The sequence below is a fragment of the Mammaliicoccus sp. L-M44 genome (assembly GCF_022386355.1).
In the GTDB taxonomy this organism is placed as follows: Bacteria; Bacillota; Bacilli; order Staphylococcales; family Staphylococcaceae; genus Mammaliicoccus; species Mammaliicoccus sciuri_A.
Map to the genome: position 1 here is coordinate 1 of NZ_JAJNIU010000012.1, position 57,671 is coordinate 57,671.

General features: G+C 32.9%; 53 protein-coding genes (1 of these 53 running past the window's edge). 48 read left to right on the forward strand and 5 right to left on the reverse strand.

Features of this window, described 5'->3' with window-relative positions:
- A partial coding sequence (locus tag LQ611_RS08000; RefSeq protein ID WP_239709516.1) for a transposase occupies window positions 1–429 on the forward strand: 429 nt, incomplete at its 5' end.
- Between the two features lie 433 nt (window positions 430–862).
- Here LQ611_RS08000 and LQ611_RS08005 read toward each other — a convergent pair.
- Window positions 863–1,921, reverse strand: a complete 1,059-nt coding sequence (locus LQ611_RS08005) for an aminotransferase class IV (protein WP_210141405.1) — start codon at window positions 1,919–1,921, stop codon at window positions 863–865.
- A gap of 162 nt (window positions 1,922–2,083) precedes the next feature.
- On the opposite strand from LQ611_RS08005, the gene LQ611_RS08010 reads away from it, so the two are divergent.
- A complete protein-coding gene (locus tag LQ611_RS08010) occupies window positions 2,084–3,079 on the forward strand; it encodes a YdcF family protein (RefSeq protein ID WP_239709517.1) in 996 nt (331 codons plus the stop codon).
- A 46-nt stretch (window positions 3,080–3,125) separates the two neighbouring features.
- On the opposite strand, the gene LQ611_RS08015 is transcribed toward LQ611_RS08010, so the two are convergent.
- Window positions 3,126–3,572, reverse strand: coding sequence for an N-acetyltransferase (locus tag LQ611_RS08015; RefSeq protein WP_025904610.1), 447 nt, complete (start codon window positions 3,570–3,572; stop codon window positions 3,126–3,128).
- A 134-nt stretch (window positions 3,573–3,706) separates the two neighbouring features.
- Between LQ611_RS08015 and bshC the strand changes: the two genes are divergently transcribed.
- The 21 genes from bshC to LQ611_RS08120 all read left to right on the forward strand — a co-directional run bounded on the left by bshC (window position 3,707) and on the right by LQ611_RS08120 (window position 26,739).
- Window positions 3,707–5,323 carry a bacillithiol biosynthesis cysteine-adding enzyme BshC gene (bshC, locus tag LQ611_RS08020; protein WP_210141406.1) on the forward strand — a complete coding sequence of 539 codons (1,617 nt, stop codon included), beginning with the start codon at window positions 3,707–3,709 and terminating at the stop codon, window positions 5,321–5,323.
- A 145-nt stretch (window positions 5,324–5,468) separates the two neighbouring features.
- Window positions 5,469–5,900, forward strand: a complete 432-nt coding sequence (mraZ, locus tag LQ611_RS08025; RefSeq protein WP_025904608.1) for a division/cell wall cluster transcriptional repressor MraZ — start codon at window positions 5,469–5,471, stop codon at window positions 5,898–5,900.
- An 11-nt stretch (window positions 5,901–5,911) separates the two neighbouring features.
- On the forward strand, window positions 5,912–6,847 hold the full coding sequence (gene rsmH, locus LQ611_RS08030; RefSeq protein ID WP_210141407.1) for a 16S rRNA (cytosine(1402)-N(4))-methyltransferase RsmH: 936 nt from the start codon (window positions 5,912–5,914) through the stop codon (window positions 6,845–6,847).
- 19 nt (window positions 6,848–6,866) lie between these two features.
- A complete protein-coding gene (gene ftsL / locus LQ611_RS08035) occupies window positions 6,867–7,247 on the forward strand; it encodes a cell division protein FtsL (RefSeq protein ID WP_210141408.1) in 381 nt (126 codons plus the stop codon).
- The gene (locus LQ611_RS08040) at window positions 7,234–9,489 is read left to right on the forward strand and encodes a penicillin-binding protein (RefSeq protein ID WP_239709518.1); all 2,256 of its coding nucleotides are present in this window, start codon (window positions 7,234–7,236) and stop codon (window positions 9,487–9,489) included. Before ftsL ends, LQ611_RS08040 begins: the two co-directional genes overlap by 14 nt.
- 44 nt (window positions 9,490–9,533) lie before the next feature.
- Complete coding sequence (mraY, locus tag LQ611_RS08045) at window positions 9,534–10,499, forward strand: phospho-N-acetylmuramoyl-pentapeptide-transferase (RefSeq protein WP_025904604.1); 966 nt, start codon at window positions 9,534–9,536, stop codon at window positions 10,497–10,499.
- Window position 10,500: 1 nt separating this feature from the next.
- Window positions 10,501–11,850, forward strand: a complete 1,350-nt coding sequence (gene murD, locus LQ611_RS08050) for a UDP-N-acetylmuramoyl-L-alanine--D-glutamate ligase (RefSeq protein WP_107590900.1) — start codon at window positions 10,501–10,503, stop codon at window positions 11,848–11,850.
- 26 nt (window positions 11,851–11,876) lie between these two features.
- On the forward strand, window positions 11,877–12,821 hold the full coding sequence (locus LQ611_RS08055; protein WP_210141410.1) for a cell division protein FtsQ/DivIB: 945 nt from the start codon (window positions 11,877–11,879) through the stop codon (window positions 12,819–12,821).
- A 109-nt stretch (window positions 12,822–12,930) separates the two neighbouring features.
- Entirely contained in the window at window positions 12,931–14,304 is a 1,374-nt protein-coding gene (gene ftsA / locus LQ611_RS08060; RefSeq protein ID WP_025904601.1) for a cell division protein FtsA, read from the forward strand.
- A 28-nt stretch (window positions 14,305–14,332) separates the two neighbouring features.
- Complete coding sequence (gene ftsZ, locus LQ611_RS08065) at window positions 14,333–15,490, forward strand: cell division protein FtsZ (RefSeq protein WP_037587538.1); 1,158 nt, start codon at window positions 14,333–14,335, stop codon at window positions 15,488–15,490.
- Between the two features lie 59 nt (window positions 15,491–15,549).
- A complete protein-coding gene (pgeF, locus tag LQ611_RS08070) occupies window positions 15,550–16,341 on the forward strand; it encodes a peptidoglycan editing factor PgeF (protein ID WP_129407518.1) in 792 nt (263 codons plus the stop codon).
- 8 nt (window positions 16,342–16,349) lie between these two features.
- Complete coding sequence (locus tag LQ611_RS08075) at window positions 16,350–17,021, forward strand: YggS family pyridoxal phosphate-dependent enzyme (RefSeq protein WP_210141411.1); 672 nt, start codon at window positions 16,350–16,352, stop codon at window positions 17,019–17,021.
- A gap of 11 nt (window positions 17,022–17,032) precedes the next feature.
- Window positions 17,033–17,608: a cell division protein SepF gene (locus tag LQ611_RS08080; protein WP_025904597.1), complete on the forward strand. Its 576-nt coding sequence runs from the start codon at window positions 17,033–17,035 to the stop codon at window positions 17,606–17,608.
- Window positions 17,609–17,621: 13 nt separating this feature from the next.
- Window positions 17,622–17,918, forward strand: a complete 297-nt coding sequence (locus tag LQ611_RS08085; RefSeq protein WP_037587547.1) for a YggT family protein — start codon at window positions 17,622–17,624, stop codon at window positions 17,916–17,918.
- Between the two features lie 71 nt (window positions 17,919–17,989).
- The gene (locus LQ611_RS08090; protein ID WP_037587549.1) at window positions 17,990–18,763 is read left to right on the forward strand and encodes a YlmH family RNA-binding protein; all 774 of its coding nucleotides are present in this window, start codon (window positions 17,990–17,992) and stop codon (window positions 18,761–18,763) included.
- 18 nt (window positions 18,764–18,781) lie between these two features.
- A complete protein-coding gene (locus LQ611_RS08095) occupies window positions 18,782–19,366 on the forward strand; it encodes a DivIVA domain-containing protein (protein ID WP_025904594.1) in 585 nt (194 codons plus the stop codon).
- A gap of 201 nt (window positions 19,367–19,567) precedes the next feature.
- A complete protein-coding gene (gene ileS / locus LQ611_RS08100) occupies window positions 19,568–22,318 on the forward strand; it encodes an isoleucine--tRNA ligase (protein ID WP_058612435.1) in 2,751 nt (916 codons plus the stop codon).
- A gap of 425 nt (window positions 22,319–22,743) precedes the next feature.
- Entirely contained in the window at window positions 22,744–24,831 is a 2,088-nt protein-coding gene (locus LQ611_RS08105) for a trypsin-like serine peptidase (RefSeq protein WP_210141413.1), read from the forward strand.
- Window positions 24,832–24,855: 24 nt separating this feature from the next.
- Window positions 24,856–25,800, forward strand: a complete 945-nt coding sequence (locus LQ611_RS08110) for an LPXTG cell wall anchor domain-containing protein (protein ID WP_239709519.1) — start codon at window positions 24,856–24,858, stop codon at window positions 25,798–25,800.
- Between the two features lie 35 nt (window positions 25,801–25,835).
- Window positions 25,836–26,063: a hypothetical protein gene (locus LQ611_RS08115; RefSeq protein ID WP_239709520.1), complete on the forward strand. Its 228-nt coding sequence runs from the start codon at window positions 25,836–25,838 to the stop codon at window positions 26,061–26,063.
- The gene (locus tag LQ611_RS08120; RefSeq protein ID WP_239709521.1) at window positions 26,032–26,739 is read left to right on the forward strand and encodes a hypothetical protein; all 708 of its coding nucleotides are present in this window, start codon (window positions 26,032–26,034) and stop codon (window positions 26,737–26,739) included. The genes LQ611_RS08115 and LQ611_RS08120 overlap by 32 nt, the downstream gene beginning before the upstream one ends.
- A 247-nt stretch (window positions 26,740–26,986) precedes the next feature.
- On the opposite strand, the gene LQ611_RS08125 is transcribed toward LQ611_RS08120, so the two are convergent.
- Window positions 26,987–27,529 carry a GNAT family N-acetyltransferase gene (locus LQ611_RS08125; RefSeq protein WP_210141415.1) on the reverse strand — a complete coding sequence of 181 codons (543 nt, stop codon included), beginning with the start codon at window positions 27,527–27,529 and terminating at the stop codon, window positions 26,987–26,989.
- A gap of 364 nt (window positions 27,530–27,893) precedes the next feature.
- On the opposite strand from LQ611_RS08125, the gene lspA reads away from it, so the two are divergent.
- The 15 genes from lspA to LQ611_RS08200 all read left to right on the forward strand — a co-directional run bounded on the left by lspA (window position 27,894) and on the right by LQ611_RS08200 (window position 43,629).
- Window positions 27,894–28,373: a signal peptidase II gene (gene lspA, locus LQ611_RS08130; protein WP_088592408.1), complete on the forward strand. Its 480-nt coding sequence runs from the start codon at window positions 27,894–27,896 to the stop codon at window positions 28,371–28,373.
- Window positions 28,370–29,293, forward strand: coding sequence for an RluA family pseudouridine synthase (locus LQ611_RS08135; RefSeq protein WP_049319184.1), 924 nt, complete (start codon window positions 28,370–28,372; stop codon window positions 29,291–29,293). The genes lspA and LQ611_RS08135 overlap by 4 nt, the downstream gene beginning before the upstream one ends.
- 215 nt (window positions 29,294–29,508) lie before the next feature.
- Entirely contained in the window at window positions 29,509–30,036 is a 528-nt protein-coding gene (pyrR, locus tag LQ611_RS08140) for a bifunctional pyr operon transcriptional regulator/uracil phosphoribosyltransferase PyrR (RefSeq protein WP_129407332.1), read from the forward strand.
- Window positions 30,037–30,181: 145 nt separating this feature from the next.
- Window positions 30,182–31,483 carry a solute carrier family 23 protein gene (locus LQ611_RS08145; RefSeq protein WP_239709523.1) on the forward strand — a complete coding sequence of 434 codons (1,302 nt, stop codon included), beginning with the start codon at window positions 30,182–30,184 and terminating at the stop codon, window positions 31,481–31,483.
- Window positions 31,484–31,502: 19 nt separating this feature from the next.
- The gene (locus tag LQ611_RS08150) at window positions 31,503–32,405 is read left to right on the forward strand and encodes an aspartate carbamoyltransferase catalytic subunit (protein WP_151359389.1); all 903 of its coding nucleotides are present in this window, start codon (window positions 31,503–31,505) and stop codon (window positions 32,403–32,405) included.
- Complete coding sequence (locus LQ611_RS08155) at window positions 32,393–33,667, forward strand: dihydroorotase (protein WP_151359388.1); 1,275 nt, start codon at window positions 32,393–32,395, stop codon at window positions 33,665–33,667. The genes LQ611_RS08150 and LQ611_RS08155 overlap by 13 nt, the downstream gene beginning before the upstream one ends.
- Window position 33,668: 1 nt before the next feature.
- Complete coding sequence (locus tag LQ611_RS08160) at window positions 33,669–34,769, forward strand: carbamoyl phosphate synthase small subunit (protein ID WP_204183948.1); 1,101 nt, start codon at window positions 33,669–33,671, stop codon at window positions 34,767–34,769.
- Window positions 34,762–37,935, forward strand: coding sequence for a carbamoyl-phosphate synthase large subunit (gene carB / locus LQ611_RS08165; protein ID WP_129407291.1), 3,174 nt, complete (start codon window positions 34,762–34,764; stop codon window positions 37,933–37,935). The genes LQ611_RS08160 and carB overlap by 8 nt, the downstream gene beginning before the upstream one ends.
- 13 nt (window positions 37,936–37,948) lie before the next feature.
- Window positions 37,949–38,707, forward strand: coding sequence for a dihydroorotate dehydrogenase electron transfer subunit (locus tag LQ611_RS08170; RefSeq protein ID WP_129407292.1), 759 nt, complete (start codon window positions 37,949–37,951; stop codon window positions 38,705–38,707).
- The gene (locus LQ611_RS08175) at window positions 38,704–39,630 is read left to right on the forward strand and encodes a dihydroorotate dehydrogenase (protein ID WP_058612443.1); all 927 of its coding nucleotides are present in this window, start codon (window positions 38,704–38,706) and stop codon (window positions 39,628–39,630) included. The genes LQ611_RS08170 and LQ611_RS08175 overlap by 4 nt, the downstream gene beginning before the upstream one ends.
- 1 nt (window position 39,631) lies before the next feature.
- Window positions 39,632–40,324 (forward strand): orotidine-5'-phosphate decarboxylase, encoded by a 693-nt coding sequence (pyrF, locus tag LQ611_RS08180; RefSeq protein ID WP_107572717.1) that lies wholly within the window; start codon window positions 39,632–39,634, stop codon window positions 40,322–40,324.
- A 5-nt stretch (window positions 40,325–40,329) separates the two neighbouring features.
- A complete protein-coding gene (gene pyrE, locus LQ611_RS08185) occupies window positions 40,330–40,938 on the forward strand; it encodes an orotate phosphoribosyltransferase (RefSeq protein WP_058612445.1) in 609 nt (202 codons plus the stop codon).
- A gap of 25 nt (window positions 40,939–40,963) precedes the next feature.
- The gene (locus LQ611_RS08190) at window positions 40,964–41,242 is read left to right on the forward strand and encodes a hypothetical protein (RefSeq protein WP_058612446.1); all 279 of its coding nucleotides are present in this window, start codon (window positions 40,964–40,966) and stop codon (window positions 41,240–41,242) included.
- A 137-nt stretch (window positions 41,243–41,379) separates the two neighbouring features.
- Window positions 41,380–42,975, forward strand: coding sequence for an SLC13 family permease (locus LQ611_RS08195; protein WP_176698802.1), 1,596 nt, complete (start codon window positions 41,380–41,382; stop codon window positions 42,973–42,975).
- Between the two features lie 243 nt (window positions 42,976–43,218).
- Window positions 43,219–43,629, forward strand: coding sequence for a VOC family protein (locus LQ611_RS08200; protein ID WP_025904575.1), 411 nt, complete (start codon window positions 43,219–43,221; stop codon window positions 43,627–43,629).
- A gap of 82 nt (window positions 43,630–43,711) precedes the next feature.
- Here the strand turns inward: LQ611_RS08200 and LQ611_RS08205 are convergent, their stop codons facing one another.
- Window positions 43,712–45,403, reverse strand: a complete 1,692-nt coding sequence (locus tag LQ611_RS08205; RefSeq protein WP_210141417.1) for an Rqc2 family fibronectin-binding protein — start codon at window positions 45,401–45,403, stop codon at window positions 43,712–43,714.
- A 173-nt stretch (window positions 45,404–45,576) separates the two neighbouring features.
- Between LQ611_RS08205 and gmk the strand changes: the two genes are divergently transcribed.
- The 4 genes from gmk to priA all read left to right on the forward strand — a co-directional run bounded on the left by gmk (window position 45,577) and on the right by priA (window position 50,173).
- The gene (gene gmk, locus LQ611_RS08210) at window positions 45,577–46,200 is read left to right on the forward strand and encodes a guanylate kinase (RefSeq protein ID WP_025904573.1); all 624 of its coding nucleotides are present in this window, start codon (window positions 45,577–45,579) and stop codon (window positions 46,198–46,200) included.
- The gene (gene rpoZ / locus LQ611_RS08215) at window positions 46,200–46,400 is read left to right on the forward strand and encodes a DNA-directed RNA polymerase subunit omega (protein ID WP_016911048.1); all 201 of its coding nucleotides are present in this window, start codon (window positions 46,200–46,202) and stop codon (window positions 46,398–46,400) included. The genes gmk and rpoZ overlap by 1 nt, the downstream gene beginning before the upstream one ends.
- Window positions 46,401–46,565: 165 nt before the next feature.
- Window positions 46,566–47,768, forward strand: a complete 1,203-nt coding sequence (coaBC, locus tag LQ611_RS08220; protein ID WP_107590850.1) for a bifunctional phosphopantothenoylcysteine decarboxylase/phosphopantothenate--cysteine ligase CoaBC — start codon at window positions 46,566–46,568, stop codon at window positions 47,766–47,768.
- Complete coding sequence (gene priA, locus LQ611_RS08225) at window positions 47,765–50,173, forward strand: primosomal protein N' (protein ID WP_107565734.1); 2,409 nt, start codon at window positions 47,765–47,767, stop codon at window positions 50,171–50,173. Before coaBC ends, priA begins: the two co-directional genes overlap by 4 nt.
- Before the next feature lie 219 nt (window positions 50,174–50,392).
- On the opposite strand, the gene LQ611_RS08230 is transcribed toward priA, so the two are convergent.
- Complete coding sequence (locus tag LQ611_RS08230) at window positions 50,393–51,280, reverse strand: nuclease-related domain-containing protein (RefSeq protein WP_107565733.1); 888 nt, start codon at window positions 51,278–51,280, stop codon at window positions 50,393–50,395.
- Window positions 51,281–51,443: 163 nt separating this feature from the next.
- Between LQ611_RS08230 and def the strand changes: the two genes are divergently transcribed.
- The 6 genes in view from def to pknB are tightly spaced (at most 3 nt apart) and all read left to right on the forward strand, a layout consistent with a single transcriptional unit that may run on beyond the window.
- Window positions 51,444–51,932, forward strand: a complete 489-nt coding sequence (gene def, locus LQ611_RS08235) for a peptide deformylase (protein WP_107565732.1) — start codon at window positions 51,444–51,446, stop codon at window positions 51,930–51,932.
- Window positions 51,925–52,857 (forward strand): methionyl-tRNA formyltransferase, encoded by a 933-nt coding sequence (fmt, locus tag LQ611_RS08240; RefSeq protein WP_037587594.1) that lies wholly within the window; start codon window positions 51,925–51,927, stop codon window positions 52,855–52,857. The genes def and fmt overlap by 8 nt, the downstream gene beginning before the upstream one ends.
- On the forward strand, window positions 52,854–54,164 hold the full coding sequence (rsmB, locus tag LQ611_RS08245; RefSeq protein WP_025904565.1) for a 16S rRNA (cytosine(967)-C(5))-methyltransferase RsmB: 1,311 nt from the start codon (window positions 52,854–52,856) through the stop codon (window positions 54,162–54,164). Before fmt ends, rsmB begins: the two co-directional genes overlap by 4 nt.
- Window position 54,165: 1 nt before the next feature.
- A complete protein-coding gene (gene rlmN, locus LQ611_RS08250) occupies window positions 54,166–55,257 on the forward strand; it encodes a dual-specificity RNA methyltransferase RlmN (RefSeq protein WP_107565737.1) in 1,092 nt (363 codons plus the stop codon).
- Window positions 55,258–55,260: 3 nt separating this feature from the next.
- Window positions 55,261–56,007: a Stp1/IreP family PP2C-type Ser/Thr phosphatase gene (locus LQ611_RS08255; RefSeq protein ID WP_037587595.1), complete on the forward strand. Its 747-nt coding sequence runs from the start codon at window positions 55,261–55,263 to the stop codon at window positions 56,005–56,007.
- Window positions 56,004–57,671, forward strand: partial view of a Stk1 family PASTA domain-containing Ser/Thr kinase gene (gene pknB / locus LQ611_RS08260; protein WP_103361347.1) — the 5' portion only. 324 nt of this gene lie beyond the right edge of the window; only the first 1,668 of its 1,992 coding nucleotides appear in the window; it begins with the start codon at window positions 56,004–56,006; its stop codon lies off the right edge, out of view. The genes LQ611_RS08255 and pknB overlap by 4 nt, the downstream gene beginning before the upstream one ends.

Below are 57,671 nucleotides of genomic sequence, written 5' to 3' on the forward strand. Positions count from 1 at the left end.
GAGTTAGCTCAACAACTTGAATGTTTCGAAGTTATGCATTCAATTCCTGGTATAGGGAAGCTAACAGTAGCTATGATTATAGGAGAATTAGGAGATCTTACAAAATTCAAAACGAATAAACAATTAAACGCATATGTGGGTATCGATATCAAACGATATCAATCAGGCAAAACTCAATATAGAGATACAATTAATAGACGAGGGAATAAAAAAGCTAGACGATTATTGTTTTTAGTAGTGATGAATATTATTCGAGGACAGCGTAACTATAATAACCACATAGTTGATTATTATTATAAATTAAGAAAGCAGCCCAATGAGAAGTCTCATAAGACTGCCGTAGTCGCTTGTATAAACCGACTATTAAAAACACTACATTACTTAGTTAATGAATCTAAATTATACGATTATCAAATGTCCCCACATTAGTCTAAACGTACAATCAAATTTAGTTTAACACCTTATTCAAAAAAATTAAAATGGACGGTTTATTTGAATATGTTTTCTTAAATACAATCTGGCTTGACTAATCGTAGGAAATAGGAGCTCTGTATTTATTAAGACAGTCCAAACAAGCAACATAGCACCCCTGAACATTGCAAGACAGCCACGACTAGCAATATAGAGCCCCTGAATATTGCAAGTGGAGCATGACTAGCAACATTGGAGGCGTGAATATTGCAAGTGGGGCATGACTAGCAACATAGAGCCCCTGAATATTGCAAGACACCACAAACAAGCAACATAGAAGCACTGTATATTGCAAGACTACCCAAACAAGCAACATAGGTCCTCTCGTATACAACTATTTTTCCAAATAAAAAAGACTGGCAAATTTTTTGCGCCAGTCTTTTTACAAATATTACATTTCGATCGATTCTCGTTCTATTGTATAGTTCCATTGATGCATATCAGGAATCTTACGTTGCTGAATAAAGGTGTAAGTTGTATATAAATGTTGTGTAATTGGTCCGATTTTATTGTTATGAATTGTTAAAACATTGTCTTTATATTTGATTTCACTTACAAGGGTGATAGCATTCAAAGTACTCGTACTAAATACTTCTGTTAATAATCCATCTTTATATGATTGAAGGACTTCGTCAATACTAATTTGTCTTTCTTCTATTTGATAGCCTAATTCTTTTGCTAAATCAATAACTGATTGTCGCGTTACACCTGGTACTGTAATACCATCTAATGCTGGCGTAATCAGTGTATGATTGATAACAAAGAAAATATTCATATTATTTAATTCTTCTATATAAGTTCTCTCTGTACCGTCTAGCCAAAGTACACGATCGTATCCGAATTGAGCTGCTTTTGATTTTGCAGCGTATGAAGCGGCGTAGTTACCACCAAATTGTGTGAAACCAGCACCACCTGTAACAGATTTAACATATTCATCTTCTACATGTGCTTTTATAAGTTCTGGTGTTTGGCAATTCAGCGTTTTAGGTAGTGGAGATAAGAATGTAATGAGTTCATATGTATCAGATTTACTAACACCTAATTTATTCTCTGATGCAAACATGACTGTTCTAATGTTAACAGGTTGATGTGCATGTGAATCAAATAGTTGACGTTCTTGGTTAATAAGGTGTTGGATACCTAAAAGTAGTTCGCTTTTATTTATAGCTGGCATTTCGATTCGGTTCAATGATTGATTGAACTTTTCAAAGTGTTCGAAAGGTTTAAAGATATGAATATCGTCATTGATATGATAAGCGACCATATCTTCAAAAACAGTTTGACCATAATGAAGACATTGTGCACTTGGAGAAATGGTGATAGGTGCATAATCTTTAATGATAGGAGAAGACCATCCTTTTGATGCTTGATAAGACATAGTTAACATTTTGTTACCAAAGGTGGATCCACATTCGTCCTTTGATTGACTACTTGATGATTGATATTCCATATAAATTGCCTCCTATATTTAAGTGAGTAATGTGAAATAGTATATCAGCTATATTGACCTAATTCAATATTTATTTTGAAAATTCTGAAAATAATTTTATGTGTAACTTGTGGTTTATGATGATATACTTTGATTGTGAAAATAATAGGCTAGGAGGTGACGATGATGTTTGTTGCGTTAGTATTTTTAATTTTATTTATAATCAGTTATATAGTGGATTTTAGACAATATAAAAATATCTTCTTATTAGGATTGTTTATCATTAGTTTAATGAGTACGGTATTGATTGAAATCATTGTGCCAGCATTGGATTTAAATCTAAATATTAATTATATAATCATAGCGAATATTATTTACTGTTTAATTGTAATTGTGGTTATGCTCTTAGCTTTATTAAATACTAAAAAGCGAATAGCAAATGAAGGTAAAATTGTAACAAACATGATTGTCATTGGTTACGGTTCTTTCATCTTAATTAACTTTTTAATCATTGTTTTTAAACCGTATCTGTTAGTAGAATTATGGAACGGATTGATATTAATTGCTATTTCAAGTTTGTTTTACTACTTAAATTTAATATTTATATTGCATAATTTATACGCTTGGATTGTGAGTGGTATTTCTAAAAGAAAGAAACAAGATTTTATTATCGTACTGGGTGCAGGTATTATAGGAGAAAAGGTAACACCACTTTTGAAAGCGAGATTAGATAAAGCGATTAAATTAAAACGAAAAAGTTTGGATACAAAAATGATTGTAAGTGGTGGTCAAGGTTCGGATGAAGCAATCAGTGAAGCTGAAGCGATGAGACGATATTTAGTGGAACAAGGCATACGTAATGAAGAAATTATAATGGAAGACAAATCAACTAATACAGAAGAGAATTTAGTGTTCTCTATGAAGATTATGGATACTTATAAACAACATGCACTTGCTACGATTGTTTCTAATCATTTTCATATTTTAAGAGCAGCATTTTTATCTAAGAAAGTTAAAATGAACGCAACTGTTACAGGTGGCTCATCGAAATCGTATTTCTATCCAAATGCATATATTAGAGAATATTTAGCAATCATTTATATGTTTAAAAAGACACATGCCCTGACGTTGATTATCTTAGTGGTAGCTGTTGCTGCTTACACATTGTGGGGCATATAAACAACAAAGTCCCGTAGAGCACTTACTCTACGGGACTTTTAGTATATTATTTATCTGGTGTCCATATAACAATATCTTCACCGGATTGATTTTGTTGCTCGATATCTTGGAAACCGTGATTAACGAAGAAATCTTTAGATTGATTACGTGCGATACATTTGATTGGTAAATCGAAGCTCTTAGCGTAATCTAATAACTGTTTGCCGTATCCTCTATCTTGATAATCTCTTAATACTTCTAGCTTCCATAAAATGAGATAATCATTAAATGCTGGGAAGTAAGTTTTTTCTACTTCATCTTGCTTAAATAAACACATTCTTGCTACTAACTTGTCGCCAACATAAATACCGTAAAATGGTGAATCTGAACTAGCATCGATCATTTTTCCTTTTAATTCTTCAACCATATATAAACCTTCGTTACCGAAGTTACGAAATTGTTCGAATGCTTCTTCAGTTTTGTAATTAATTTGTAAATGTTCTACTTTAGCCATGATAATCCCCCTTGTTCTTTCCTTAATTATACTTCATTTGAATAAAATTTTAAATTGTAAGCCGTTAGATTGTTTTATTTAACTACAATCTTTATACTATTGATAGTAATTAATTTCGAAGGAGAAAGACTCGTATGGACTGTAAGAAGACTGTAATTGATCAACAAAATAGTTTTATAGAGAGATATACAAATCATAATACTGAAATTATAAACTTTTATGGATATAAACCAGGGGACCAATCTGAATTTGAAAGACGCTCGAATTTATCAGCAAATGGTAGAGAAGAAGCACTTTCAAAAGTCATATACAATTATATGTCTCAATTGGATTTAACAGATAAACAACTTGAAAACATTGAAAATTTAAAACGTGGTCACAAAGTCATTATTGGTGGTCAACAAGCTGGACTCTTTACTGGTCCTTTATATACATTCCATAAAATCATTTCGATTATCGTTTTAGCTAACGAACAAAGTGAAATATTAGATACGCCAGTTATTCCTGTTTTTTGGATAGCTGGAGAAGATCATGATTTTGATGAAGTGAATCATACATATGCGTATGATCGTATTTCAAGACAGTTAAATAAAGTGAAATATAGTACGTTAGAACCACCAGAAAAGAGTGTTTCTCATTATCATTTTGATAAAGCACTGATTAAAGATGTTTTAAATGACATGTTCAGTGCTATTGGAGAAACTGTACACTCTAAAGATATTCAATCATTGATTCATAAAGCAATCGAGTCTTCTGAATCATGGAGTGAAATTTTTAAAGTCATCACACATGAAGTGTTTAAAGAATATGGTTTGTTATTAATTGATGCTAATGATCCAGAACTAAGATCTTTAGAAGTACCATTCTTCAAGGAAATCATTGAAAAACATGAAGAAGTAGATTCAGCATTTAGAAGTACACAAGACCAATTTGCTGAAGTTATTAAGAAACGCATGATTTTAACGGATGGTAATGTTCACTTATTCTATGAGCATGACGACAAAAGACAGCTCATTATGTACGAAGATGAAAAATTCTATTTAAATAAAGATACAGATGTAACCTTTACAAAAGAAGAATTGCTTAGTCTTGTAGAAGAACACCCAGAACGATTTTCAAATAATGTTGTAACAAGACCTTTAATGGAAGAATATTTATTTAATACATTAAGCTTCATTGGTGGGCCAAGTGAAATTATTTATTGGGGTGAATTGAAAGGTGTATTCAATTTATTTAATATTGAAATGCCTATTGTTACACCACGTATGCGTATTAGTTATTTAACGCAGGAAGCGAAAAAATGTATTGATAACTATAACTTAGATCTAGATACTGTACTAATAGATGGTATTCAAAACGATAAAGAGAAATTTATTAGAGCAAAAGCTTCTGATGAAGTCTTAAGAGAAATTGAAGAAATGAAAGAAAGCCAATCTCAATTTCATCAAAAACTGATTAAAGAAATTGGCAATGATTATCAAAACAGAAAATTAGTCGAAAAAAATAATCAAATCCATCAGCACCAATACCAATATCTAATAGATAGATATTTATTAAATGTTGAAAGAGAAAATGAAATCAGTATGAGACATTTCGAAATAGTGGAGCATACATTACATCCTCACCACGGATTACAAGAAAGAGTGTGGAATCCTATCCAAGTAATGAATCAATTTGGGATTACTATGTTCAGTCCCTCCACCTATCCACCACTTCGTTACACTTTTAAACATATAACGCTTGAACTATAGTCATAACAAGGATTAACACCCAATTTACGAAATTGTAAATTGGGTGTTTTTTTTACTATTTACACAAATTTTAAGAAATCTTGTATAAATAGTGGAGGATTGTGGGGGAATGTGGTAAATTATAAATAAGGTGAGGTGAGATAAAATGTTCATGGGTGAATACCAACATCAATTGGATACTAAAGGGCGTATGATTGTGCCTTCTAAATTCAGATATGATTTGAACGAACGTTTTATTATCACTAGAGGCCTAGATAAATGTTTGTTTGGCTACACACTTGAAGAGTGGGCGCGCATCGAAGAAAAACTCAAAACCTTACCTATTACAAAAAAAGATGCCCGTAAATTCATGAGAATGTTCTTCTCAGGTGCCATTGAAGTAGAACTAGACAAACAAGGACGTATTAACATCCCTCAAAATTTAAGAAGTTACGCTAATTTAAGTAAAGAATGTACTGTTATTGGTGTTTCTAACCGAATTGAAATATGGGATCGTTCTACGTGGAATGATTTTTATGATGAATCTGAAGACAATTTTGAGGACATTGCGGAAGATCTCATTGACTTTGATTTTTAGGAGTGAATTAAATGTTTCATCACGTATCCGTACTATTGAAAGAAACAGTAGATAAATTAGACATAAAACCAGATGGTACTTACGTTGATTGTACATTAGGTGGAGCTGGTCATAGTTTGTACCTAGTTGAACAATTGAATGACCAAGGCCGACTTATAGCAATCGATCAAGATGAAACAGCAATTGAACATGCTAAAGGAATCTTAAAGGACCATATGCATAAAGTGATTTTTGTACAAAGCAACTTTAGAAATTTAGAACATATATTAGAAGAACTACATATTAGTAAAGTAGATGGTGTACTTTATGACCTTGGTGTATCTAGTCCACAACTCGACACACCAGAACGAGGATTTAGTTACCATTATGATGCTAAGTTAGATATGAGAATGGATCAATCACAATCTTTATCAGCTTATGAAGTGGTAAATGAATGGTCATATGAACAACTTGTCAAAATCTTTTTTAGATATGGTGAAGAGAAATTTGCAAAACAAATAGCTAGAAAGATTGAAGCAAGAAGAGAACAAGCACCTATAGAAACGACTTTCGAACTAGTGGATTTAATAAAAGAAGGTATTCCAGCAGCTAAGCGTAGAAAGGGTGGACACCCTGCTAAACGTGTCTTCCAAGCAATTAGAATAGCAGTTAATGATGAATTAGGTGCGTTTGAAACATCTATTGAAGCGGCAATACAACACGTTAAAGTTGGCGGAAGAATTTCAGTTATTACATTCCATTCTTTAGAAGATCGTTTGTGTAAACAAGTCTTTCAAGAATATGAAAAAGGCCCAGATGTACCAAGGGGATTGCCGGTTATACCGGAAGCGTACAAGCCGAAACTAAAAAGAGTAAACAAAAAACCAATTATTTCTGATGAACAAGAACTTGAGCATAACAATAGAGCGAGAAGTGCAAAGTTAAGAGTTGCGGAAATTTTGAAGTAAACAGAGGAGTGGCAATTGAATGGCAGTAGAAAGAGTATATCCGAATTATAGACCTGATGAGTGGCAAGAGCCACAACTCGAACCACAGAAGAAAAAAGTAAAAAAGGCCAAGGTAGTAGGAATATCGAGGATCGAAAAAGTCGTATACATATCATTAATAACTTTGATTGCGTTGATAAGTATTTATATGCTATCTTTAAAAATGGATGCGTATAATAATAAGACACAAATCGCAGAATTAGACAGTAAAATTGAACAACAACAAACAACAAACAGTGATTTGAAGACGGAATCAATGAAACAATCGTCATACGAACGCATCTACGAAAAAGCTGAAGACTACGGTCTAAAGTTGAATAATGACAATGTAAAGGTAGTGCGTAGTGATGCCCAAAATTAAAATAAAGAAAAATAAAATAGGAGCAGTCCTCTTAGTAAGTTTTTTCGGACTGCTCTTTTTTATATTGGCCGTAAGATATTCGTATTTAATGATCAGTGGTCACTCAGCTGGTGAAGATTTAGCGTACAGGGCAAGTGAGAAATATTTAAGACAAACAGTCGCAGAACCTGAACGTGGGAAAATTTATGATCGTAATGGTAAAGTGCTTGCTGAAGATACGGACAGTTATAAATTAGTGGCAATATTAGATAAAAAAATGAGCGAAGGTAGCGATAAGCCTCGACACGTAAAAGATAAGAAGAAAACAGCTAAAGCATTAGCTAAAATTCTTGATATGGATGAAGATGATATTTTAGATAAACTTAAAACTAAAAACGCCTTTCAAGTGGAGTTTGGTCAAAAAGGTAAAGATTTAACTTATAAACAAAAAACTCAAATTGAAAAGCTTAAATTACCAGGATTGACGTTTGAAACGGAGAAAAAAAGATTTTATCCTAATGGTAATTTCGCATCTCATCTTATCGGTTTAGCAGATAAAGACCCAGATACAAATAAATTAAAAGGTGTATCAGGTGCTGAAAAAGTATTTGATAGCTATTTAAAAGGAAAAACGGGTAAAAACTCTTATAAACAAGATATTTGGGGTATGCTCGTGCCGAACAGTGAAGATAGTATTAAAGCGCAAAATGGTGATGATGTACATCTTACACTAGACTCCAATATTCAAGTCTTTGTTGAAAATGCACTCGACGAAATGGTAGATCGCTATAAACCTAAAGATTTATTTGCGGTTGTCATGGATGCAAAAACTGGTGAAATTCTAGGTTACAGTCAGAGACCTACGTTTAATCCTGATACGAAAAAAGACTTCGGGAAAAAATGGGCGAATGATTTATATCAAAATACTTACGAACCAGGTTCAACATTCAAAACATATGGTCTAGCTGCAGCAATTGAAGAAGGTAAATTTGAACCAAACAAGAAATTTAAATCAGGTCATAGAGAAATAGATGGATTTAAAATTTATGATTGGAACGATGATGGTTGGGGAAATATTCCTATGACAACTGGATTTACATATTCAGCGAATACATTAATGATGAAACTCCAAGACTTAGTCGGTGCTGATAAAGCAAAAGCATATTATGAGAAATTTGGTTTCGGTAAAAAAACAGGTGGCTTATTTGATAGTGAAGCGCCAGGGAATATTGCATTTGATAACGAACTTCAAAGAAAGACATCTTCATTTGGTCAGTCTACTACTGTAACGCCAATCCAAATGTTGCAAGCTGAAACAGCTATTATAAATCAAGGTAATATGCTTGAACCTTATTATGTAAAATCGATTCAAAACAAAGAAAGTAACGAAACGATTAAAAAAGGCGAGAAAAAAGTAGTTGGTAATCCAATATCTAAAGATACAGCCAAGAAGACAATGACAGAATTAGATAAAGTAGTAAATAGTAAAGAAAGTCATGCTACAAACTACAAAATAGATGGTTACCGTGTTGCAGGTAAAACTGGTACAGCTCAAGTGCCAGATACTAAAAACGGTGGTTATGTTGATGGTGCAAATCCTTATTTCGTAAGCTTTATGGGCTATGCGCCTGCAAAAGATCCTGAAGTCGTAGTTTATGCTGGTATGTCACTTGCACAAAAACGTGACTTAGAGGCGTATGAGTATGGTGTATCAAGAGGTTTCAATCCAATTATGGAAAATACATTGAAATATTTAGATGTAGAAGAAACTGAAGGCAAAGCTAAAACGAATGCTTCAGATGTACCAGATGTTGTTAATATGAATACGCAAAAAGCAACTGATGCAATAAAAGGTAAAAAACTTGAGCCAATTGTAATTGGTAAAGGTGATAAAATTAAGAAACAAATACCGCTTAAAGGTAAAAATGTCCAAGATAAAGAAAGAATTTTACTCGTTACAGACGGTGAAATGACGATGCCTGATACTGAAAACTGGACTAAACGAGACTTATTGAAATTACAAGAAGCGACAGGTATTGAAGTAGAATCAGAAGGTTCTGGTTATGTTTCTGAGCAATCTGTCAGTCAGAACCAAACAATTAAATCTGGCACTAAAGTTAAGTTTACACTTTCTAACAATCATCCGAATGGTGATGATTCAATAGGACAAGTTCCAGATGATGAAGAAACATCTAAAGATGAAAGCAAAAGTAAAGATGATAAAAAAGATAGTAAAGAAGAAAAAGCATCTAGTGAATCATAAATCACAGGATGATAGATAATATACAAAAGAAAAGGTGAACAATTATGAATTTTACGCTACCTGTCATTGCGTTTTTATTGACTTTGATACTTGTACCCGTTTTAATTCCAACACTTAAAAAATTAAAATTTGGGCAAAGTATTCGAGAAGAAGGACCTAAGAGTCATATGAAGAAAACAGGAACACCAACTATGGGTGGATTAACGTTCTTATTATCAACAATCGTTGTAACAATCATTGCGTTATTCTATGTTGAGCAAGTAGGTCCGCTCATTCTGTTATTATTTGTAACATTAGGTTTTGGACTTATTGGTTTTATAGACGATTATATTATTGTCGTTAAGAAAAATAACCAAGGTTTAACAAGTAAACAGAAATTCTTAGCTCAAATTGCGATAGCCGTTGTATTCTATATCGTAAGTGTTATATTACCAAACTATGAATTTGAAACAGCCATCAACATTCCGTTTACAGATTGGTCATTACCGTTGTCTGTTTTCTACATTATATTCATAGTATTTTGGCAAGTTGGATTCAGTAATGCTGTGAACTTAACAGATGGATTAGATGGTCTTTCAACTGGTTTATCCATCATTGCATTTGGTTTTTACGCGGCACTATCATTTATTCTTGATAAGCCAGAAATAGGGTTATTCTGTTTAGTGATGCTTGCAAGTTTATTTGGATTTTTAATTTACAACAAGTACCCAGCAAAAGTGTTCATGGGAGATACTGGAAGCTTAGCGCTTGGTGGTATTTTCGCAACGATTTCAATCATGCTTAACCAAGAAATAACATTATTATTAATCGGTTTAGTATTTGTAATTGAAACATTATCAGTTATGTTACAAGTAACGTCATTCAAGCTTACAGGAAAAAGAATATTTAAAATGAGCCCATTGCATCACCATTTCGAATTAGTTGGTTGGAGTGAATGGAAAATAGTATTAGTATTCTGGGCTACAGGTATCGTTACTGGTGCAATTGGTTTATGGATAGGGGTAATGTAATATGAAAGCATATGATGCATTAAAAGAGAAACCTGTTCTTATTTTAGGTTTAGCAAAAAGTGGATATGAAAGTGCAAAGTTATGCCATAAATTAGGTGCTGAAGTAACAGTTAATGACGGTAAAGATTTATCATCTGATCCGCATGCACTTGAACTAGAGCAACAAGGGATACGTGTGATCAGTGGTGAACATCCATTGTCACTACTCGATAATAAACCGTTAATCGTAAAAAACCCTGGTATACCTTACAATATTCCACTATTGCAAGAAGCGATGAATCAAGGGTTGGATATCATTACAGAAGTTGAATTGAGTTATTACATTTCAGAAGCACCAATTATTGGTATTACCGGTACAAATGGTAAAACTACGGTGACTTCATTAATAGGTGATATGTTTGGTAATAGTAAAGTAAATGGTCAAGTTTCCGGTAATATTGGTGTAGTTGCATCAAAAGTTGCACAAGATGTTACGAAAGACGATTATCTTATTACTGAACTTTCTTCATTCCAACTTTTAGGAACAATCCATTATCGTCCGCATATCGCGATTGTTACAAATATTTATTCTGCACATTTGGATTACCACGGTAGTTTAGAAGAATACCAGAATGCTAAGAAAAATATTTTTAAGAATCAAACCGAAGACGATTATTTAATTTTTAACTATGAGCAAAGACATTTAATTGATACAGATGATATTAAATCTAAAATATTATATTTCTCAACTAATCAAAAAGTGAATGGCATTTATATTGAAGATGATTATGTCGTATATAACGGCATAAGAATTATCAATACGCACGATATTGTATTACCTGGTAAACATAATTTAGAAAATGTACTTGTAGCTGTATTAGCTGCATTATTATCAGGTGTTGACGTGAAGTCAGTTGTACATACTTTAACAACATTCTCAGGTATTAAACATAGACTTCAATATGTTGGGAATAATAGAGGTAATAAGTATTACAATGATTCTAAAGCGACGAATACTTTAGCGACACGATTTGCTTTAAGTTCATTTAATTCTCCAATCATTTGGTTATGTGGTGGATTAGATAGAGGGAATGACTTTGATGATTTAATACCATATATGGATAATGTCCGTTTGATGGTTACATTTGGCGAAACAAAAGATAAATTAAAAACGTTAGGTGCGAGTCAAGGTAAAGAGGTCTTGCAAGCAAATGACGTTAAAGATGCCGTCAATTTGATTCAAGATTATATACAATCTAATGATGTTGTCTTACTATCACCAGCGTGTGCGAGCTGGGATCAATATGATACATTTGAAGCGCGTGGCGACGAATTTATTGAAAGTTTCCAAAAACATTTACCAACATTTTAGAAATTGTGAAAAAAGGAGTGACAACCGTGAATAAAAGTTCTGATAACAATGATGATATATTGCAATTTGAAACGACTACGGAAGATGAACGATTAGAAATTTTAAAAAAGAAAAGAAAACGTAGACGTCAAATTCAATTAGGTGTATTCATAGGTGTTATACTCCTTGTTATCTTGATTTTACTGTACATGTTTACAGACATCAGTAAAGTTGATCAAGTGGACATTAAAGGTGAAGAAATCGTATCTAAAAACGATATTGAAAAAGCTTTAGACATTAAAAAAGATTCTCGAATATACAATATTCCAGTAGGAGATATGAAATCGAAAATCGAAAAAATTGAAGGCGTTAAAAGTGTTGAAATTAAACGTCATTTCCCAAATGATTTAACGGTAAATGTAAATGAATATGAAACAATTGGCTTAGTTAAAGAGAAAAAACGTTACGTGCCGTTATTAGAAAATGGAAAAACAATTAAAAACTTATCAACAGATTTACCAATTGATGTTCCGATTTTGAATGATTTTAGTTCTAAAAAGTTAATTAAAATGATTCCTGAATTGAAGAAGGTTAAACCTAAAGTTAAAGCGATGATATCGGAAATTAATTATAAACCTGGTGAGAACAATCAGAATAGAATCCAACTATTTATGACAGATAATGTAGAAGTTGTTGGAGATATTCAAACTTTTGCGAATAAAATCAACTATTATCCGAGTATTTCTGATAAATTAGAGAGAGACAATTCTGGAGCACTTAAAACACCTGGATTTTTAGATTTACAAGTTGGTGTGACATTCTTACCTTATGAAACGGAAGAACAGCAAAAAGAGCGTTCAGAAAAAGAATCAAAACAAGATGAAAGTAATAAAACAGAACAGAAAAAATTAGACCAAGCATTACAAGATTTATCTAAAGAATTGGATAAATCTGGAGAAGAACCAAAATCAACTGAGAAATCAGAAGAATAAGTAAAAAAATCAATAAATAAACCTATAATTAGTTCACATTAAATCAAGTATCATGTAAACTAATAATAGTTTAAATTTGATTATCATGTGTTAGAGGAGGTGCCTATCGATGGAGGAACATTATTATATTAGTTTAGATATAGGTTCATCGAGTGTAAAAGTAATAGTAGGAGAAAAATTTCATAATGGCATTAACGTGATAGGTACAGGGCAAACTTATACGAATGGTATAAGAAATGGTTGTATAGATGATTTTGATATCGCTAAACAAGCAATTAAAGATACAATCAAAAAAGCAGCAATTGCTTCTGGAATAGATATTAAAGAAGTATTTTTAAAAATGCCTATCGTGAATACAGAGATTTACGACGAAAAATTTGAAATACCTTTTGATGGTACAGAAACTGAAATAAATGGCAGTCATATAGAATCAGTATTAGAGGGCATTAGAGAATTGAATGATGTACCTGAAACTGAAGTCATTGGTGTATTCCCAATGAAATTTATTGTAGATGACTTACATGAAGTTTCTGATCCTAAAGAGATGGTTGCAACGCAATCATTAAAAGTAGAAGCAGGCGTTATCGCAACATCAAAATCATTATTAATCAACATTATTAAATGTGTTGAATCTTGTGGAGTAGATGTATTAGAAGTATTTTCTGATGCTTATAACTATCAATCTATATTATCTCCAACAGAAGTTGAACTTGGTGCTTGCGTCATTGATATTGGTGAAGATTTAACGCAAGTAGGTTTTTATGAAAGAGGCAATTTAGTTGATGCTGATACGATTGAAATGGCAGGTAGAAGCATAACAACAGATATTGCGAAATCATTAAATACTACATATGACAATGCCGAGAAGATTAAACAACAATATGGACATGCATTCTACGACTCTGCATCAGATCAAGATGTCTTTAGTGTTGAACAAATTAACGAAGATGGTCACGCACAATTCACTCAAAAAGAATTAAGTGAAATTATTGAATCAAGAGTAGAAGAAATTTTCTTTGAAATATTTGATTTATTACAAGATATGGGTATTACAAATGTTAACGGTGGATTCATCGTAACAGGTGGTACTTCAAACCTACTTGGTATTAAAGAATTATTACAAGATATGGTTAATGAAAAAGTACGTGTACATACACCATCTCAAATGGGTATACGTAAACCTGAGTTTACTTCTAGTATATCTACTATATCTAGTGGAATTAACTTTGATGAGCTACTAGATTATGTTACAATGAATAATTATGACGTTGATAATGTCGAAGAAGAAACATACGAAGAAGAAACTCAAGAAACTAAAGCTAAACCGTATGAACAATGGTTTAAAAAGAAATCAAACAAAAACAATGACGCAAAAGCTTCAAATTCTGATCATGACAGAGTCTCCGAAACAGAATATGATTCGGAAAGTCAAGAAGAGAAGCCAAGTGTATTAAAAAAATTAATGAAATCGTTATTTGATTGATGGGTCATAAAGATTAGGAGGATAATAAATGTTAGAATTTGAGCAAGGGTTTAATCATTTAGCTACTTTAAAAGTAATTGGTGTTGGTGGTGGCGGTAATAACGCTGTTAACCGTATGATAGATCATGGAATGAACAATGTAGAATTTATTTCTATTAATACAGATGGTCAAGCTTTAAACTTATCTAAAGCTTCATCTAAAATTCAAATTGGTGAAAAATTAACACGTGGATTAGGTGCAGGTGCAAACCCAGAAATCGGTAAAAAAGCTGCTGAAGAATCACGTGAACAAATAGAAGATGCTATTCAAGGCGCTGACATGGTATTCGTTACTGCTGGTATGGGTGGCGGAACTGGTACAGGTGCTGCACCAGTTGTTGCTAAAATCGCAAAAGAGATGGGTGCATTAACTGTTGGTGTTGTTACACGTCCATTTAGCTTTGAAGGACGTAAACGTCAAACTCAAGCTGCTGCTGGTGTAGAATCTATGAAAGCTGCAGTAGATACATTAATCGTTATTCCTAATGATCGTCTTTTAGATATCGTTGATAAATCAACACCTATGATGGAAGCATTCAAAGAAGCAGATAACGTATTACGTCAAGGTGTACAAGGTATCTCTGACTTAATCGCTGTTTCTGGTGAAGTTAACTTAGACTTTGCTGACGTTAAGACTATTATGTCTAACCAAGGTTCAGCATTAATGGGTATCGGTGTATCTTCTGGTGAAAATAGAGCAATCGAAGCTGCTAAAAAAGCCATTTCTTCACCATTATTAGAAACTTCAATCGTAGGCGCACAAGGTGTCTTAATGAACATTACAGGTGGAGAGTCACTTTCACTATTTGAAGCTCAAGAAGCGGCAGATATTGTTCAAGATGCAGCAGACGAAGATGTTAATATGATCTTTGGTACAGTTATTAACCCAGAATTACAAGACGAATTAGTCGTTACAGTAATTGCAACTGGATTTAATGACAAACCTTCTAATGCTCGTAAACCACAAGGTGGCGGAGCATTTGGTGGAACTACAGAAGAACCTGCTTCTAAAAGAGAAGAAGGAGAATCACTAGGTAGAAAAGCTTCATTTGAAAATAAATCAGCAAATGAATCAACTGATGATAGTGATATTCCAAGTTTCATTCGAAATAGAGAAGATAGACGTTCTAGACGCTCTAGACGATAAATGAACTTAAAAAGTCATCAGGCTAAGTCCTGATGACTTTTTTTGTTAGGAGAGATGAAATGAAAGAGATTTTTAATCAACATAATCATTATTTATCATATGAAGCCGATGACAGAAATGATTTAACGATAGGTATTACAACTCGTCAAGGTGGTTATAGCCCGTATCCAGAGAATGCTTTTAATATGGCGCGATACATCAATGACGATCCTGATAATATTTCTAAGCATCAGCAAATATTAGCCAATGAAATTAACTTCAGTTGTGCTAATTGGGTATTTCCAATTCAAACACATGAGAACAAAGTTCGAGAAGTATCTTCAAAGGATAAAGGTACAAATATCAATGCATTAACTGAGGAACTTCATGGGATAGATGGACTTTACACTTATGAGTCTGACCTATTATTAACGATGTGCTTTGCAGATTGTGTACCAATCTATTTATATGATACGCAAAATGGTTATATTGGTCTTTGTCATGCCGGATGGAGAGGTACGCATACCCAAATTATTAAAGAGATGATTGAACAATATAACGGCGACGTTTCTAATTTGAGAGTTGTTATAGGACCATCCACATCTGACAGTTACGAAATTAACGAAGACATTTATCAAAAGTTCAAAACATTACCGATAGAATCTGAAGCGTACATTGTACAAAGAGGACAAGATAGATACGGCATAGATTTAAAACAAGCAAATGCACTACTTGCCATACATTATGGTGTTAATCCTGAACATATCGTCAAGACGAATCATTGTACGGCTAGTGAAACAGATTTATTCTTCTCATTTAGAGTAGAAAAAGGGCAAACTGGTAGAATGCTTGCATTTATAGGTAGAAAGTAGGTATAGATTTGAAATCAGTAAAAGAAAATTTAGTAGAAATCAATTCACAAATTTGTAACAGTAGCGAAGAATCAGAATTTAATACGGCGCCTCAAGTGATTGTTGTGACAAAATATGTTACAATAGACCGAGCTAAAGAAGCTTATGAAGCAGGCTTGAAAAACTTTGGAGAAAATCGTATTGAAGGATTTTTGGAAAAGAAAAAGCATCTTCCAGATGATGCTATCATGCATTTTATTGGATCATTACAAACAAGAAAAGTAAAAGACATCATTAATGAAATTGATTATTTACATGCATTAGATAGATTAAAATTAGCTAAAGAAATTGAAAAACGTGCTGAACATGTTGTAAAATGCTTTGTTCAAGTGAATGTTTCGGGAGAAGAATCAAAACATGGCATGTCGCCAGATGATGTTATCCCATTTATTCAAGAGCTTAAGGATTTTAAACATATTGAAATAGTTGGTTTAATGACTATGGCACCATTAACAGAAGACAAAATAAAATTAAGACAATATTTTAACCAACTAAGATTATTGAAAGAGAAAGTACAATCCTTAAACTTTTCATATGCACCTTGCACTGAATTATCTATGGGCATGAGCAATGATTTCAATGAAGCAATATTAGAAGGTGCTTCTTATGTAAGAATTGGTACAAAATTAGTTGGCGAATAGGAGTGTAAATTATGGCAATTAAAGATGTATTTAAAGGCTTTTTCGTAGTCGATGAAGAAGAAGAAGTTTACGAAGAGCCACAAAGAGAACAAACAAAAGCACCACAACAAGAATCATCTATACAAGAACAAAAACCAAAACAACAATCTTTAAAAAGTGTACCAACACAAAAATCAAATACAACTAGATACCAATCACAACGTTCTCGTGATTTTAAAAAACCTGAAAGGAAAGAGGCCATGACTGAGAAACGTACAAATTCATCTCAAACGAATGTCGTTAGTATGAGCGGGAATATGGATTTTGCGCAAAGTTCAAAAATGTGCTTATTTGAACCAAGAGTATTTTCAGATACGCAAGATATCGCCGATGAACTTAAAAATAGACGTACAACATTAGTAAACTTACAACGCATTGACAAAGTATCAGCTAAAAGAATTATAGACTTCTTGAGTGGTACTGTTTATGCGATTGGTGGAGATATAAGACGTGTAGGAACAGACATTTTCTTATGTACACCTGATAATGTTGAAGTAGCAGGATCAATTACTGAGCAATTAGAACAAGTTGAACCTTATCAAGAATAGAGGAAATTAAGATATGGATAGTGGACTATTAAGTACGATATTAGGCTTTGTATTATTCGTCGTTAAAATTTATCAATATGGTATGATCGTTTATTTCCTTACATCATGGTTACCAGGCGTTAGGGAAGGCGCATTTGGACAATTTTTAGGGAAAATATATGAACCATTTTTAGAACCATTTAGAAAAATTATCCCACCATTAGGTATGTTAGACATATCTTCATTAGTGGCATTTATAACGTTAAGTTTATTCTATGTTGGTTTAGTTAATATATTTAATATGATTGTACCTGTAATGCCAATATTATAATTAAACGATAAATGACAGTAGGGTGAGACACAATGTCACATCCTATTTTTTATTGAATTAGAGGTGTCAAAATGGATATATATCAACACTTTAGAAAAGAAGAAAAAGAGATTATTGATTTATTTTTAAATAGGTGTGAAGTTGCTGAACGAAATTATCAACCTGTATTAACTGAGTTTCTGGACCCAAGAGAACAATTTATATTACAAACAATCGTGGGTGGCTTCGACGATTTAAATGTACATTACTTTGGTGGGAATGAAGAATCAGAAAGAAAACGTGCAATCGTCGCACCTGATTATTTTGAACCGACTGAAGCGGATTATGAGATGGTTCTTATTGAGCTTACTTATCCTTCAAAATTTGTTAAATTGACGCATCGTAATGTATTAGGTACGATCATGTCCCTTGGGATTGATAGAAATCAACTAGGGGATATTATTGTTAATGACCGTATACAGTTTGTTTTGACAAAGAGATTTGAATCGTACATTATGATGGAATTAACAAAGATTAAAGGTGCTGGAATCAAATTGAGTTCTATTCCATTCCAAAATATGATACAATCAAGTGAGAATTGGCAGACACATGACGCAACTGTAAGTGCATTAAGATTGGATGTAATCATTAAACACCTTACAAATACGAGTAGAACAATTAGTAAGAAATTGATTGAAAGTAAACGCGTTAAAGTCAATCATAGAGAAATCGAACAAGTAGACTTTATAGTCGAAGAAAATGATTTGATCTCTATTAAAGGATATGGACGTGCGAAGATCATTCAAAATAATGGAACTTCAAAAAAAGGCAAGATAAGAATAGCTTATCGAACATTGTTTAAATAGTGCTGAGGAGGAAAACTTATGGCATTTACCCCAGAGGAAATCAAACAAAAAGAATTTAGTAGAGTTCATAAAGGATTAGATGAAACTGAAGTACGTGGATATCTACAAACTTTAAGTGATGAAATTGAAAAATTAAAATCAGATAAAGCGCATTTACAAAGTATTATAGATGATAAAGAAGAGAATATTAGTCGATTCAAAGCAGTCGAAAATACAATTTCTGACGTATTATTACAAGCGCAAAAAACAAGTGAAGAAACGAAACATACTGCTGTTTTAAAAGCAGATGCTATTATTAAAGAAGCAGAAGGACGTTCTGATCAAATCGTAAATGATGCACTTCAAAAAGCGCGTCATATCAGTTTCCAAACTGAAGATATGAAACGTCAATCTAAAGTCTTTCGTTCACGTTTCCGCATGTTAGTTGAAGCGCAATTAGATTTATTGAAAAATGAAGATTGGGATTATTTACTGAACTATGATGTCGATCAACAAAAAGTTACTGAAGAAAATATTGACATTTTGAACAAAGAAGAAGAAAATAATCAAGAACAGATAAATAATCAAGCAGTTAAAAGTGAAGAGGACAAGTCTGAAGAATAAACGAATTGAGAAGCGAGTTAGGGATAGTGAGAGCCTAATAAATTCATTTCTTTAGGTATCACCTGTTTGCGAATATGATATATGTTTAATGAGTGAACTCTAAGTTGAGTTAATAAGGGTGGTACCGCGATGTATGTCGTCCCTATTATTTCAGCTTAGAGTTTTTTTATATTATTTTTATTAAGAAGGAGATTAAGACTTATGGATTACAAAGATACGTTACTTATGCCTAAAACAAGTTTTCCAATGAGAGGTGGTTTACCAAATAAAGAACCACAAATTCAAGAAGAGTGGAAAGAGAAAGATTTATACAATAAAATTTTAGAAAAAAATAAAGGTAATACACCATTTATTCTTCATGATGGTCCTCCATATGCAAATGGTAATTTACACATGGGTCATGCATTAAATAAAATTTTAAAAGATATCATCGTTAGACAAAAAGCAATGTCTGGCTATTATGCACCTTACGTGCCAGGTTGGGATACACATGGTTTACCAATCGAGCAAGCATTAACAAACAAAGGTGTTAAAAGAAAAGAAATGTCAGTTGCTGAATTCAGAGAAAAATGTAAAGAATTTGCATTAGAACAAATTGAATTACAAAAAGCTGATTTCAGACGTTTAGGTGTAAACGGTGATTGGGATAATCCATATATTACGTTAAAACCTGAGTTTGAAGCGGCACAAATTAGAGTATTCGGTGAAATGGCTGCTAAAGGTTTAATCTATAAAGGTAAAAAACCAGTTTACTGGTCTCCTTCAAGTGAATCTTCATTAGCTGAAGCTGAAATTGAATACCAAGATAAAAAATCACCTTCAATCTATGTAGCTTTTAATGTAGTAGATGGTAAAGGTGTAGTAGATGAAGATGCAGCATTTATTATTTGGACAACAACTCCATGGACAATTCCATCAAACTTAGCAATTGCTGTTAATCCTAAATTGAACTACGTACAAGTAAATGTAGAAGGCAAAAAATACGTTGTTGCCCAAGCACTTCTTGATTCAGTTTGTGAAGCATTAGACTGGAATAAAGAAACAATTACAATTGATAAAGAATTCAGTGGTGCTGAATTAGAATATGCAACAGCGCAACATCCATTTATCGATCGTACTTCATTATTAATTTTAGGTGACCACGTTACAACTGATGCAGGTACAGGTTGTGTTCATACAGCACCAGGTCACGGTGAAGATGACTATATCGTTGGTCAAAAATATGGTCTAGGTGTGCTTAGTCCAATTAATGATAAAGGTGTATTCACTGAAGAAGCTGGAGAATTTGAAGGTCTATTCTATGATAAAGCTAATAAAAATATCACTGAAAAATTAGACGAAGTTGGCGCATTATTAAAACTTACATTCTTCAAACACTCATATCCACATGACTGGAGAACTAAAAAACCAGTTATTTTCAGAGCTACTGAACAATGGTTCGCTTCAATCAGTAAAGTAAGACAAGATATTTTAGATGCAATTGATGATACGAAGTTTAAAATCGATTGGGGTAAAACACGTCTTTACAATATGATCAGAGATAGAGGAGAATGGGTTATCTCTCGTCAAAGAGTATGGGGTGTACCTCTACCAGTCTTCTACGCTGAAAATGGCGATATTATCATGACTGAAGAAACAATTAATCATGTTGCAAATCTATTCGAACAACACGGTTCAAATATTTGGTTTGAAAGAGAAGCGAAAGACTTATTACCAGAAGGCTTTACGCATGAAGGTAGCCCAAATGGTGAATTCACTAAAGAAACAGATATTATGGACGTATGGTTCGATTCAGGTTCAACTCATAGAGGTGTGTTAGAAACACGTCCAGAATTATCATACCCAGCTGATATTTACTTAGAAGGTAGTGACCAATACAGAGGTTGGTTTAACTCATCAATTACAACATCAGTAGCAACTAAAGGTATCTCACCATACAAAATGTTACTTTCTCACGGTTTCGTAATGGACGGAGAAGGTAAGAAAATGAGTAAATCATTAGGTAACGTTATCGTTCCTGATAAAATTGTTAAACAAATGGGTGCTGATATCGCAAGATTATGGGTAAGTAGTGTAGACTACTTAGCAGACGTACGTATCTCAAACGACATCTTAAAACAAACTTCTGATGTATATCGTAAAATTAGAAATACATTCCGTTTCTTATTAGGTAATGTGAATGATTTCAATCCAGCAACAGATAGTGTGAAATATGAAGATATGCTTGAAATCGATCAATATATGCACAATAGATTAAATCAATTTATTGGCCGTACATTATCTCACTATGAAGCATTCGACTATCTAGATATTTATCAAGATATTCAAAACTTCATTAACGTAGAATTAAGTAACTTCTACTTAGACTACGGTAAAGATATCCTTTATATCGAACAAGTAGATTCATTAAAACGTCGTAGTATGCAAACAGTACTTTATGAAACATTAGTTAAATTAACTAAAATTTTAGCACCAATTATTCCACATACAGCTGATGAAATTTGGGGACATATTCCACATGTTGAAGAAGAAAGTGTTCATTTAACAAATATGCCAAACCCACATGAAGTTGATACAGAATTAGTGGAAAAATGGTCTAAACTGATGAAATTAAGAGACGATGTTAACAGAGCATTAGAAGTTGCACGTAATGAAAAAGTAATCGGTAAATCATTAGAAGCACACATCACATTATCAAATTCAGAAGACTTTGATACAGTTGAATTCTTAAGTCAATTCCAAGACTTACAACAACTATTCATTGTATCTAAAGTAGATGTCGTTGATGAATTAACAGACGGTGAAGAATATGAATATGTGAAAGTTAAAGTGAAACACGCTGACGGAGAAAAATGTCAACGCTGTTGGAACTATTCAGACGAACTAGGCTCAGTAGGCGAATTAGATAACCTATGCCCACGCTGTCAAGCTGTTGTTAAAACTTTAGTATAAATTTAATAATCATAAAACGAACTCACGAGATAGAAATCTCGTGAGTTTTTTTGTGGGAAAAAGTATATCTAATAATTTTTCTATGAGGCATAATTTAATACAATAAATGTAAAAAAATATATTGAATGGTAAAAATTTACATTGTATAATATCCTTAATTAATCTGAGGTATAAATTTCTTCAATAAAGATAAAGTATAGGCGATAAAAATATAAACCGAAATATAAGAAAGTTATATGAAGGTTAAAATTTGAAAAGGAGTGATAATTTAATTTTAAGTAACTAGAGAATCATAATTGTGGATTACATCAACATTTTACGTTTAATTTATTAAATTAGCTTTGCTCGATTATGTTTACCCCTAATATTAGATTAAAATTTTTTTGATTGTATTTTCTGAATATTGTGAAAAAAAGAGGTGTATGATGAAGAAGTTTATTTTAATAATCACATTTTTATTTTTAATCAACATCTCAATAATTAGTAATCAAGTTTTTGCAGAAGAAAGTAATCAATCAGATCAACAAATTTCAGATGGAAATTTAAAGGAAAGTAATATTTCTAATATTGATAAATATGAAAATGAAGACTTGAATACAAATTTAGAAACAGATAATAATACAAATGATGATGTTGAAAATGTTGAAGATGTTGAAAATGAAGAACCGAATATTAGTACAAGTGCCACAGCAGTGGAATCTGAAAATAATTATGATGTAAAGAACAATGAAAATAACGAGAATAATTCAGAAATACAAAATACACAACCAGAAAAAAATTCAATCGAAAAAGCTAATGCCGAAATTGAAAATAGCGAAAGTTCATCAAGTGAGAATATAAGTAGTGGAGAAGAAAAATTCAATGATGAAAAAAGTAGTTTATCATTAGAAAAGATAGAAGTTAATCAAGGAAAAAATGAATCTATTAATAATGTAGATGAATCTATAATTGGCCAGGATGATAGGAAAAATGTAAAAGATATAAGTAAAATGCCTAACAGATCTATAGTATTTATTAAGTCCTATATAGATGATCGTCGTTACTACAGCGGTACTGGATTTATGTTAGATGATTATGCAGTATTGACAGCTGCGCATGTTATAACTAGTAAAAATAAGGAAGAAGAAATTAAAAATATACTTGTTCATGCTGGGTATAAAAATGACACTGCGATTTATGGAACTGCGAAGGTAATTAAGACATATGTACTATCAGAATGGGTAAAAAGTCCAAATATTTACTATGATATGACTTTATTAATATTAGATAAACCACTAGGTAGTGTTACTGGAAAGTTAAAATTAAATGACAAAGTAAAATTAGATGATTATATTTCTACATCCGGATATCCAGGTGAAGAAAATAAAAATATAAAGATTGGTTATCAATATTACAGTTCTGGGAAAATTGTTAAAGTGACTAACAATAACATATTCTATGATTTAGATACTGAAGGTGGCCAAAGCGGTAGCCCTATATTTAATGAAAATAAAGAGGTAATTGCGATTCATACAAATGGTTTTGACAAACGAAATAGTTATAAATTTAATTTAGGGCTTAGATTAACAAGCAATAATATAGAAACTATAAATAAATGGAAAAATGAATTAAAGATTGAGAATTTTAATAAATATATTTATATCAATGAAAAAAATGCAAAAGTATGGAAAGATTTAAATTTCAATGAGCTAAATAAAAATGATAAGGATATTTTAGACAGAGTATATAAAGCTGAAAATTTATATACAGATTCTCTAGGTGGTAAATATTTATTAATTAAAGATAAGAACTATCAATTTATTGGATTTATAAACATTAATGATATAACTGAAATTAATGCTACTGCAACTAATTTAAGCGTACAACTAAAAAAAGACAATATAAAACATTTTAGAAACTTATTTGAAGATGTAAAAACAGATACTAAATTATCTTTCAACAGTTATTATAAAGTGAAATATACTTATCGATTACCAAATAATCGAATAATCTATTCTTTATATGATAAAAATGATAAATGGCAAGGATATGTATTAAACAAAGACGTTAATGAAATTAAATTTGAACCTTTTGATGAACGTGTTGAAATTATAAAGAATAATTATACTGTATGGGGAGATTTTTTTGGTAAGAAAAATTTAGATACAAAATCTATTTATCACAAGGTATTTAATGCTAAAGGTATCTATAAAGATAAAAATAAAAATAATAATCGAACGTATTTAAAAATTTATGATAGTAAGGATAATTATTTAGGGAATTTGAATATAAATGCTACTGAGAAAGTTGTACCACAAAGTTTCAATAAAGATGTAAAAATTATAAGTACTAAATATAATTTTTATAATTTCTTATTTGATACAATAAGGAACAAATCGCAGAATTATATAAACAAAAAACTACATTCTAAATGTTTATATAAATTAAGTAACGGAAAAATTTACTACTCATTATATGATAATAAAGACAAATGGATTGGTTATATCGAGAAGGAAGCAGTAAAAGTACTATAAATATTTAAGTAAGGAGCGAAAACTATGTTAAAGAAAATACTTTTATCAACATTGTTATGTACAACAGTAACAACACCTTTAATAGGTAAAGTTAATGCAGAAGAAATGAAACAAGACAAACCTGTGAAGTATGTGTTTCATAATGGAGGAATGAGATCCCCAATAGGTGTGAACTTTGACGGTTCAATGACTGTACCTGAACAGGGTGGTGAAATATTAGAAATTGATGCAAAACCAGTAGATTTTTTTATTTATAAGGATGGTGTGCCAACGAATGAATTAAATCCTAAATATAAGCACATTTGGGATCAATGGGGATATTATGATTTCTATAAATCTAAAGGTAAAGTAAATGACCTTTTCGTAGGCGAACACCCTAGACCATTAGATGGTGTAACATACGATCCTAAGTCTGATAATACATCTGATGATCAAAAAGCAGATGACCAAAAAGATAAACCTAAAAATGATCAAACAGAGCCTAATACAAACGCTACTGACAATCAGTCTATGACAGAACAACCAAAACAAGATGTTCCTACTAAAGTAGACCAACCGGCTAAAGATGATGCTAAGATTGATAAAAAATCTGATACTCAGAGTAATGTAGTTGATAAGAAGGATGCTACTGAACAAAATAAATCTGATACAAATAAAGATAATAAAGCTGTAGCTAATAATAAATCTAATAATCAAAATAAAGTAGCAGTGAATAATCAAAAGTCTGAACCTCAATCATCTAATGTTTCTAAAAAAGTTGATGTGAAAAAAGAAGAAAATAATAAAGATGTGAAGGCTAAGAGTTCTGATAGTAAAGCTAAATCTGCTGATAATAAGTCAGATAAACAACAAAAAGAATTACCTAAAACGGGTGAGAGTGAAAATCCATGGATACAAGTAGGATTATTATCATTAGTTGGCTTATCATTAATTGGCCTTTATACAATAAACCGTAAATCAAAAGCATAATTTTCTTAGTTATGAATAATTAAGGGGAGAAGTTTATGTTAAAGAAAATACTTTTATCAACATTATTATGTACAACAGTAACAACACCTTTAATAGGTAAAGTTAATGCAGAAGAAGTGAAACAAGATAAACCTGTGAAGTATGTGTTCAAATCCGGTGGTAAAGCAAGTCCTGTTTATATAAATTCTGATGGATCAATGACTATACCTGAGGAAATAGAACAAGAAGTCGTTGCACCAAAACCAGCTGATTATTATATATAAAGATGGAGTTGAAACAAAAGAAGTCAATCCTAAATATAAACATATTAAGGATCAATGGGCATACTATGATTTTTATGCATCAAAAGGTAAAGTAGCTGATTTATTAGTTGGTGAGCATCCTAGACCATTAGATGGTGTAACATTTGTTCCTAAGTCTGATAAAACTTCTGATGATAAAAAAACAGATGTTCAAAAAGTTGAGCCTAAAACTAATCAACCAAATGGTCAAAAAGAACCAAATAAAAACGCTACTGACAATCAGTCTAAATCAGATCAACCAAAACAAGGTGTTCCTGTTAAAGTAGATCAACCGACTAAGGATAATGCGAAAGTTGATAAAAAATCAGATAGTCAAAGTAATGTGGTTGATAAGAAAGATACAGATAATCAAAATAAAGTGGCAGTGAATAATCAAAAGTCTGAGCCTCAATCTTCTGATGTTTCTAAAAAAGTTGATGTAAAAAAAGAAGATAGCAATAAAGGTGTAGAGGCTAAGGGTTCTGATAGTAAAGCTAAATCTGCAGATAATAAATCAGATAAACAACAAAAAGAATTACCTAAAACGGGTGAGAGTGATAGTACGTGGTTACGTAATGGTTTAGTCATTTTATCTGCTTTTATTTTTCTTGTTATTTATAGATTGTCGCGTAAGTTTAATGTTTATTTTAAAAAATGATAATATTAAGAGAAAGTAAAATGAAAAATCATTAAGTATTGAATATAGATAGGATCTACAAAAACATATATTTTAATTACAAAAGGAGTCTTATACATGCAGGTACAAGGCTCCTTTTTATAATGCAGGTCAGTAAACGATATATCAAAGAATAATGGATTGTATCAAGATAAAAATTAAGATAATTAGACTATATATAGCTTATAAATTTATATGTATGTATGTTTCTTTCAATTAATAATATGAATTAATTTATATACTCTATTTTTAGTAAACCGAAAACATCGCTATCTAAGTATTGATCATTAATTCTTTGATCATGTCTTAAAGTGCCTTCTTTTTTAAATCCTAATTTCATTGGAATCTTTTGGCTTTTAATGTTATTTGTCGATGTTTTTATTTCTATTTTATTTAGATTCAATTCTGTAAAACAATAATCAATCAAGAATTTTAAACAGGTCGTGATTATACCTAACTTTTGATAGTTCTGATCTAGATAATAACCTATTGATGTTTTTCTAGTTGTCCAGTTGATAGAGAGCAATCCGATTACACCAACTAATTTATTGTTATACCAAATTCCACAATGAAAACCATTATTTTCTGCAAATTGGTTTAACCCAGACTTTATAAAACGGTTAATATCTTTTGGTTCGTGTACATTTTTTACAAAAGGTATCCATTCACTTAAATACTCTCTTGAATTTTCAATCATATCAAAAAGTGCTTGAGTATCATTATCTTCTAAAATTTTTAAGCTTAGGTTATCATTTATTTGAGTTTTAAACATATGAAACCTCCTTTTCCATAAAGTATACTAAAACTATTAGAAGACTTAAATACCATATAAAGAGAACTATAAAATACTTTTAAATAGAATCATTTTTATTATACTTATATTAAAGTAACTATTAGTACATGTTTCAAATAGAATGTTCTAATAATCTACGAATTTATTGTTAAAAAAGAATATTTATTATAAAGATTAAGCAATTGTTGTTGCTTGATCTCTTTTTATTTTGTTTATTAGTTTCTTGTTTATACGAGAAAATATATGTGATGTGGTGTTTGAATTAGATGTGTAATTTAAAAGATCATATTAACAATTAGGTCGTGTTATGTGGTAAAATAATCAAGATTGGAGTGGAAAGTAGATGCGTAAAGGTTACAATGTACCGATTTGGAGTACTTTTATTATTATATTAATCGCGCTTGATCAACTTACTAAATTTTTAATTGTTAAATCTTTAGAAGTGGGTGAGTCTATAAAGGTTATCAGTAATTTTTTATATATTACATCTCATAGAAACCAAGGTGCTGCTTGGGGGATTTTACAAGGAAAAATGTGGTTATTTTATATCGTAACAATTGTCGTGCTTGTTATTTTATTTATGTTCTTTAAGAATGAAGGATACGGACGACCTGATGTTCAACTTGGACTAAGTTTATTAATTGCAGGGTCAATTGGTAACTTTATAGATCGTTTGTTTAGAGGAGAAGTTGTTGATTTTGTTGATACATATATTTTCAGCTATAATTTCCCGATATTTAATGTAGCAGATGCTGCTTTAACGTTAGGTGTCATTGTATTGATAATTGTGATTTTATTTGAGGGCAAGGAGGAAAAAGCTTGAATACATTTGAATTTAAGATAGAGACAGAAAATGAAATTGGTGTAAGAATTGATAAATTATTACCTGATTTGAATCCAGATTGGTCAAGAAATCAAATTCAAGATTGGATTAAATTAGGTTTAGTTGAAGTAAATGGTAAAGTCATTAAAGCAAATTATAAGACGAAGCTTAATGATGTTATTGTTGCGACTGAAAAAGTAATAGAAGAAGTTGATATTGTCGCAGAAGATTTAGGTATTGAGGTTTATTATGAAGACAAAGATGTAGCGGTCGTTTATAAACCTAAAGGTATGGTTGTGCATCCAGCACCTGGCCATTATACAGGTACGTTAGTAAACGGATTAATGTATGTAATTAAAGATTTATCTGGTATTAACGGTGAAATTAGACCTGGTATTGTGCATCGTATAGATAAAGATACATCTGGTTTATTAATGATTGCTAAGAACGATATTGCACATAGAGGATTAGTTGAACAGTTAGTTGATAAAACTGTGACAAGAGAATATACAGCACTTGTACACGGTAATATACCTCACGAATTTGGAACAATTGAAGCGCCAATTGGTAGAAATCCTAAAGAACGTCAAGAAATGGCGATTGTGGATGATGGTAAAGAAGCTGTGACGCACTTTAATGTAATTGAAAAGTTCGAAAAATATACATTGGTTAAATGTCAGTTAGAAACTGGTCGTACTCACCAAATCAGAGTGCATATGAAACATATTGGTTTTCCTTTAGTAGGCGATCCTAAATATGGACCGAAGAAAACAATGAACATTGGTGGACAAGCTTTACATGCTGGATTATTAGGATTTGAACATCCAGTTACTGGTGAATATATTGAAAAAGAAGCACCACTACCAGAGTATTTTGAAACATTATTAGAGAAATTAAGAAATCGCGAAGATAAAAAATAAGTACAACGTGTAATAATACTTATTTAATTTTATTTAAACTTTGACATCATATGAAAAAAACGATATTATTGTTTTAACAATTAAAGCGTCTTTAACAGACAGTCCAGAGAGGCTGAGAAGACATAATATGAGCGTGTAGACCATCTTTGTATGGTACTAGTGTATACTCATGTCTTCTAAAGACGTGAGTATTTTTTTGTGGAAGGAGATTGAATATGGCTGAGAGGTTAATCATGGATGATGCTGCTGTAAACAGAGCATTAACAAGAATGTCACATGAAATACTTGAAAAGAACAAAGGTACTAAAGATATTGTCTTGTTAGGCGTAAAGACAAGAGGTGTATTTCTTGCTAACAGAATTGAGCAGAAAATCCAAGACATCGAACAAGTTCAAGTACCAACCGGAGAAATTGATGTTACACATTATCGTGACGATGTTCAGAATCAGCAAGGTACGATTAAAGTGAAATCATTTAATATCGATGTAGATATTAACGATAAGCATGTCATAATTGTAGATGATGTCCTTTATACAGGTAGAACTGTAAGAGCTTCATTAGATGCTATATTAGATCACGCAAGACCACGAAAAATAAGTTTAGCAACTTTAGTCGATAGAGGTCATAGAGAACTTCCGATTAGAGCAGATTATGTAGGTAAGAACGTTCCAACATCATCTAATGAATCAGTTGTCGTTGAACTAGAAGAGTTCGACCAACAAACAGCAGTAAAATTAAATTAAATAAATCCTTTTAAATCAGTACGAGAGACTGGCAAAGGAGCTTATATGGTTACAGGAGATAACTATACCTTTATAGGTATCACTGTATACATAGATCCCTTTGCATATCTTGTGAAGGGATCTTTTTTTGAATAGGAGAATGGAAATGTCACATAATGAAAAAATGTTTAAACGAACAGTAGAACCCATACTAGATGTTAATGATAAACCTAAAGCATCACAATGGTTCTTCTTAAGCTCACAGCATTTATTTGCAATGTTCGGAGCAACGGTACTTGTACCATTTCTAACAGGTTTACCTGTTTCAGCAGCACTCATTGCATCAGGTTTAGGAACGCTACTTTATATACTGATAACGAAAGGAAAGATACCAGCTTATCTCGGTTCGAGCTTTGCATTCATAACGCCGATTATTGTCGGACTCAAGACACATGATCTTGGTGAAATGCTTGTCGCATTATTTATGAGTGGTGTTCTTTACGTCATTATCGGATTGATTATAAAGGTTACTGGCACGAATTGGTTGCTTAATCTGTTACCTCCAGTCGTAGTTGGACCGGTTATCATGGTTATCGGACTTGGATTAGCACCGGTAGCAGTAAACATGGCGATGTACACAGATTCAAATGCAATGAAAGGCTATAGTGGCATTTACATTACAGTCGCACTCATCACATTAATTACTACAATTATCGTTTCAGTATTTTTCAAAGGATTCTTATCAATCATTCCTGTACTTATCGGAATTATTGTTGGATATATATCTTCATTATTATTTGGAATTGTGGACTTAGCGCCGATTTCAAAAGCAAAATGGATTCAAATGCCTGATATTTACTTACCGTTTCATGATTACACACCATCGCTACAATGGGGACTTATCTTAATCATGCTGCCAATCGTTTTTGTAACGGTTAGTGAGCATATCGGTCATCAAATCGTCATCAATAAAATTGTCGGTAAGAACTTCTTCAAAGATCCAGGTTTACACCGCTCATTAATAGGAGACGGGGTGTCAACGATGATGGCTTCAATTATTGGTGGGCCACCAAGTACGACATACGGCGAGAACATTGGAGTACTTGCCATAACAAGAATTTATAGTATATGGGTAATCGGTGGTGCAGCAGTACTTGCACTAATCTTAGGATTTGTTGGTAAATTCACAGCGATGATTTCAACAATTCCAACACCAGTTATGGGTGGTGTTTCCATACTATTATTCGGAATCATTGCTTCAAGTGGTTTGAGAATGTTGGTGGAGAACAATATCGACTTCGGTGACAACCGTAACTTGATCATTGCTTCTGTCATTCTCGTATTAGGAATCGGTAAAGCACATTTAGACTTCACAGGTATTGGCATACATTTAAACATTGAAGGTATGGCTTTAGCAGCAACAGTAGGTATCTTGCTCAATCTTATATTGCCAAAGAAAATAAAATAATTCTCAGGAGGCGTGTCATATGAAAAATTTATTAACAATGACTGATTTAACTAAAGACGATATCATGAAAATTATAACGAAAGCACAAGACATTAAAGAAAATGGTGCAGAAACTTTTGGTAAAGGCATGACGGTCGCAAACTTATTCTTTGAAAATTCAACACGAACAAAATGTAGTTTTGAAATGGCTGAAAGAAAATTAGGTTTAGAAGTCATTCCTTTTGAAATAAGTACTTCATCTGTTCAAAAAGGTGAATCTTTATATGATACTTGTAAAACTTTAGAATCTATTGGTGTAGACGCATTAGTCATTAGACATAGTGAAAATGCATATTATGACACATTACAAGGACTTAATATTCCAGTATTAAATGGTGGAGATGGAAGTGGCCACCACCCGACTCAAAGTCTTCTAGATATTATGACAATATATGAGGAGTACGGTTACTTCGAAGGATTAAAAATTTTAATCTCAGGCGATATAAAAAATTCAAGAGTAGCAAGAAGTAATGCAGATGCTTTAACGAAACTTGGTGCAGAAGTAATGTTCTCAGCACCGGAACAATGGAAATGTAATTTTTCAGATGTACCATATGTAGAAATTGATGATGTGATAGATGAAGTAGATGTATGTATGTTGTTAAGAGTGCAAAATGAAAGACATGATTCAGGTACAATGTTTAGTAAAGAAGACTATCACAATGCATACGGACTGACGATAGATAGATATAACAAACTTCATGACAATGCAATCGTCATGCATCCAGCACCAGTCAACCGAGGTGTTGAAATAGATACTTCACTTGTAGAAAGTTCGAAATCAAGAATTTTTAAACAAATGGAGAACGGCGTGTTCATTAGAATGGCATGTATACATGATGTACTTAATCACAAGGAGGAAAAAGTAAAATGTCACTTATAATCAAAAATGGAAAAATCTTATTAGAAGGTCAATTAGTTAACAAGGAAATTGAAATTGAAGATGGCAAAATTAAAAAAATAGATGATTATATAGAAGTAGAGAATCAAGAAGTTATTGATGCGAAAGGACATTTTATTTCAGCAGGATTTGTTGATGTACATGTACATTTAAGAGAACCTGGTGGCGAACATAAAGAAACAATTGAAACAGGTACTAAAGCAGCAGCAAGAGGTGGATTTACAACAGTTTGTCCAATGCCTAATACAAAGCCTGTCCCAGATTCAGTTGAACATTTAGATCGTCTTCACAAAATCATTGATGAGCATGCAGTGGTAAGAGTTTTACCTTATGCATCAATTACAGTAAGACAAGCTGGTAAAGAACATGTTGATTTCAAAGCATTAAAAGATAGAGGCATGTTCCAATTTACTGATGATGGTGTAGGTGTACAAACAGCTTCAATGATGTACGAAGCTATGAAAGAAGCAGCTAAAATTGATAAAGCAATCGTAGCACACTGCGAAGATAATTCATTAATTTATGGTGGTGCAATGCATGAAGGTAAACGAAGTGAAGAACTTGGCATTCCAGGTATTCCTTCAATTTGCGAAGCGGTACAAATTGCTAGAGACGTGTTATTAGCTGAAGCAGCAAATTGTCATTACCATGTATGTCACGTGTCTACAAAAGAAAGTGTACGTGTCATAAGAGATGCTAAAAAAGCAGGCATTAAAGTAACAGCTGAAGTTACACCACATCACTTATTACTTACAGAAGATGGCGTACCAGGTGACGATGCGATATACAAAATGAATCCACCTTTAAGAGCGAAAGAAGATAGAGATGCTTTAATCGAAGGTTTAATAGATGGAACAATTGATTGCATCGCAACAGATCATGCACCACATGCTAAAGAAGAAAAAGAAGTGTCAATGATTGATGCACCATTCGGAATAGTAGGAAGCGAAACAGCATTCCAATTATTATATACGCACTTTGTGAAAACAGGTAAATTTACATTAGAACAACTTGTTGCATTTTTAACAACGAAGCCAAGTGAAACATTTAACTTACCTTATGGTCGATTAGAAGAAGGAAGCTACGCTGACTTAACTATTATAGACTTGGAAAGAGAAAGACCGATACGAGCAGAAGAGTTTGCTTCTAAGAGTACAAACACACCATTTATAGGAGAAGTCGTTTCAGGATATCCAATTCTAACAATTTGTGATGGAGAAATTGTCTTCAAGGAGGAAGTATAAGATGAAAAATAAAAGATACTTAGTATTAGAAGATGGTACAACATATAAAGGTTATGCATTAGGTTCAGATGATTTAACAGTTGGAGAAATTGTTTTTAATACAGCAATGACAGGTTATCAAGAAACCATTTCAGACCCATCTTATACTGGACAAATTATTACATTTACTTACCCGCTTATTGGTAACTACGGGATAAACAGAGATGACTTTGAATCATTAACACCAACTTTAAATGGTGTTGTTGTGAGAGAAGCTTGTGATTACCCAAGTAACTTTAGATCAAGTAAGTCTTTAGATGAAACGTTAAAATTTTATCATATACCAGGTATTTCAGGTGTTGATACAAGAAGTTTAACACGTAAAATTAGAAAATTCGGTGTCCTTAAAGCTGGATTTACTGATAATGTTGATGAAATAGAAAGGCTTGTTCAGCGCTTAAATACTGAATCGTTAAGAACGGACGAAGTTGAACAAGTTTCATCAGTTAGACCATACATTTCAACAGGTGATGGCTATAAAGTTGTATTAATTGATTACGGTAAAAAAGAAAATATCGTGAGAGAACTTAATAGAAGAGGCTGTGATGTAACAGTCGTACCATATCAAACATCATTTGAAGAAATACTAAATATCTCACCAGATGGCATAATGGTTTCAAATGGACCAGGGAATCCTGAAAGTGTGCAAGAAACCATTCAAACAATTAAACAACTAGTCGGCAAAATACCATTCTTCGGCATTTGTTTAGGACATCAATTGTTCGCATTATCTCAAGGTGCAACATCTTATAAGATGAAATTTGGTCATAGAGGTGCCAATCATCCAGTACAAAATCTACAAACTGGAAAAGTAGATTTAACAAGTCAAAACCATGGTTATGCAATTGATGAAGCGTCTATTGCACAAACTGATTTAGAAGTGACGCATATCGCATTAAATGATAAATCAATTGAAGGATTAAGACATAAAAAATATCCAGCATTTTCAGTACAATATCATCCAGAAGCATCACCTGGACCGCACGACTCAAACTATTTATTCGATGAATTTATTGAAATGATTAAATTACATAAAGCGAAGGAGCGTACAATCAATGCCTAAACAAACTGATATAAAATCCATCTTAGTAATTGGTTCTGGCCCAATCATTATAGGTCAAGCTGCAGAATTTGATTATGCAGGCACTCAAGCATGCTTAGCATTAAAAGAAGAAGGTTATCGTGTAATACTCGTAAACTCTAATCCAGCAACAATTATGACGGACACTGAAATAGCAGATACAGTATATATTGAACCTTTAACTTTAGACTTTGTGAGTCGCATTATTCGTAAAGAACAACCAGACGCATTGTTACCAACTTTAGGTGGACAAACTGGTTTGAACATGGCAATTGAATTACACGAAAATGGTGTATTAGAAGAAAATAACGTACGTTTATTAGGTACACAACTATCTTCAATCGAACAAGCTGAAGATAGAGATTTATTCCGTACACTTATGAATGAATTAAATGAACCAGTACCTGAAAGTGATATCGTGAATGATATTGAAGGGGCTTTAAATTTCGCGAACGAAATTGGCTACCCGCTAATCGTGCGACCTGCGTTTACGATGGGTGGTACTGGTGGTGGAATTTGTCACGATGAAAAAGAACTAAGAGAAGTTGTTCAAAATGGCTTGAAATACAGCCCGGTAACACAATGTTTATTAGAAAAATCCATCGCAGGTTACAAAGAAATTGAATACGAAGTGATGAGAGATAAAAATGATAATGCCATTGTAGTTTGTAACATGGAGAACATCGATCCAGTTGGCATTCATACAGGTGACTCAATCGTAGTTGCACCAAGTCAAACATTATCAGACGTAGAATATCAAATGTTAAGAGATGTATCTCTCAAAATTATTCGTGCTTTAAAAATTGAAGGCGGATGTAACGTACAATTAGCACTTGATCCAAAATCACTCGATTACTACATAATAGAAGTTAATCCTCGTGTATCAAGGTCGTCAGCATTAGCTTCAAAAGCAACAGGTTATCCAATTGCGAAGTTAGCTGCCAAAATAGCAATCGGTATGACTTTAGATGAAATGTTAAATCCTGTAACAGGTACATCATATGCAGCATTTGAACCAGCACTAGACTATGTTGTTTCTAAAATACCAAGATTTCCTTTTGATAAATTCGAAAAAGGCGAACGTCATCTCGGTACACAAATGAAAGCAACTGGGGAAGTCATGGCAATAGGTAGAACGTATGAAGAATCATTATTAAAAGCGATTCGTTCATTAGAATATGGTGTGCATCATTTAGGTTTACCAAATGGCGATGAATTTGAATTAGATTTTATTGAAGAGAGAATTAAAGCACAAGATGATGAAAGATTATTCTTTATTGGCGAAGCAATTAGACGTGGTACATCACTTGAAAGAATACATGAATTAACTCAAATTGATTATTTCTTCTTGAATAAATTCAAACACATCATCGATATTGAACACGATTTAAAAGAGAAAAAAAGCGATTTAGACGCATTATTATGGGCGAAACAATACGGCTTTAGTGATAAAGTCATTGCACATAGATGGGAACAATCAGAGCGAGACATATATGATTTAAGACAAGAACATGGTATTAACCCAGTTTACAAAACAGTAGATACATGTGCGGCAGAATTCGAATCAGAAACACCATATTTCTACGGTACTTATGAAGAAGAAAATGAATCTATAGTCACTGAAAAAGAAAAAATCATCGTATTAGGATCAGGTCCAATTAGAATTGGACAAGGTGTGGAATTTGATTATGCTACTGTACATGCTGTATGGGCTATTCAAGAAGCGGGTTATGAAGCAATTATTATTAACAACAACCCTGAAACAGTTTCAACAGACTTCTCGATATCTGACAAGTTATACTTTGAGCCACTGACTGAAGAAGATGTGATGAGTATCATTAATCACGAACAACCTAAAGGCGTAGTCGTTCAATTTGGTGGGCAAACAGCAATCAATTTAGCAGATAAAATTGCACAAAAAGGTATTCAAATATTAGGTACGACGCTTGAAAATCTTAACAGAGCTGAAGATAGAAAAGAATTTGAAGCTTTATTACAAAAAATTGATGTACCACAACCATTAGGTAAAACAGCGACTTCAGTTCAAGAAGCGATAGATAACGCAAATGAAATTGGTTATCCGGTTGTTGTAAGACCTTCATATGTACTAGGTGGAAGAGCGATGGAAATTGTATATGCTGAACCTGAATTGAGAAATTATATGGAACAAGCAGTTAAAGCAAGCCCAGAGCATCCAGTACTGATTGACCGTTATTTAACAGGTAAAGAAATTGAAGTAGACGCAATTTCAGATGGTGAAACTGTTGTCATCCCAGGTATTATGGAACATATTGAAAGAGCGGGTGTCCATTCAGGTGATTCAATTGCCGTATATCCACCTCAAACTTTAACGGATGCAGAAATTGATTTACTAGTTGATTACACAACGAAATTGGCAAAAGGCTTAAACATAGTAGGACTTATCAATATTCAGTTTGTGCTTTCTAAAGGAGAAGTATTTGTACTGGAAGTTAATCCAAGAGCAAGTCGTACAGTACCATTCTTAAGTAAAATTACTGAAATTCCAATGGCTAAGATTGCTACTAAAGCAATTGCAGGCATCACGTTGAAAGAACAAGGATATGAAAGTGGATTAGCACCATATAAAGAAGGTGTATATGTTAAAGCACCAGTATTCAGCTTTAATAAACTTAAAAATGTTGATATCACATTAGGACCTGAAATGAAATCGACAGGTGAAGTAATGGGTAAAGACAGTACTTTAGAAAAAGCATTATATAAAGGTTTAACAGCAAGTGGTTTAAAAGTACAAGATCAAGGTACAGCATTATTTACTGTAAGTGATAAAGATAAAGCAGAAGCATTAACAATCGCTAAGAGATTTCATGAGATTGGTTATAGAATTTTTGCAACTGAAGGTACTGCACAATACTTTAAAGATCATGACATCCCAGTGTATACGGTTGGTAAAATAGGCGGCGAACATGACTTGCTATCTGTAATACAAAAAGGTGAAGTACAACTTGTGGTCAACACAATGACAAAAGGTAAAGTATACGAAAGAGACGGATTCCAAATTAGACGTGAATCAGTAGAAAATGGTATACCATGTTTAACATCACTCGATACGGCAAATGCTTTAGCAGATGTAGTGGAAAGTATGACATTTAGAACTGAACAAATGTAGTGGGGGGATTATAATGTCCGAGATAATGACAGTTGTATCAAATAATCAAATAGCAGATGCTATTTTTGAATTAAAAGTACATGGAAATCTTACGAAAAATATGAAAAAACCTGGACAGTTTGTTCATATTAAAGCTGGTACAGGAACTGAACATATGTTGAGAAGACCAATTTCAATTTGTGAAGTGAACCGTGAAGAAGAAACATTTACAATGCTTTTTAGAAGAGAAGGACACGGTACAGAATTGATTTCACAATTAAAACAAGGCGATCCAATTGATGTGATTGCACCTTTAGGGAACGGATTCCCAGTTGCTGAAGCGCAAAATACTGCCTTACTAGTCGGAGGTGGTATTGGCGTGCCACCTATGTACGAATTATCTAAACAGCTCAATGCTAGAGGTATAAAGACAATTCACGTATTAGGTTTTCAAAGTGCTAAAGATGCATTTTATATAGACGAATTTAGTGCGCTAGGTGATACGTATGTTGCAACTGCAGATGGAACGCTTGGTACTAAAGGATTTGTTACAACTGTTATTGAAAATTTAGACACACCCTTCGATATTTTTTACAGCTGTGGACCAAAAGCAATGTTGAAAGCTTTAACACTTCAATTAAGTGATGTGAAAGGTTATATTTCACTCGAGGAACGTATGGGTTGTGGCATCGGTGCTTGCTATGCATGTGTTTGCCATACTGATAATGAAGCGGGTTATGTCAAAGTTTGTACAGACGGTCCCGTATTTGAAAAAGGAGCTGTCATCATATGAGTCGATTAAATATTTCGCTACCAGGATTAAATTTGAAAAATCCAATCATGCCAGCAAGTGGATGCTTTGCTTTCGGAAAAGAATTCAGCCAGTTTTATGATTTGTCAGAACTTGGCGCAATCATGATTAAAGCAGCAACTCAATTTGCAAGATACGGTAATGAAGCGCCACGTGTCGCTGAAACTGCAAGTGGTATGATTAATGCTATTGGCCTTCAAAATCCAGGTGTTCACCATATTATTGAACATGAATTGAAATACCTTGAACAATATGATGTACCCATTATTGCTAATGTAGCAGGTTCTACTGAAGAAGAATATGTTTACGTAGCCAAACATATCTCACAAGCTTCAAATGTTCATGCACTAGAATTGAATATTTCATGTCCAAATGTTAAAGAAGGTGGGATTCAATTTGGTACTGTTCCTGAGGTGGCTAAAGAACTGACGAGAAAAGTAAAAGCTGTTTCAGAAGTGCCTGTGTATGTAAAGTTATCACCTAATGTAACAAATATTGTAGAAATGGCGAAAGCTATTGCAGAATACGCTGATGGTATAACGATGATCAACACTTTAGTAGGATTAAGAATCGATGCGAAGACTGGAAAACCAATCATAAGTAATGTTATAGGTGGACTAAGTGGACCAGCAATCAAGCCAGTTGCATTAAGAATGGTATATGAAGTAAGTCAACATGTTGATATTCCAATTATCGCAATGGGTGGCGTAAGAACGGCTCAAGATGTCATTGATTATATTTCAGTTGGTGCTGATGCAGTAGCAGTTGGAACAGCAAACTTTGAAAATCCAACAGTATGTAAAGATATTATTGATGAATTACCTACATTACTCGACCAATTAGGCGTTGAACATATTACAGAACTTAAAGGTAGAACTTATAACCAACAAGGAGTTGTCAAATAACATGAAGAATACACCAATAATTGCATTAGACTTTGCAACTCTAGAGGAAGTTGATCAATTTTTAGATTTATTTAATGAACCACTATTTGTAAAAGTAGGTATGGAACTTTATTTGCAAAATGGTCCTGATGCGATCAATCGAATTAAACAAAGAGGTCATGATATCTTTTTAGATTTAAAGTTACATGACATTCCAAACACTGTTAAAGGCGCATTAAAAGGATTAGGTAAACTCAATATCGACTTAATTAATGTGCATGCAGCAGGTGGTAAAAACATGATGGCTGCTGGACTTGAAGGCTTACGTGAGACAAATCCTAATGCTAAGTTAATAGCTGTAACTCAGTTAACTTCTACTACAGAACAACAAATGAAAGATGAACAAAATATTCAATCATCCATCAATGAATCAGTCGTGCACTATGCAAAAATGGCACATGAAGCAGGACTTGATGGTGTCGTTTGTTCACCATTAGAATCTACTTTAATTCAAGACCATATCGGTGAAACATTCTTGAAAGTGACACCAGGTATACGTTTAGAATCTGATAAGACACATGATCAACAACGTGTGACAACGCCAGAAGATGCTAAAAAATTAGGCTCAACACATATAGTAGTAGGTCGTTCAATTACGCAACATGAAGATCCAGTAGCAAGATATCACGAAATATTACAAAGATGGGAAGGATAATTCATATGACTCAAAATATTGCACAATCATTATTAGAAATTAAAGCTGTAACACTTTCACCTGAGGACCCATATACATGGAGTTCAGGCATAAAATCACCGATTTATTGTGATAATAGAGTGACATTAGCATATCCTGAAATTAGAGAAAATATTTATCAAGGTTTAATTCAATTGATTAAAGAACATGCTCAAGATGTTGAAATTATTTCTGGTACGGCAACAGCAGGTATTCCACATGCAGCATTTGTTGCTGATCAACTAAAATTACCGATGAGCTATGTGAGATCTAAAAGTAAAGGTCATGGTAAAGGCAATCAAATCGAAGGTGCTTTAAGCAAAGGGAAAAAAGTAGTTGTAATTGAAGATTTAATTTCAACAGGTGGTTCATCAATTAATGCTGTGGAAGCTTTAATTGAAGATGGCGCGGAAGTATTAGGGGTATTTGCAATCTTTACATATGGTATTAACAAAGCAGAAGAAGCTTTCAAAGAAATCAATGTTCCATTCTATACTTTGTCTAATTATGATGAACTGATTTCAGTAGCTGAAAAAGAAGGTTATATCGAAAACAAAGATATAAAAACTTTAAAAGCATGGAAAGATACTTTATAATAAAGTCAAGATAAGGGGGGTCTTTATGGAAAGCCAACATAAATTATCTGCAGCCGAAGAACAAGAGCAGATAAAAAAATGGGGACATATTAATGATTTTCTTAAAAAAGATTCTAATGCGAAACCTGACTTTAATCACTATGAAGTAAGAGACGAAAATATGTACGAACGTACCGGTTATTCCAATAACACAAACGTGAATAGACAGAGAAGATATGATTTAGGCGACAAAAATATATTCAAAAGTATCAAAAAAGAATTAGAAGCAAAAGGATTCTTTGAAGATTATCATGAAGAAAAGTAAAAAAACTGCTGAAAAATTGATATTCAATTTTTTCAGCAGTTTTTTTATATATACCATGAATATTCAGAAAATTGTATGAATTGAAGAAAACCTTTGTTAAAATGTAAACGTATACACTTTTAAAGGGGGCGAAAATTATGAATAAACATGACAATAAGTTGACGAATCAACTTTGGAAAGAAAGTGGACGTACGAAAGAAATGTTAAAATTCTTTTCTGCGGATGCAATGAAAAATCAAAATAAGCCAGATCCTGAATTAAAAGCTTATAATACTGCACAATTAATCGGGTTAATACTAGGGCCATTACTATTTTTAGTTGTGTTATTATTTTTTAAAGCAGATGGATTAAGTCAAAATGGTGTCTACGTTATGGCAGCTACTTTATGGATTGCTGTATGGTGGATTACTGAAGCGATTCCTATTCCAGCAACAAGCTTAATGCCTTTATTCCTTTTTCCTTTAGGCGGAATTATGGATAGCGCGACCGTTTCAAGTGCATATGGAGATGATATTGTATTCCTATTCTTAGGAGGTTTCATTATTGCTATTGCGATGGAAAGATGGAATTTACATACAAGAATTGCACTCGTCATTATTAAAAGTATTGGTACGAGTACAGGTAGAATTTTATTAGGATTTATGATTGCAACGGGTGCTTTATCGATGTTTGTTTCAAACACAGCAGCCGTAATGATCATGATTCCAATCGGTATGGCAATTATTAAAGAAGCGAATGAATTAACAGCTGAAGGCAATGACAATCACAATTTATCACAATTTGAAAAATCACTCGTACTTGGTATCGGTTATGCAGGTACAATCGGAGGATTGGGAACTTTAATTGGGACACCGCCACTAATTATATTGAAAGGTCAATACGAGAAGATTTTCGGAGAAGAAATTGGCTTTGGTCAATGGATGGTTATGGGTGTACCTACAGTCATTATCATACTCGCGATAACTTGGGCATATTTAAATTTTGTAGTATTTAAACATGACATGAAAGAACTTCCAGGTGGAAAAGAAATTATTACAAGAGAGTTAAAGTCTTTAGGTAAGACGACTTATGAAGAAAAAGTTGTATTCACACTATTCTGTTTAGCAGCATTTTTATGGGTATCTAGAGAGTTTTTATTAGCACAATTACCTTTTACAGAATTGGTTAAAGATGGCACAATTTCAATGTTTATTGCTGTTATACTTTTCTTAATTCCAGCAAGACGCAAATTTGCTAGAATTCTTGATTGGTCAATTGCTAAAGATTTACCGTGGGGCATTTTGTTACTATTTGGTGGTGGTTTAGCAGTGGCTTCTGCCATTACAGAAAGTGGATTAGATAAATGGATGGGTAAACAAATTTCAGGATTAGATGGTGTGAATGTTATTTTAATCATCGGAATTGTCACGATGTTTGTATTATTCTTAACTGAAATTACATCTAATACTGCAACGGCTACAATGATCTTACCAATTTTAGCTACAATTGCAGTTGGTATTCATGTTCATCCACTAGCATTAATGATTCCGGCAGCAATGGCTGCAAACTGTGCATTTATGTTACCAGTTGGTACTCCACCAAATGCGATTGTATTTGGTACAGACAAAGTAACCATTCGAGAAATGGCGACAGCCGGATTTTGGTTAAACTTAATCAGCTGTGTAATTATCGTCGGATTTGTATGGTTCATGGTTCCATGGTTATTTGGAATAGATTTAGTAGCAAGTAAATAATTGAAATATAATAAAAAAGAAATGCTTGGACATTGTTCCAAGCATTTCTTTATGTAGTATTTTAATCCATAAATAGTTTAATAAATATATATCCGACAATGATGATGGCTAACATAATAACGATCGGTAACAATAATGAAAGTGACATAAAATCTCTCCTTTGTCTTTAAAGCTTAATAAGATTATACTAAATAATATACGATTTAAAAAATGATTAAAATCTGTTGATGGAGTGTTTATTGAATGATACCAAAAATTACGACATTTTTAATGTTTAACGGTGAAGCTGAAGAAGCGATTAATTTTTATACGTCTATTTTTAAAGATAGTGAAATATTGACATTAGTTAAGTATGGTGAAGAAGGACCTGGTGAACCTGGGACTGTTCAACATTCTATATTTAAAATAAATGGACAAATATTTATGGGAATCGATCAAACAAATGGTGTTGAAATTGAGATGAATCCTGCAATGTCATTATATGTAACGTGTGAATCAGCAATGGAAATGGAACATTTATATTCTAAACTTAAATCTGGTGGCGCGATTCTCATGCCGAAAACAGAATTACCGCCAACATTTAGAGAGTTTGCATGGGTTCAAGATAAATTTGGCGTGAATTTCCAACTTGCTTTACCTGAACAACAGTCATAAATGCAATATATAAAAGAAAAACTTTCATAACTGATAAGCCTTTGAAACTGATTTCTGGCCAATCAAGTTATGAAAGTTTTTGTTATTTTTTAAGTAATTTTTTAATGTCGTCATAATCAGTCGTTACATAAAGTGTTGTTTGACTGTCGTAAGTGACAAATCCTGGTTTAGCACCACTCGGTTTATGGACATTCTTTATAGCAGTGTAGTCAACAGGAATTTGACCTGATTGACTTGCTTTAGAATAATACCCGGCAATCATTGCCGCTTCTTCGATTGTTTTTTGCGTGGGTTCATCTTCTTGTATGACAACATGTGAACCTGGAATATCTTTCGTATGGAACCATAATTGATTTTTTCTTGCGACACGATGTGTTAAGTAATCGTTTTGTTTATTATTTTTACCTAATAAAATCGTTTGACCATCTGTAGAAATAAATGTCGTTAACGTAATTTTGTTAGAATTTTTCTTTTTCTTATTTTTACGTTTCTTCACAAAACCTTGATCTTCTAATTCTTCTCTAATGTCATCAATATCATCAACAGAAATATGTGCAAGTTGTTGTTCTAATGATTCGAAATATAAGATATTAGATTGTGTCAATTTGATTTGTTTATCTAATTCTATTTCACGTGTCTTAAGTCTGTTATATTGTTTGTAATAATATTGAGCATTCATTGAAGGTGATTTCGTTGGATTTAAAGGTATCGTAACAGGCTCATTGTTATAATAATTAATAGTTTCCAACGATTTGTCACCTTGTTTAATTTGATACATATTCGCCGTTATTAATTCTCCAAATAATTGTTGCTCATCTTTGTTACGAGCCGCTTCTCGCTCATTAATTAATTTCTCTAGTTTATGGCGATTTTTTTGAAGATGTTGGTCGACAATTTTAACCAAATCTAATGCACGTTGCTTAACGCGTTCTCTTTCACCGCGTGATTCATAAAATCTATCTAAACATTCGTGTAAATCATTAAAGGACATATAGTCATTTCCATAAGAACGTAACGGCATAAAGTAGAAAATTTCTTTGCCAGTCGAATCATCACTGTAAATAACAGGATTAGGTGATTGTTGAACTTCATCCATTACTTCATTAAAAGCTTTCACTAAAGTTTCTTGGTTCATAAATGGTCGTCTAGATGTAATCTCTTTTGTTATAAGTGGACTAAAACCTTCAAATTGTTGAAGAAGCTGTCGGTCAATTTTACCAGAATTAAAATCAATATATTTATTAATATCATCCACTTCGAAAGGATTTAATTTTTTAACAGTAGGTGGATATTCATATTTGAAACCTGGCATAATTGTACGAGCAGTATTAGTATTAGGTGTATGATGTTTAAAGCCGTCGATAATTTTACGGTCGCCATCAATTAAAATGATATTACTATGTCTACCCATAATTTCTAATACGATTGTTCGTTTTCTTAAATCACCAATTTCATCTCGAGAATGAACATCGATCTCTACTAGTCGGTCATTACCAATTTGAGTAATACTTTGAATAATGCCGCCATCTAAATGTTTACGTAGTACTCTAAGAAACATTGGTGGGTCGAAAGGATTATCAAATTTTTCAGCAGTTAAGTGAAAACGACTGAAATTTGCATGTGTTGATAATAGTAATTGTTTATTTTTTCGTTCACTTCGAATTGTTAATATAATTGTGTCATTACTAGGTTCAGTAATTTTATGAATTCGCCCAGTTACGAGCGATTGTATATCTTCAACGATCTTTCTAGTAAATAAGCCATCAAAAGCCATTTGCATTCACACCTTTATCAAAAGTCAATTTATTGTAACATGTAAGGGATTAAATGAGTATAATTCTGTTTAATCTTTAAACGTCTCTAGCCATATAGAATTGAAATATGGTAAGATATAAAAAAACAAAATGATAATAAATCGTTAGTATTCATTAGGAAAGGTCGTTTGACATGAACATAGAAAAAGGGTTACTGATAGTGCTCTCTGGCCCATCTGGAGTTGGTAAAGGAACAGTACGTAAATCAATATTTGATGATCCGAGTACGGATTTTAAATATTCTATCTCTATGACTACTCGAAACATGCGTGAAGGCGAAACAGATGGCGTAGATTATTTCTTTAAATCAAGAGAAGAATTTGAAGCTTTAATTGCTGATGACCAATTTATAGAGTATGCTGAGTATGTTGGTAATTACTATGGTACGCCAGTACAATACGTAAGAGATACGATGGATAACGGTTATGATGTATTTTTAGAAATAGAAGTAGAAGGTGCGAAACAGGTTAGAAAGAAATTCCCTGAAGCATTATTTATTTTCTTAGCACCACCAAGTCTTGAACATTTGAAAGAAAGACTTGTCGGTCGCGGAACTGAATCAGATGAAATCATCCAGAACCGAATTCTTGAAGCGCGTAAAGAAGTTGAAATGATGAACCTTTACGATTATGTTGTTGTAAACGATGAAGTTGAATTAGCGAAAGAGCGTATTCAAGCCATCGTAGAAGCTGAACACTTAAAAAGAGAACGTGTTGAAGCACGTTACAGAAAAATGATATTGGAGGCAAAAAAATAATGTTATACCCACCACAAAACGAATTAAAAGACAGCATCAATTCTAAATATTTAGTTGTAACAACTGCAGCTAAGAGAGCACGTGAATTACAAGAACACCCTGACAGTTTATTATTAGATGAATATCGTTCACTAAAAAATGTAGGTCAAGCACTAGAAGAAATAGCAGCTCATAAAGTATATGCTAAATTAGAAGACTAATCATTTGAATTAACGAAAGACCTTTTATGTTTGGACGACCAATCCATACATGAAAGGTCTTTTTATTGAATATGTATATTGTAATTTAGATTCATGACAGTCTTTTTTAAAGAATGTATAATAAGTATAAAGTTTAAGAATCGAATTAATCGGAGGAGTACACAAATGAAGAATATACTTCTAGCTGTAACTGGGGGAATAGCTGCCTATAAAGCTATAGATTTAACGAGCAAATTAACACAAAGCGGCTATCAAGTGCGCGTCATGTTAACTGAACATGCGAAACAGTTTGTGACACCATTGGCATTTCAAGCTATCAGTCGCAATCACGTTTATACAGATACTTTTGACGAAAAAGATGTCAGTGAAATTCAACATATTACGTTAGCTGACTGGGCTGATGCAGTCATCGTTGCGCCTGCAACAGCTAATACAATTAGTAAATTAGCGAATGGCTTAGCAGATAACATGGTGACTTCAACATTACTCGCTACGACTGCTCCTGTTTTTATCGCACCAGCAATGAATGTTCATATGCTTGAACATCCTTCTACCGTTGAAAATATGTCTCGATTAAGAAATTATGGTTATAAATTCATCGCGCCTGGGGAAGGTTATTTAGCTTGTGGTTATGTTGCAAGAGGTAGAATGGAAGAACCGATTACCATTTTAACAATTATTGATGATTATTTTAAAGAACAAGCACAACCACAAACATTTGCTTTAAAAGGTAAAAACGTACTTGTAACTGCTGGACCAACAGTTGAAAAAGTAGATGCTGTACGCTATTTTACAAATCGTTCAAGTGGAAAGATGGGTTATGCATTAGCTGAAGCTGCAAGAGATTTAGGGGCGAACGTTACGTTAGTAAGTGGAGAGACAAATTTAACGCAACCTGTTGGCGTAGAATTTGTTCAAGTAACAAGTGCTGAAGATATGTTCCAAGCTGTTAAATCACGTATGAATGATATGGACATGATTATTAAAGCAGCAGCAGTCGCTGATTACACACCAGTTGAAACTTCTGAACATAAAATGAAAAAGAAAGATGGCGACTTACAGCTTACATTTAAAAGAACGACAGACATCCTTAAATATTTAGGGGAACATAAAGATAAGCAATATTTAGTTGGATTTGCTGCTGAAACAGATAATGTCGAAGAATATGCAATGGGTAAATTGAAAAAGAAAAATGCAGATGTCATCGTTGCCAATCACGTTGCGAATGAGGCAATTGGTTTTAGATCTTCAGATAATGAAGTAGATATGTATTTTGCAAATGGAGATAAAGTACCAATTGCTAAAGCTTCTAAACAACAAGTGGCCATCAAAATTTTAAATGAAATTACTAGTAGGTGGGAAGATTGATTGCAAATGTAGTCGTAGATATTCCAGCTAAAAATGTCGACAAAATATTTGATTATTTAATTCCGCAAGATATTGAAGATATCGTCAAAGTCGGTGTTAGAGTTGAAGTGCCTTTTGGTCCACGTAAAATTCAAGGGTTTGTCATTGGCATAAGTGAAGAATTAACAAGTGACATTGATCAGTCTAAATTAAAATCAATCATTCGTGTTAAAGATTTTAAACCAGAGTTAACAGCGGAACTCATTGAACTGAGTGAATGGATGTCTAACTTTCACTTAGTTAAGCGTATTTCGGCTTTAGAAATTATGTTACCGAGTGCTGTCAAAGCTAAATATCAAAAAGTATATTGTGTTGCTGATCCAGAAGGGATTCCTGCACAATATTTAAATCATTTTAATAAAGAAGGTATTTTAACATTTGAACAAGCGCAACAACTTCAAATTGTTTCTATTTTAGAAGACTTTGTAGAAAATGAGGCAATTATAAAAGACACAATTGTAGGTCAACAACTTACAAGAAAATATGTAACTTGTGTAAGAATCGTCCCTACAGATCGATTAGATGAGATTTTGATGTCATTGAGTAAAAAAGAAAAACAACTTGATGTCATGAACTATTTAATTGAACATAGACGAGAAGATGTCATGCTCAGAACATTAAAAGAAGAAGGTTTCTCAGAATCGAGTATCAATACGCTTGTTAAAAATCAAATATTAGAAAAATACGATGGCATTATGAATAGAGATCCGTATGAGCATCGTATTTTTGAAAAAGAACATAATAAAGCATTAACTGAAGCGCAACATGAAGCTTTTACACAGATTGATGAAGCGGTTCGTAATAATGAATCGAAGACGTTTCTTTTACATGGTGTGACGGGTTCAGGGAAAACAGAAGTATACTTACAAACTATTGAGAATGTACTTAAAAAAGGTGAACAGGCGATTATGCTTGTACCTGAAATTGCATTAACACCTCAAATGGTTAACCGATTTAAAGCGCGCTTTGGTGATGAAGTTGCTGTATTACATTCCGGTTTATCTAAAGGTGAAAAGTACGATGAATGGCAAAAAATAAGAGATGGTAAAGCGAGTGTTTCAGTCGGTGCAAGATCAAGTGTCTTTGCACCATTTGAAAAATTAGGTCTTATTATCATTGACGAAGAGCATGAAGCAACGTATAAGCAAGAAGATTATCCGAGATATCATGCAAGAGAAATCGCGATATGGAGAAGTGAATATCACAAATGCCCAGTCGTATTAGGATCAGCTACACCAAGTCTAGAAACTTTTGCACGTGCAGAGAAAAATGTTTATCAATATTTAGGATTACCAGATCGTGTAAATCAACAGAAAATGCCTGAAATTGAACTCATTGATATGAGGGAAGAACTTCAAGAAGGTAATCGTTCGATGTTCTCTAATGACCTGACTAAAGCTATTCAAGATCGCATTGATAAAGGGGAACAAATTGTATTGTTCTTAAATAGAAGAGGACATTCATCATTTGTATTATGTAGAGATTGCGGACACGTACCACAATGTCCAAATTGTGATATCTCGCTTACATATCACAAGACACATGATGATTTAAAATGTCATTATTGTGGATACAGTGAACCTATGCCTCAAAGATGTCCAAGTTGTGAAAGTGAACATATACGACAAATGGGTGTTGGCACGCAGAAAGTCGAAGAAATTATATATGACACATTCGAACGCGCTAAAGTTATTAGAATGGATGTCGATACCACTTCGAAAAAAGGAGCTCACGAAAAATTATTAACAGCTTTCGGGAATCAAGAAGCAAATATTCTGTTAGGGACACAGATGATTGCTAAAGGACTGGACTTTGAAAATATTACATTAGTAGGCGTACTTAATGCAGATACGATGTTAAACTTGCCAGATTTCAGATCGAGTGAAAAGACATTCCAATTACTGACTCAAGTTGCAGGTAGAGCAGGGCGACATGAGAAACAAGGCGAAGTCATGATTCAAACATATAATCCAGATCATTACGCTATCTTAGATGTCACAAGCAATGATTATATGTCCTTTTACCAAAAAGAAATGAAATTTAGACAGATTGGTAAGTACCCACCATATTATTATCTTGTGAATTTGACTATTAGTCATACAGATATTAAAAAAGTATTAAAAGCATCCAAGCATATACATGGTATATTGTTGCAACACGTTACAACACAATCCTTTGTATTAGGACCATCACCAAGCCCGTTGTCACGTATTAATAATAGACATCGATTCCAAATATTAATTAAATTTAAGAACGAACCAGATTTATTAACAGCCTTACAATATTTAGATGATTATTATCACGAGCAATACTTAAAAGATAAACTATCACTAGAAATAGACATTAACCCGCAAATGATGATGTAAATAGAAAGAAACCCGTGAAATGTGAAGATTTCACGGGTTTTTTGTATGTGTATAGATGAAAATGTAGGTTTTTACGTAAGTACAGGTGCCATTAAAAGCAGTTCTGTCCAAAGGTGCAAATACTGATACTGTTATTAGCAGTTTTGGCTAAAGGTGCAAATACTGACCCCGTTAAAAGCAGTTCTTGTTAAAAGTGCAAATAACGAACACTACATTAGTTTATTTAGGGAAGAATTTTCTATTTCTTTTCTTAGCTGATTTAAAATACTTGTTACAAACACGACCAATCGTATATTCTTTCACCGGATAACACCACTGGATGGCTTCATCAAATGTGAAGCCGTCTCTTTTTAAATAATAGAGTTCTTTCAAATTGTACAGAATGATTTTTTCGGATTTGATCTTACAATGACAGTACGTGCAGTTATAGTAGATTTTACTTTCTACTATATTGATTGTGTGCATTTTTCTGCAGCTCGGGCATTTTATACCTGCTAAGCTGATGTCGAAGTATGGTGTGATTTCTTTTTGATAATAAGTGGAATGAATTTTCTTGTGTTGCAATAAAAAGTTTAATAATGCGGGGTTAAACTTTGATGATTGGGATAGTAAAATATCTTTGATTTGATTCAATTGATTGAAGTAGATGATATTTTGATCATGTGGCCAGTTTCCAACGGGTATAAAATGAGGATTCGTAAAAATGATATAAGGCTGAATATTTATATGTATACCATTTTGATACAGTAATTTTTCTAATTCAGATTTCATAAATTGAGTTTGTTTAATGGGGGATTTCGTAGTGATTCCGTAACTATTTTTTAAGAAATCTTGTTCGAAGTGCCACTCGTCTCTATAATGTTTAATTTCAAATAAGAAAAGTGTATTATCTGTTGCGACTAAATAATCAATTTGGACATGATGTTGATTACCGAATTCGAAGTCGTAAATATAGCAGATGTTTGGTATCGTGTTTAAAAATAATTTGAAATAGCGTTCTCCTTCTTTACCATTGTAATAAGTTAGAAGATTATTTCTCTCATCTTTCGATAAAATCTTCCGTGATTCAAGTGCGAGTAAATATTGATAGTAATCGGATGTGTTCATAAAGGACTCCTTTCTGTTATTTATTGGTAATTCAATTTTACTTCGATTACTTAAAAATTTCTATCAAATCAATATAAGCGACTGTAGATGAATTTTCTCTGTCGCTTTTTATATTGATTTACGTTATAATTATACGATGAGTTTTTAAAAAGGAGCGATAGATATGGCTGTAAAACCACTTGTTACGGTACCAAATCCAATATTAAATAGAGAAGTTAAAGATGTTGTGACTTTTGATGAGTCTTTAAAAACATTAATTGCTGATTTAGAGGATACAATGTTTGAAAATGATGGGGTGGGTATAGCTGCACCTCAAATTGGCGTTGATCTTAAAGTTGCGATTGTTGATATGGAGCAAGAAGGTATTTTGCAGCTGATCAATCCAACGATTGTTTCTCAATCTGAAGAAACTGAAGCTGATGTAGAAGGTTGTCTCAGCGTACCTGGCGTCTTTGGAGAAGTGAACAGAAGTAAAATGATTGTTGTGAAAAGTAATGATTTAAATGGTAATGAAGTTGAACTAACTGCGTATGATGATATTGCACGTATTATTTTACATGAAGTAGATCATTTATATGGTGAGTTATTCACGGATAAGATGACAAGAGAAATTAGCGAAGAAGAACTAGAGGAGATGTATAAGGATGAGTAAAATTGTATTTATGGGTACACCAGATTTTTCTACAGGCATTCTTGAAATGCTAATCGAAGAACATGAAGTGATTGCAGTTGTTACTCAACCTGATCGTCCAGTAGGTAGAAAAAAAGTACTGACACCACCTCCTGTTAAAAAAGTAGCAGTCGAACACAATATTCCAGTATATCAACCTGAAAAATTAAATCATTCTCCAGAATTAGAAGAGATTATTAATTTACAACCTGATTTAATCGTAACTGCAGCATTTGGACAGCTATTACCAAAATCACTATTAGATGCGCCAAAATATAAAGCAGTCAATGTACATGCTTCATTGCTACCTAAATATCGCGGTGGTGCTCCGATTCATTATGCAGTTATGAATGGTGAGAAGAAGACAGGCGTAACAATTATGTATATGGCAGAAAAATTAGATGCAGGTAATATTATTAGCCAAGATGAAATCGACATTAAAGAGAACGACACAGTAGGAGATGTTCATGATCAACTAGCAGTACTCGGTACAGCATTATTGAAACGAACTTTACCTACTATTTTTAATGGAACAAATGATAGCATTCCTCAAGATGAATCTCTTGTAAGTTTTGCTTCAAATATTTCAAGAGAAGATGAAAGAATTGACTGGACACAAGATGCTGAATCAATTCATAACCATATTAGAGGGTTATCACCTTGGCCAGTTGCTTATACAACGATGAATGATAAAAATATGAAATTGTGGCGCAGTGAAATTGTAAGAAATGTTAAAGGTAATCCAGGAGAAATTGTTGAAACAACTAAATCAGCTATTATTGTAGCAACAGGTAGTGAAGATGGTGTTGCTTTAACTGAAATACAATTAGCAGGTAAAAAACGTGTGCAAGCACGAGATTATTTAAGCGGATTACAATCAAAAATTGATGGGACTAAATTAATATGATGAAAAACAATGTAAGAAACGTTGCATTAACGATTCTAGATGATGTACTAACAGGTGAAGCATATAGTAATCTACAACTTAATGAAGCGATAAAAAACGAAGCCGTATCTAAAAAAGATGTCGGATTATTAACAGAACTTGTATATGGTACTTTACAAAGAAAAATCACTTTAGAATATTTAATTGAACCTTTTATTAAGACGAAGTTAAAAGGTTGGATGAAACGTCTATTAATCATGAGTGCATATCAATATGTATATTTAGATAAAGTTCCAAATCATGCGATTATCAATGAAGCTGTCAATATTGCTAAAGTACGCGGTGATTTACACAATAGTAAAGCAATCAATGCGATTCTTAGAAATTTCATGTCTACACCATTAAGAACATTAGATGAAATCAAACATGATGATAAGAAACTTTCAATAGAAGGTAGTGTACCTTTATGGTTAACGAAACATTGGATTACACATTTTGGATATGAAAAGACAAGAGAAATGTGTTTATTAAGTTTAACACCGCCAGATACAACAGTAAGAGTAAATACAACACGTATATCTGTTGAAGATGCAGTTGAAAGATTACAAAGTAATGGTTATACTGTCGAAATAGATAAAGACATAGAAAGATGTTTACATGTTAAAGGTGAAGCCATTGTAAATGATAGATTATTTAAAGATGGTTTATTATCTGTACAAGATAAGAGTTCAATGTTTGTAGCAGAAATTTTGAATCCAAAACCGAATAGTACAGTATTAGATACATGTAGTGCACCAGGTGGTAAGACTTGTCATATCGCTGAAATCATGAATCAAACAGGTCATGTTGATGCGTTTGACATTCACCCACATAAAATAGATTTAATTGATTTTAATATCAAAAAATTAAGACTTAAAAATGTAACAGCAGCTGTACACGATGCAACTCAGCCTTTTGATCAAACATATGATTACATCCTTGTAGATGCACCGTGTAGTGGATTTGGTGTCATGAGAAGAAAGCCTGAAATTAAATATGACAAGACGTCAAAAGATGTTGAATCATTATGGCACTTACAATTAGAGATCCTTGAAAATGCGAGTAAATCTCTCGCACCGAATGGAGAATTAGTGTACTCAACTTGTACAATCGAACAAATGGAAAATGAAAATGTTGTTTATTCATTCTTAAAAGCAAATCCAGAGTTTGAATTCGCACCATTTATAGATCCAAGAACAAATCAAGAAACTAAAACATTACAGCTACTACCTCAAGATTATAATTCAGATGGTTTCTTTATTACTAAAATTAAGAGAAAGGAAAGTTAATATGCCAGCGATACAGAAAAAACGCAATAAATTTATGCCAAACTTCGAAAGACCTTCAATATATTCATTACAATTAGGAGAATTAGAAGATTGGTTGATCGATCAATCAGAACCAAAGTTTAGAGCTAAACAAATTTTTGATTGGTTATATGTTAAAAGAGTAGACGCTTTTAGCGAAATGACAAATCTTTCAAAAGAATTGAGAGAAAAACTAGTTCAATCATTTGAAATTACAACGTTAGAAGTAGCTGTTAAACAAGAAAGTAAAGATGGAACTATCAAGTTTCTTTTTGAATTACAAGATGGATACACGATTGAAACAGTATTAATGAGACATGAATATGGGAATTCAGTTTGTGTGACAACTCAAGTAGGTTGTCGTATAGGTTGTACGTTCTGTGCCTCATCAATTGGTGGATTGAAACGTAACCTTGAAGCGGGTGAAATTGTTGCGCAAGTATTAACAGTTCAAAAAGCTTTAGATGCTACGGATGAGCGTGTTAGCCAAGTTGTTATTATGGGTATTGGTGAACCATTTGAGAACTATGATGAAATGATGGGATTCTTAAAAATCATTAATCATAATAAAGGTTTAAACATCGGTGCACGTCATATTACAGTTTCTACATCAGGAATTGTTCCTAAAATTTATGATTTTGCTGATGAATCACTACAAATAAACTTCGCATTGAGTTTACATGCAGCTGATAATGAAACACGTTCTAGATTGATGCCTATTAACAGAGCTTATGATTTAGATAAATTAATGGAAGCTATTGAATACTATGTCAACAAAACGAATAGAAGAATCACATTTGAATATGGTTTATTCGGAGGCGTGAATGACCAAGTTCATCATGCAAAAGCATTGGCAAAATTAATTAAACATTTAAACTGTCACGTGAACTTAATTCCAGTTAACCACGTACCAGAACGTGATTATGTAAAAACATCAAAAGAAGATATCTTTAAATTCGAAAAAGAATTAAAAAGAAACGGGATAAATGCTACAATAAGACGTAATCAAGGTGCAGATATTGATGCTGCATGTGGACAACTAAGAGCAAAAGAGCGAAAAGAAGAAACGAGGTAACAAATCATGGAAGCACGGTTTTTTACAGATGTCGGTCAATTTCGAGAACAAAATGAAGATGCAGGTGGTATCTATACAAATCAAACAGGTCAAGTGTTATTAGTGATTTGTGATGGTATGGGTGGACATGCTGCTGGTGAAGTTGCAAGTCAATTTGTGAATGATTCACTTAAAGCTAGATTCGAAGATGAAAATTATATTGAATATGATCATGCTGAAGATTGGTTGCAATCTAACTTAGCTGATATAAACAGACAATTATATAACGAGTCTATGAACAATGAGATGTATAGAGGCATGGGTACAACTTGTGTTTGTGCTCTAGTCTATGAAAAAGACATCGTTGTAGCTAATATAGGTGATTCACGTGCTTATTTGATGAACAGTCGTGAAATGATGCAATTAACAAATGATCATACATTTGTTAATCATCTTGTTACGATTGGGGAAATTACGAAAGAAGAAGCTTTCACGCATCCTCAAAGAAACATTATTACAAAAGTTATGGGAACAGATAAACGTGTTAACCCAGATATTTTTTACTACAATACAAAATTTTATGATTATTTGCTTTTAAATTCAGATGGTTTGACAGATTACTTACATGAAGATGACGTTCAACAAATTGTGATGTCTCATAAAGGTACGGTTGAGGATATTGGTGAAACGCTTATCGAAGAAACAATAGAAGTCGAAGGTAAAGATAATATCTCGTTAATATTATATCCATTTGAAGGTGGAAAAATATGATAGGTCGCATAATCGCCGGTCGCTATGAATTTGTGAAGTATCTTGGTGGCGGTGGTATGAGTAACGTCTATTTAGCGAAAGATAAGATCTTGAACCGTGATGTAGCAGTGAAAGTAATCAACATACCGCCTTATGAAAAAGAAAAAGCCGTTGAACGTTTCGAACGAGAAGTTCAAAATACGACGATTTTAAGTCATAGTAACGTTGTGAATGTACTGGATGTAGAAGAAGATGATAATTGTTATTACCTTGTTATGGAATATATAGAAGGACCAACATTAAAGGAATATCTATGTAAAGAAGGTAAGTTATCTGCAGATGAAGCGGTTGAAATGACGCTTCAAATCTTAAAAGGTATCGCACATGCACACCATCATCGAATTATTCATCGAGATATTAAACCTCAGAACATTCTCATGACTAAAAATGGGACGTTAAAAATATTAGACTTTGGTATCGCAAGGGCATTAAGTGAAACAGCTCTAACTGAAACGAATCATGTTATGGGTTCTGTTCAATATTTATCGCCTGAACAAGCTAAAGGTCAATCAACAGATGAATCATCAGATATTTATTCTATTGGTATTGTATTGTATGAATTATTAACAGGACACCCACCATTTAATGGGGAAACGCCTGTAAGTGTAGCCATTAAACATATTCAAGAAGAGTTGCCTTCTATTAGAAAAGAACGACCATCTATACCTCAAAGTATAGAAAATGTCATTATGAAAGCAACGCGTAAAGAAAAGTCACTCAGGTACCGTGATACAAATGAAATGTATTATGACCTTTTAACAGCATTGGATGATGAACGTAAAGATGAATTACCTAGGTATGATTCTGATTCAGATACTAAAACAATGCCCGTTATAAAAGCAGATGAAGAAGAAAGTGATACAAAGACTGTTCCAATTGCAACGACGCAACAAAATGCTAATGCACAACAACAAAATACGGAAACAAATAAGCCTAAACGTAAGCGAAATAAATGGTTAATCGTTTTTGTACCTATTTTACTATTATGTATGTTAGTAGGTGCAATCGGTTTTGCCTTAACAGCACCTAAATATGTAGATGTGCCTAACTTATTAGGAAAATCACGTGGTGAAGCCTTAGCTTTAATAGATGAAAAAGGTTTAAGTAAAGGCAAAATAACAGAAGCCTATAGTAATAGCTTTAAAGAAGGCGAAGTTATGAAAGTAACACCTAAAGTAGGTAGTAAAGTCAAAGAGATGACTAAAGTTGATTTAGTGATATCTCAAGGTGTTAAGACGTTTACCGTAGAAGATTATGTTGGAAAATCAGCAGACAAAACGAAAAAGCAATTAGAAAAACAAGGTTTTGAATCTGTCCGTATAAAAGAACAATACGATAAAGCGGCGAATGGCACAGTAATTAATCAAAATATTGAACCAGGTTCTAAAGTCGTACCTAAAGATACGATGATTATTTTGACAAAATCAATCGGCGTGAAGCAAGAATACGTTAAAGATTATACGGGTGAAGAAATCAGTAAAGCAACTTCTGAACTTGAAGCGCTAGGATTTAAAGTAGAACAATCTGAAGTTGAAAGTGATGAACCAGCAGATACAATTGTCAAACAATCATTTAAAGATGGACAATTGCCAGTCGAATCAACGATTTACTTTGATGTATCTAAA

Coding starts and splice junctions, on each gene's coding strand:
- carB (WP_129407291.1), top strand. CDS start 34,762: ATGCCTAAACAAACTGATATAAAATCCATCTTAGTAATTGGTTCTGGC.
- mraY (WP_025904604.1), top strand. CDS start 9,534: ATGAATTTTACGCTACCTGTCATTGCGTTTTTATTGACTTTGATACTT.
- LQ611_RS08205 (WP_210141417.1), bottom strand. CDS start 45,403: ATGGCTTTTGATGGCTTATTTACTAGAAAGATCGTTGAAGATATACAA.
- LQ611_RS08200 (WP_025904575.1), top strand. CDS start 43,219: ATGATACCAAAAATTACGACATTTTTAATGTTTAACGGTGAAGCTGAA.
- LQ611_RS08010 (WP_239709517.1), top strand. CDS start 2,084: ATGATGTTTGTTGCGTTAGTATTTTTAATTTTATTTATAATCAGTTAT.
- LQ611_RS08040 (WP_239709518.1), top strand. CDS start 7,234: ATGCCCAAAATTAAAATAAAGAAAAATAAAATAGGAGCAGTCCTCTTA.
- LQ611_RS08110 (WP_239709519.1), top strand. CDS start 24,856: ATGTTAAAGAAAATACTTTTATCAACATTGTTATGTACAACAGTAACA.
- coaBC (WP_107590850.1), top strand. CDS start 46,566: ATGAAGAATATACTTCTAGCTGTAACTGGGGGAATAGCTGCCTATAAA.
- LQ611_RS08230 (WP_107565733.1), bottom strand. CDS start 51,280: ATGAACACATCCGATTACTATCAATATTTACTCGCACTTGAATCACGG.
- def (WP_107565732.1), top strand. CDS start 51,444: ATGGCTGTAAAACCACTTGTTACGGTACCAAATCCAATATTAAATAGA.
- LQ611_RS08160 (WP_204183948.1), top strand. CDS start 33,669: ATGAAAAATAAAAGATACTTAGTATTAGAAGATGGTACAACATATAAA.
- ftsA (WP_025904601.1), top strand. CDS start 12,931: ATGGAGGAACATTATTATATTAGTTTAGATATAGGTTCATCGAGTGTA.
- pyrR (WP_129407332.1), top strand. CDS start 29,509: ATGGCTGAGAGGTTAATCATGGATGATGCTGCTGTAAACAGAGCATTA.
- mraZ (WP_025904608.1), top strand. CDS start 5,469: ATGTTCATGGGTGAATACCAACATCAATTGGATACTAAAGGGCGTATG.
- rpoZ (WP_016911048.1), top strand. CDS start 46,200: ATGTTATACCCACCACAAAACGAATTAAAAGACAGCATCAATTCTAAA.
- LQ611_RS08085 (WP_037587547.1), top strand. CDS start 17,622: ATGGATAGTGGACTATTAAGTACGATATTAGGCTTTGTATTATTCGTC.
- LQ611_RS08195 (WP_176698802.1), top strand. CDS start 41,380: ATGAATAAACATGACAATAAGTTGACGAATCAACTTTGGAAAGAAAGT.
- LQ611_RS08145 (WP_239709523.1), top strand. CDS start 30,182: ATGTCACATAATGAAAAAATGTTTAAACGAACAGTAGAACCCATACTA.
- pgeF (WP_129407518.1), top strand. CDS start 15,550: ATGAAAGAGATTTTTAATCAACATAATCATTATTTATCATATGAAGCC.
- LQ611_RS08080 (WP_025904597.1), top strand. CDS start 17,033: ATGGCAATTAAAGATGTATTTAAAGGCTTTTTCGTAGTCGATGAAGAA.
- LQ611_RS08095 (WP_025904594.1), top strand. CDS start 18,782: ATGGCATTTACCCCAGAGGAAATCAAACAAAAAGAATTTAGTAGAGTT.
- lspA (WP_088592408.1), top strand. CDS start 27,894: ATGCGTAAAGGTTACAATGTACCGATTTGGAGTACTTTTATTATTATA.
- LQ611_RS08090 (WP_037587549.1), top strand. CDS start 17,990: ATGGATATATATCAACACTTTAGAAAAGAAGAAAAAGAGATTATTGAT.
- LQ611_RS08125 (WP_210141415.1), bottom strand. CDS start 27,529: ATGTTTAAAACTCAAATAAATGATAACCTAAGCTTAAAAATTTTAGAA.
- ftsZ (WP_037587538.1), top strand. CDS start 14,333: ATGTTAGAATTTGAGCAAGGGTTTAATCATTTAGCTACTTTAAAAGTA.
- gmk (WP_025904573.1), top strand. CDS start 45,577: ATGAACATAGAAAAAGGGTTACTGATAGTGCTCTCTGGCCCATCTGGA.
- pyrF (WP_107572717.1), top strand. CDS start 39,632: ATGAAGAATACACCAATAATTGCATTAGACTTTGCAACTCTAGAGGAA.
- LQ611_RS08175 (WP_058612443.1), top strand. CDS start 38,704: ATGAGTCGATTAAATATTTCGCTACCAGGATTAAATTTGAAAAATCCA.
- LQ611_RS08015 (WP_025904610.1), bottom strand. CDS start 3,572: ATGGCTAAAGTAGAACATTTACAAATTAATTACAAAACTGAAGAAGCA.
- LQ611_RS08170 (WP_129407292.1), top strand. CDS start 37,949: ATGTCCGAGATAATGACAGTTGTATCAAATAATCAAATAGCAGATGCT.
- LQ611_RS08105 (WP_210141413.1), top strand. CDS start 22,744: ATGAAGAAGTTTATTTTAATAATCACATTTTTATTTTTAATCAACATC.
- ftsL (WP_210141408.1), top strand. CDS start 6,867: ATGGCAGTAGAAAGAGTATATCCGAATTATAGACCTGATGAGTGGCAA.
- LQ611_RS08005 (WP_210141405.1), bottom strand. CDS start 1,921: ATGGAATATCAATCATCAAGTAGTCAATCAAAGGACGAATGTGGATCC.
- LQ611_RS08190 (WP_058612446.1), top strand. CDS start 40,964: ATGGAAAGCCAACATAAATTATCTGCAGCCGAAGAACAAGAGCAGATA.
- LQ611_RS08155 (WP_151359388.1), top strand. CDS start 32,393: ATGTCACTTATAATCAAAAATGGAAAAATCTTATTAGAAGGTCAATTA.
- bshC (WP_210141406.1), top strand. CDS start 3,707: ATGGACTGTAAGAAGACTGTAATTGATCAACAAAATAGTTTTATAGAG.
- fmt (WP_037587594.1), top strand. CDS start 51,925: ATGAGTAAAATTGTATTTATGGGTACACCAGATTTTTCTACAGGCATT.
- rsmH (WP_210141407.1), top strand. CDS start 5,912: ATGTTTCATCACGTATCCGTACTATTGAAAGAAACAGTAGATAAATTA.
- rlmN (WP_107565737.1), top strand. CDS start 54,166: ATGCCAGCGATACAGAAAAAACGCAATAAATTTATGCCAAACTTCGAA.
- murD (WP_107590900.1), top strand. CDS start 10,501: ATGAAAGCATATGATGCATTAAAAGAGAAACCTGTTCTTATTTTAGGT.
- LQ611_RS08150 (WP_151359389.1), top strand. CDS start 31,503: ATGAAAAATTTATTAACAATGACTGATTTAACTAAAGACGATATCATG.
- LQ611_RS08115 (WP_239709520.1), top strand. CDS start 25,836: ATGTTAAAGAAAATACTTTTATCAACATTATTATGTACAACAGTAACA.
- rsmB (WP_025904565.1), top strand. CDS start 52,854: ATGATGAAAAACAATGTAAGAAACGTTGCATTAACGATTCTAGATGAT.
- pyrE (WP_058612445.1), top strand. CDS start 40,330: ATGACTCAAAATATTGCACAATCATTATTAGAAATTAAAGCTGTAACA.
- ileS (WP_058612435.1), top strand. CDS start 19,568: ATGGATTACAAAGATACGTTACTTATGCCTAAAACAAGTTTTCCAATG.